Origin of the sequence: Streptosporangium sp. NPDC051023 (genome assembly GCF_040689595.1) — a bacterium.
In the GTDB taxonomy this organism is placed as follows: Bacteria; Actinomycetota; Actinomycetes; order Streptosporangiales; family Streptosporangiaceae; genus Streptosporangium.
The window spans coordinates 55,753-101,781 of the sequence record NZ_JBFBCE010000032.1; the positions used below are offsets into that span (position 1 = coordinate 55,753).

The window sequence follows — 46,029 nt, forward strand, 5'->3', positions numbered from 1 at the left end:
CCGGCCGGGCCGTCATCGCGGAGAACTACGCGGCATACGTCGCCAAATACGGCGAATCCGCGTAGTCACGGGGGCTACCTGATCGGAGGGCCGTTCTGGCCGTGTCTCGGTCGGAACCGGCCCGTCCGGCCCGTCCGGCCCGTAGTTGATCTACAACGTACAGACCGCCGCACCGCACAACCGGTAGGGGAAACCCGGTACGGCTCCCGCCATACCGGCTCCCCCCACCGTGCAAAAGCCCAGGTCAGACGTCGTCGACAGGTAGTAGCCCGCGCGTTTTGGGGCACGCGGGCCGCTGGGGACGGTTGTTGTGCAGGAGGCACCCTTTACAAAGTAGATCTTCACGGCGCCTTGCGAAGCAGGAGCCGGCCGAGCTGCCCGCCACCGACCAGCTCGGCCATGACCGCGGCATACCCGGTGAGCTGCGCCCCCTCCCGCAGGAGATCGGCGCTGTGCACCGCCTTCCGCCGCCCCCGGGCAGGCTTGCCCCCGGCCCGCACGTAGGCGCTCTGCAGACCGGAGTCGACGGACACCAGCCCCGTCACGGGCGGCGTCGGCACCCACGGCCACACCGTGACCGACGCCGGATCGACGTCGTCGAGGGCGGCGATCGGGTCGCGGCCGTCGGCGACGGCCTGCACGACCGCCGCCGCGGCGAGCACGTAGTGCAGGCACGCCTGCCGGTAGGGCTCCTCCATCTCCACCTGGTGGGCCACCAGCGCTTCCCGGTAGGTGCCTGCCGCCTGCTCCAGCGCCGCGGCGTAGCGGGCCGCCGCCCGGTCGATCGCCCGCTGGCAGGCTGCGGCGGCGCGATCCCGCCGTATCACACCGGCCCGCGCGCTCGCCGGCACCTCCTTAGCCGGTGTGGGGGGCGGGAGGGTGATGGCCGGAACGTGCTCGGCGAGGCTGGCCAACTGTTCCAGGCCGGAGGCCGCCGTGGTGATGTAGCCGCGCAGCTGCGCGCACCGCTCGCCCAAGACAGCCAGGCCCTGGTCGACCTGGGCGGGCCACACCTCCGCCCCGTCGGGGTGGGGCGCGTCGATGGCCGCATAGGAGCGGGCGTAGTCAGCCCACCGATCGCGGTAGTGCTGGCGGCCCTCCTCGGTCAGGTGCAGCAGGTAGCCAAAGCGGCTTTCCGCGTTGCGCGCCTCGGCGAAGGGGGGCGTGCGGTTGGTGAGCCGCTCCCAGGCGCCGGACAGGTAGTAGACGGGGTGGCCGCCGTTGTCGTCGGCCACCCACACCTTCACGAGCATGGCCCACAGGCCCTCCGACAGCATCCCGCGCCGAGGCGCCAGGGCCCGTGCCGGATCGACGCCGCCCGCTCGGGCGACCTGGCGGCCCCACGCGGTGATCTGGACATCCAGGTGGTAGTCGGCGAAGACCGCGGGTCCGGACCGGGTGATGATCAGCTTCGCCTTCTCCAGGGTGGTGAAGGTGGCGCCCGCGCCCTGATCCCGCAGGTCTTTCGCCGCCAGGAGCTGCTGCAGGGGGCCAGTGGCGCCGCCGGCGTTGCCGACCGGCCCGTAGGGCATCCACCGCCATTCGGCGGCCGGACGGGATCGGCCGCCCGCGGCCCACGCGCCTCGCTCGGCGGCCTCGGTGTCCTGGTCGGCCCGGTAGATCACGCCCAGGTATTGCTGCTGGCGTTCGTTGAGGGCCTGCCAGGCGGCCAGGGCGCGGTCGGCGGAGGTCACCAGCCCTTCTCCAGCAGCGGCAGGATCGGGCCGACCACGCGGTTGAGGGCGGGGATGACCACTGCCAGGACGTCGTGGGCGGCCGGGGCCAGGTCCTCACCCTCGGCCGGGCAAGCCGGCAGGTCCTCCTCCCGCAGGAGAGTCTCGTGCAGTTCGAAGCGGGTGAGCAGGTAGCGGTGCTTGCGCTCCGAGAGGTCGTAGGCATCCGGGGCGAAGTAGGCGTCGCTGTAGGAGTCTCGCTCCCAATCCCTCCATGCGCCGATGCCGGGCCAGTCGGGACGGGGGCCGGCCAGGTGGATGTGGGCGATCAGACAGCCCTGCTGGCCGCCCAGGGTGGTGGACAGGATGCGCGGGTGGGAGCGCAGGTAGCCGGTCAGGATCGGGGGAGAGGCGACCTTGAAGGCCGCGGCGGCGAAGTCGGCCGCATCCCGCTCCTCCAGGGCGTAGGCGAACTCTTGGACGTGGAGGCGCAGGTAGGCGCCGTAGCGGGAGACGCCGTCGGAGGCGCTGGCGCGGTCGTCTTCGTGGTTCAGGTCGTAGGGGGCGGAGGTGTCGGTCATGGTGTGTTCCTTTCACGGTGGGGGCGGTCATGAGAACGCCCGCCCCGCGCCGGGGCAGATGCCCGGTGCGGGGCGGGCGGGGTGGTCATGATGCCGCGTAGACGATTGTGCCGCCGACGTCGATCTCCAGGGGGACGTTGCCGCCGGACAGGAGATCGGTGTTGGCGTCGTCCAGGTGGATTGAGACCCGGACGGTCTGATCGTCGGGGTCGAGGTAGGCGTAGACCTGGATGCCTGCGACCTCGATGTAGGGCTTCTCGTCGGGGACGCAGATCTGGGGGTGGAAGACAGCCCGGGTGTTGAGGTCGTCGCAACGGGCTTTGTCCGGGAAGGTCATGCGGACTCCTAATGTGCAGAAACCCGCCCCCACGGCCGTGCGGCGCGATGGGAGCGGGTTCGATCTACCTTGAACCGTTCAGGTGGTCTACTCGTCGTCGCTGGTGATCTCGGTGACCTCGTTGTTGACGACCGTGATGCTGGCGTTCGTGCCGACCGCGCAGCCGGAGATGCTGACGGTGCTGCCCGGGGTGCAGACGATTCCCTCGTTGGTCATATGCCGCTCCTTGTCGTTGTGGGGGATGTGCGGGGTGTGGTGAGTGCGGAGGATCAGCTGGGGGTGCCCGGCCGGGTGAAGCAGGAGACCAGGGCGGAGCCGAAGCCGAACTTGCCCTGCTCCTCGAAGGTGGTGTCGCCGGTGGTGTTGTCGCCGACGGTGGCGGGCGTGGGCTTGGGGGCGGGCTTGGAGTTGGTCATGAGGGCCTCCTGGTGGTCGGGGTGGGCGCCGAGTCGCTCCACTGGCGCGCCGCTCTCTATATCTATAGTACCTCTACTTAGTGCTTTAGGGGAGGTGTGGAGCGCGATTGTCGGCCAGCAGTTCGGTCAGCATGTCCTGGTGGGCGGCGAACACCTTTCCGCCGTAGGTCGCCTCTACGTAGGTGGCCAGGAGCGGGTAGGTGTCGGCGCGGACCCACTCGGCTCGCGCGGCGTCGTCGGCCGCTGCCGGGATGGGGAGATCGGCCCGGCGGACAGTGCCCAGGTAGCAGCGGGCGGGCATGGTGACCATCCACGCCTCATCGCTCGCGCGGGGGTCGGGCACGTACCGGGCCGGCAGTGCCTCCCACCGCAACCTGCTGAGGTCGAGTCCGGTTTCCTCGGTCAGCTCTCGTACGGCCGCGTCCAGCGGGACCTCGTCCGGGTTCACATAGCCCCCGGGGAGGGCCCAGCCGTGGCCGTCCATCCGCTCGACCATGACCAGCCAGCGGCGGCCGTGCTCGTCGATCGCGGTGACGAAGGCGTCTGCCGCGAGCGCCTCCCCCCAGTGGCCGAGCTGGTTTCTCCCGTGTCGGATGCCGGTCGGGTAGCGGTCGCGGCACGGGTTCAGGGGGCGGTCGTCGACCACCTCGAACCGGATCCCGGCGCGGGCCTGCCGGGTGGGCCAGTCGATCTCGGTGGGGTCGGTCTCCGGGTCGGCCCAGCCGTCGCGGACACCGGTGGTCAGGACGTCGGGGTGGGTGTAGGTGATCGTGGGGCCTTCTGATCCGTGGGTTCCGGTCATGATCGGCTCCTTCAGGGGTGAAGGTGGGTGACGACGAGGGCGGGCAGGAGGCGTCGGGTGTCGACGCGGCCGGTGAAGGTCGCAGTGTGGCCGATCTCCAGGTGGTGGTGCAGGGCGGGGTAGCGGGCGGGCGGGACGATCAGGTGGGCGGTGTGGGGGCCTTCGGCGACGGTCACCTCGGCCCACGGCGCCCCCGCGGCCGTGGTGCGCGGGGTGACGTCGGCGATGGTGGCGGTGAGGGCGGCGACGGTGCCGGCGGGGTGGTGGGCCAGGGCGGCGATACTGTTCATTCGGTTGGGGCTCCAGGCGCTCGAGTTAGTGGATCTTGAAGAGGAGTCCCTCACTGCCCCCCTTCACGGCGGGCCATCCACTCCCCGACGTCGACCCAGCGCCGCACCGGCTCCTGGTGGAAGACCTCCCCGATCAGGGCGGTGGCGCCCGCCATGCGCGCGATGCGGCCGGTCAGCCGGACCGTGCGCCCCGGGGTGGCCCGGCCGCCGTTCAGTGCCGCACGCAGTAGGGAGTTCAGGCGGGGGTAGAGCATGACCGCCAGGCGCTGGCCGTTGCCGTCGGCGAGGGTGAGGCGGTGCCACACGTGCGGGGTCGCGGCGTTGTAGGTCTGCAGGGCCGCGACGGTGCCGGCCACGGTGACGCGGCCGTCGGCGCTGCGGCCGGAAAGACCGGCGATGGCGACGACCGGCGCCGCGGCGGCCACGGCGGGCCAGTCGGCGATGGCGACGGTGTGGGGCTGGTTCGGCAGGATCAGAGTGGTGGCGGTCAGGGAGGGCAGGATCCCGCGGTGGCTGACCGGCCCGGTGAAGGCGAGGTGGCGGCCGACCTCCAGCCGCTCGCGCATGTCGGCGTAGACCTCGGCGGGCACCGTGACGGGCATGGCGTGCAGGCCGTCGGTCACGGTCACCTCGGCCCACGGCGCTCCCGTGGCCGTGGTGCGCGGGGTGACGTCGGCGACGGTGACGGTGAGGGTGACCGGGGCGCCGTCGGCGCAGTAGCCCAGGGCGGCGATCATCGCGAGGGGGCGGGGGGCGGCGGGGGCGGTGGTGAGGTCGGTCATGGGACTCTCCGATCGAAGGTCGTTTATGGAGGCAGTGTTGATTGTTCGGCTACTTAGGGATGGGGTGGGGGTTCGCCGGAGTGTGGAGGCGAACCCCCTGGTTGGGGCTCCAGGCCCTCGAGTTGGTGGATCTTGAAAGGGGGGACTACTTCTCGACGCCGATCATGGCGGCGTACAGGACCGCGGCCCGCTCCACGAACGCCGTGGTGTCGTTGTCGCGGGCGCGGTTCCCGTCCATGTCGTTGCGGCTCTGCTGCCTGCAGGCCCACATGCGCGCCTGCAGGTCCTCCTTGCTCGATGCCTCTCCCAGCCAGGCGAGGATCGGGGCGGCGTTGGCCACGACCGCCTCGGGGTCGGCGACCCCGATGGTCCGGTAGCTGGCCCAGCACAGGGCGTCATCCCGGTCGCTGGGGGTCAGGACGGCGCGGCCGAGAAGGTGTTCCTGGCAGGCCTTGCCGAGGGTGTCGTTCATGGTGGTGTTCCTTTCGCAGGTCCGGGTGGGGAGGTCAGCGGTAGTAGGGCTCGTCGTTCAGGCCGTGCTCGTAGCCGCGCTGCCAGGCGGCAGTGGTGCGCGCGTCCAGCGGGGTGGCGGTGAGCGGGGCAGATCGGGCGAAGGTCTCCTGGGACATCAGCAGGGTGCGTGACAGGCGCGGCGTCTGGTCGTGGCCCAGCACGAAGCCCACCCCGGCCGAGGAGTGGATGCCGTGGTAGTCGATGTAGGGGGGGATGTCGCCGGGCCGGGCCGAGGGGCCGAAGCGGTTCTGCAGGACTTCGTTGGTGAAGAAGTCGGCGGTGCGGTAGGCCAGGACGTCGTTGCTGAGCAGGGCGTCGAGGGCGGCGCCGCTTCCGTCGGTGAAGCCCAGGCCCGACAGCCTCTTGAGTTCCAGCGTCATCTTGATCTGCAGCCTGGGGCCCTGCTCGGCGATGTAGGCGATGGCCTTGTGCAGGGGCTCGCAGCCGGGCTGGGTGTGCAGGGTCTCGCTGGTGAACACCACGTGCAGCAGGGGGGCGGGGGTGGCGCCCTCGGCGCGGATCGCCTGGCGCTCGGCGATGGCGGCCTGCAGCGCGTGGGCCCCGGCGTGAATCTCCTGGCCGGTACTCAGGACGTGGGTGAGGGCCGATCCGGCGCCCCGGGAGAGGTTCACGGTGAGGTCGGCGTGCCGGGAGAACAACACGACGGCCGATCCGGCGGCTAGCGACTCGGCGGTGATGACGCGCAGGGCGTTGGTGGTGCCCGCCCCGGTGGCGCCGATCACCACATCCAGGCGCGGCCCGCTGACGGGGTGGGTCAGCTGGTAGAAGGCGCTCTTGCCGTCGGGGTAGAGGGCGATGTCGGCGCGGCCGGTGACATCCAGGGTCGGGTGGGTCCACTCGGCCGAGCGGCAGGGGATGGCGGCCAGGTTGGCGCGCACGAGATCACGGTGGTAGTTCATGGGGTCCTCCAGTGAGGGAGTGGGGGCGCACGGTTGCACGGGGTGGATTCACGAGGTGCGGGGCGGGGCTGTTGAGGGGTTCGCACGGCGCTCACACTGGGCGTTCACACCGTGCACGGTGGCTTTCACGGGAGCGGACCGCGTGAACGTTCACGCCCTTGGCGCACCTACAGCAGGCTCTGCAGCAGGCCGACGACCACGACGACCAGGGCGGCCTGCACCAGGCCGACCGCCCGCTGCAGGCGGCGGTGCTTGGCGCGGGCGATCTGCGCCAAGCACAGCACGTCGGCCGCCTGCCGGGTCTGGGTGTTGCCCCTGAGGGCCTCCAGCAGCTCCTCGGGGGTGCGCAGCTCGGCATAGGCCATGACGCCGGTGCTCTTGCCGGGGCGCGGCAGGCGGGGCCGGATGACGTTCAGCGCCACGGAGGAGGAGACCCCCAGCAGCATCACAGCGACGGCCAGGCCCACGCGGGCGGAGTGCGCCAGTTGCAGGGTCAGGATCGACAGGGCAGCCAGGATGCTGAACGCGGTGCCCGTGAAAGCCAGCAGGACGCCCGCCTTGGTGTCGGTGCGGGAGATCTCGGTGCGGGCGGCGTCGGCTGCGGCGAACAGGTCGGCCGAGTAGACCAGGGCGGCCTGCGGGGTCGGGTCGGCAGGGGTGGCGAGGTCCATGGTTCCTCCAGTGGGTGAGGGCGGGGGGCGGTGAGGGGCGTGCGGGTTCACCGTGGAGGTTCACGGCCCGCCGGGTGCGGGCGGGGGTGTGACACACGGTGACGTTCACGGGTGCGGGGAGGGGCGGCGCGGTGAGGGCGGGTGAGGGTTCACGGCCGCCTGTGCGTCCTCGCCGTGCGCGGCCCGGTGAGGGGGCGCGGGGTCTTCACGCCGGATCCCGGTGAGGGGTCACGGGTGAGGGTGCGCGCCCTCACCGGGCCGTGCACGGTGAGGGGGCCGGTGAGCCCTCACGGGTGTGCACGGGTGAGGGGAAGTGAGCCCCTCACCGGAGGGCTCACCGGCGTGCACGGTGAGGGCCTCACTCCCGCCCTCACTGGCGTGCACGGTGAGGGGGGCGTGCGCCCTCACCGTGAACCCCCGGCGACCTCACCGGTGAGGGTGGGTGAGGCCTCACCGGGGTCGGCCGGTGAGGTCTCCACGGCGGGGGCGGCGCCGTCGGCGGCGAGCACCCCACGGCCGATCATCAGGGCCTTCCAGCGGGCGAAGACCTCGGTGGCGCGGTCGCTGCCCATGGGACCGTTGCACAGCCGGATCTGCCGAGCCGAGATCTTGTCCGGCGACAGGTGTGAAAGCGTGCTTTTGATGCGTTCGGCCAGCTCATCGTCGGTGCAGCCGGTCCAGTCGAAGGCCGGGGGTTCGGCGGCCGACGGGCCGGGCGGCAGCGCCCTCTGGGGGCGTGGCCGGGGCGGGGCGGCGGGTGTGCGGGGGGTGCGTGCGGGCCGTGCGGGCGCCCCCGTGGGGGTGTGCACGCCCCCTCCCGGTGCCTCACTGCGCCCCTCACTGGCGTTCTCACGGTGCCCCTCACCGGGGGTGGGGGTGAGGGGAGCGCGTGCGGGCCGTGCACCCTCACTCGGTGAGGCGTGCACGCCCTCACCGTGGGCCTCACCGTGAGGGCTCACCGCCCCCTCACCGGCGTGCACGGGTGAGGGTCCGGTGAGGCCCTCACTGGCGTGCACGGTGAGGGGGGCGTGCACGCTCACCGTGTGGGGGTTCACGCCCGCACCGAGCACGGTCCGGTGAGGCTTCACGCCCTCACCCGTGGGCGTGGGAGTGAGGGCGTGCACGCCCTCACCCGTGGGGGCGGTGAGGGCTTCACGCGTGCCCGGTGAGTCCTTCACGGCGTTGGGCTCACGACCCGAACCGTGGGTGTCCTGCTCACCGTGCGTGAACGTTGGAGGGGTGGAGGCGTGCACGGCCGCGCCCGGTGCGGTGGCGGTGAGGGCGTGCGAGGCCGTGCGTGAGGAGGCGTGCAGGATCACGTTCAGCGCCCGGAAGGTGGCCACGTCACCCGCGATCGGGAACAGCCACTTCAGCTCCAGGTCGGGTGCGAACTCGAAGGCGCCGAAGATGTCCTCCACCATGTCGGCCTGGGCCTTCAGGCTCAGGATCATGCCGATGGCCGTCACGACGTAGATCGAGACCTTGCCCACCCAGCCCTCGTCATCGTCGGCCAGTTCCGGCATCCACCCGGCCAGGAACACCGGCAACGCCCCGGCCAGCACTCCTAAGATGACGTTTCCGCCGATCAGGACCATATCCACCGGTTTGTTGGGTGGGGTGTCGAGGCCCCCCATGAGCTGGCGGATGGAGTGCCACACGTTCAAGGTCAGGGTCACGCCGCCCGCGCCGTACAGCAGGATGCGGGCGGCTCTCAGGCGGGCTTCGAGGGTCTTCGCCATGATCGTCAACGCCTTTCGGGGGTCACAGTTAGTAGTTGTCAAGGGGGGAGGTGGGGGAGTAGCCTCACGCGCGCACGTGCGCTCGCGCGCGTGTAGCTCGCACCGACGCTCCTCCTCCTGCCGGAGCAGGAGGAGGAGGACAAACAGATGCCCTCACGTCACGTGACGACGGGGAGGGTCAGGCGGCCCAGATGTAGACGCCGCGCCCCTCCTGCTCGATCAGCCGGTTGGTCTTCAGATCGGCCAGGAGATCGAAGGCGCGAGACGGGCTACAGATGCCGGCGGCGCGGATGTCGTCCATCGTCAAGCGGCCCTTCTGCTGGAACAGGGCGATCAGCTCGTCCCGGGCGCCGGGGGGGTTGCCGCGTCCGGCCCGCAGCGGGGTGACGTTGGATCCGCCCCCGCCCTTCTCCTCCCTGTCCCCGCCTTTCTCCTCTCTGTCCCCGCCCTTCTCGGCTTCCTCGGCCAAGCGCTCCAGGTCGCGGATGCCGTTTTCGTAGCCGCGCTGCCAGGCCTCGGCGGTGCGGTCGTCGAGCTTGTTCCGGCCGGTGACGTGCTGGGTGAAGGCGGTCGGGGACATGTAGGCGGTGCGGGAGACCAGGGTGCGGCCCCCGCCGTTGATGACGTAGCCGAGGCCGGTGGTGGGCCGCTGCATCGTCATCGGGTCGAAGTAGTGCGGCAGCTCGTGGGGAGCGATTTCCAGGCCGGCGGCGTTGAGCATCCGCGTGGTCTGGACACTGGCGACCCGGTAGGCGATTACGTTGCCGCCGAGCAGCTGCTCTCTGACGTCGGTGTCGTCGTCGAACGCACTGCCCGAGGGGCGCTGCAGCAGGACGCTGACCTTCATCCAGACCTTGCGGCCCTCCTGGACGCCGGCGAGGATCGCCGCCCGCACCGGGTCGCTCTTGAGGATCGCCTTGTTGCTGGCCTCGTCCCAGATGGAGTGGAGGATGGGGTGGCCGAAGTCCGGGCCGAACCGGTCGACGCCGACTTCCTCCACCATCGTCAGTCGTTCGGCCAGCGCCTCCTTGAATCCCATCGCCCCGGCGTAGATCTCCCCGGCGTTGAGGTAGGCGCCGGTGCAGTGCGGCACGATCTCCAGGAAGCTCGCCCCGCCGTGCGGGTCGAACAACTTGACGGCCGAGCCGTACAGCATCGACTCGCCGATCGCCACCCGGATGCCGGTCGACTTGCCCGACCCCGACACACCGGCCCACAGGTCGTGAGGGGTGCCCCAGCCGGGCTTGTACAGCGAGTACTGCGCCCACCCCGACCCGTCGGGGTAGACCGCCAGCGGGACCAGGCCGGTGGCCTGGTCCAGGGTCGGGCCGGTCCACTCGATCAGCCGGTCGAGGGGGTTGCGCTCCAGCACGATGATCCGGCCGCGGGTCTTGTAGCCTTCCCGGTCACGCTCGATGTAGATCTTGCTGTCGACGTCGGGCCGGTCCAACGTCGCCTTCATCTCATCCAGCGCGGCGTGCATCGCAGGGTAGGTGTGGCGCTGGACGCCACCGTCGATGGTCCAGGCCGTCCCGTTGAATTCGCCCTCGTGGTCGAAGATCTCCTCCGGGTCGGCTAAGAAACTGCCGGGCAGCAAGTGGCCCTTGGCCCCGACGTGCCCTTCCCAGGCGAGCTGGTGCTCATGCGGCGCCGGTGGCGCCTCGATCGCCGGCAGCGGATCCGGCGCGGTCAGCTGCAACTGCTCGGCCTCGACCATCGGCTCCTCGGCCTCGGCGATGCTGTCGCGGTGCATCCACCACCACGGCACAGCCAGGAGCGAGCCGCCCACGGTCAGGGCCGAGGGCAGGTAGCTGCTGGCCATGCTGGTGCCGAACTCGGTCGCCGCGGCGGCCCACACGGTGGCCGCGCCCAGGCATCCGCCCGCCCATACCGAGCGCCACCGCTCGGTCCGCAACCAGGTGCGGACCTTGGAGGAGGCGACGCCGACCAGGACGGCCGCGCCGGTGCCGATCAGAACCTGCATCGGCTGGGCGCCGTTGTCGTGCAGGCCGGTCCCGGCCACGTGCAGGGCGACCATCGCCCCGGCCGGATACAGGCCGACGCGGGCCCGCTCGAACAGGCTGCGGGTCGCATCCCGGGAGGCGGCGTTGAGGTTCGCGCCGAACGCCGCGGCGCGGGTCTGTGCTCCGCTCCTCGAAGGAGGGGCGGCCTCAGGGGTGATCGTGTCGGTCATGGTGTCCCTCCTTCGAAGGGCGGGCCGGGCGGCGGTCGCCCGGCCAGACGGGTTGCGGGTTTTCAGGAGTTGCCACGGGCGCCGTAGTAGCGGGTGTCGCGGGCGACCGAACCGCGGGCTGCGGTCACGGCGTCCTGGACGTTGTCACCGACCCGGACCTGCCTGCGGAAGGCGGCCTGGGCGGCTTTGGCGGCTTCGTCGGCCTTCGCCTCCAGGGCGTGGGCCAGGAGGTTGGCCTCAGCCATCAGCCCCACCACCTCGCCCCATTCGGCGGCCACCGGGCCGCCGATTCCGGCCTCGACCATGCGGTCGTAGGCATTCCCGGCGGCTGCCGCCAGCCTCGAAAAGCCCTGGGCGGCACCGGAGGCGACGGCCGCTCCGTCGTCTGCGTTCCGGAAGACCTTGCGGTTGTAGTCCTTGTCGTCCTCGTGACTGCCGGTCGCGCCCCCGTGCGCCAACCCCCCTCCAGCGGTGCGTGCGGGGGCGTTGACGCCGGGCACCAGTGAGTACTTGGCTGCCATGTCGTCTCCTTGCGTTCGGGATGGATCTTCAGTGCGGGGGAGGGGTGTCAGGCCCGGCCACGTGGCCCCGGCAAGCGGGGTGGTCGCGGCGGGCGGGGTGGATGGGGTGTCGATGCGTTCGGCGACCACCTGGGCGGCAGGCGCGGGGGCGGTCTGGGGGATCGCGGTCGCGGTGGGGGCGGGGCCGGGGGTGAGGCGTTCCAGGCGCTCGAACACCGGCCCGCCCAATTCGCCCGGCCCAGTAGCCGGACCCTGCGGCCCGCCCGCCGGACCTGCGGGGTCCGGTGGGCGGGGCGAGGGCGGGGCCTCCGGCCGGGGCGGTTCAAGCTGCCGCGGCCCACGCCCCACTTCGCCCGGGGCGTCGGCACGGCGGGTGCCGACCACGGTCACGTCGTACTCATCCTGCGGAGGAGTCCAACCTGGCCGCTTCCCGCGGGGGGCATCGCCCTGGCCGCCGCGCGCCCCCTGCTTGGGGGCGTCCTCGGTGCCGGGCTCGGCACCCTCCGGGCGCTGCTCGTCGTCGAAAACGAACGGCTCCTCGGGGGTGTCCTTCGCGTCACCGCGGCCCTTCAGCCGGTCGTAGCCAGCCTTGGCGGCCTTGGCCGCAGCGCCGACCCCGGCCGCTGCTCCCCACAGGGGGGCGTCCCAGTGACCGTCGCGGCGCCGCTGAAGGGCGTGCCCCATACTGCCTCGGCCCGCCGCGGCGCCCCCGGCCGAGCCTGACCCGGCTGCCTCCGACCCGCCACCCTTCGCAAGCGCCTCGGCGGTGCGAAGGATGGCGTAGCCGATCATGTACATGACGAAAACGGTGACCAGGGCCTTACCGATGACGTCCTGTATTAGGTCCACGGCGGTCTCTCCTACATCACCGAGGCGAGCATGGTCTGGGCGTACTCGTTGATCCCGCCGGACACGGCGGTGATCGTCGCGGCCAGGCCGCCGCCGCTGGACGCGGCGATGATCGGCAGGGCGAAGGCGATGCCGTAGCTGGAGTTCTTGATGCCGCCGCCGTCGAACATGTCGACGACGAACAGGATCACCCCGGCGAGCATCGCCAGCGGGAAGATCTTCACGCCCGTGCCGAGCAGCTCGATGTTGAAGGAGGCCAGCAGGTTGCCGACCCACTGCTGGGCCAGACCGAACCCGGCGGCGGCCAGCATCAGGATGTTCAGCCGCGGCAGGACGGCCTTGTTCTGGTCGTACAGGAACTTCAGGAACTTGATCTTCTGGATGCGGCCTTTGGTGCCGTAGTTCAGCGCCCAGAAGATCACGAGGAGCAGCAGGGACGCTGCGGTAGTGGTCATCGGCGTTCCTCCTTTCTGGTTCAGCCCGTGGTCCGGGCCTTGATGTTGGCGATCACGATGTAGGCGACCAGCGCCAGCCCGGCGCTGCGGAGACGGCGCTGGCTCAGCCAGGCCAAGGCGTAGAGGGCCAGAGTGATCGGCAGGGCGATCAGCACCGTGTGGAGCACGTAGATGAGCGCGTCGATGCCGTTGACCAGGTCGGAGCTGGTGTTCAGCCCCCACCCGGGGCGGCCGTCGCGGCGCTCCTGCCGTTCGTAGCGCAGGCGGTACCACAGGTCAGCCACCGAGGTCGGCTGCTCCAACATCCACCTCTGCGGCACGCTGCGACCCTCGCCGCGTTCCCTGCGGGCCGCTTCGTCATCGCGGGCGTCCTGCGTCCACTTGCGGAGCACGCCTCCCCAGTCGACCGGCTGGCGCTTGGGGGCCGGAGGCTCCGGCCAGGGCGCCTTCCCCTCCTCGGCCGGGGCCGAGGCGTTGGGTGCGGTCTGCTCCTGCTGCGGGGCCGGGCCGGGCGCCCCCTGCGGTGGCCCGGCCGGCGGCGGGGGGGTGGTCGGCGGTGGTGCCTGGGGGGCATTGGCCGGTTGGGCGGGCGTCACCGGCGGCGTGCCGTCCGCCGGGCGCGCCTGGCGGCCCAGCGGGATCGTGGTCTGGCCCCTGCGCTGGAACGTAGTCTTGTCCCAGCGTCCCTGCGGGGGGACACCGTTGGTGCCGTTGGTCGGGAAGTCGCTCATTGCGGTCCTCTCGGAATTTTTTCACTCTGATTGCTCAGGTACTTAACGACCCGCCAGCCGACGTCCTCGGCTTTTCTCAGGTCGCAGGTGTTGATGAGATCGGCGCGGAAGAGGTTGTAGGCCGCGTCCGCCTTCTCCACGAGCGTCAGAGCCTTGTTCAGCCGGTCGAGGTGGAAGGCCCGCTGACCGGCGCGCCGGTCGGCGCGCCGGGGGATCTTCTCGCTCTCCTTGATCAGGGCTCTGACGACCCGCCAGCCGACCTGTTCGGCCCTGGTTGGCGCGGAGGTGTTGACGAGGTCGGAGCGGAAGAGGTTGTAGGCCGCGTCCGCCTTCTCCACGAGCGTCGGCGCCTCGTTCAAGCGCCGAAGGTGGAAGGTGCGCTGTGCGGCGCGCCGGTCGGCGCGCCGCACCCGTGCGTTGGTCACGCGCTGTCCCGCGTTCTCCCGCCCCCGCCGATGTCGGCCAGGAACCAGCTGACGTCGTCGGTCTTGACCATCAGCGGCACCTGGTCGGCCCGATCGGGGTGGATGGTGATGACCGTCCAGCCGGGCGTCTCATCCGGGGCAACCCGGATCTCCTCATTCCCGGCCGGCCGCGTCAGGCCCTCCACCAGGATGGATCGGGGGAAGCGGCGGTCGTGGTCGAAGGGGACCCGCATGTCGCGCTGGTAGGCGCGCATGGTGACCGACTCCGGATCGGCCGGGTCGTGGTTCAGGGTGGTGACGATGATGTCGAGGTAGCCGGGGTCGTCCTCGACGAGGTCGTTGTCGGCGGGCTCGCCCCAGAACACGCCGGTCATCTGCGCGATGATCCGGCTCGTCTCGTTACGGGTCTCGATCATGCTCCCGCCTCCTGCAACGCCGGGGCGGGGTGGAACTCGTTGTCGAGGTCCGCGGCCGTGAGACCGTGGCCGTTGGGGCACCAGTACTGGACCGGGCCGCCGTCGACCTCGACCCGGTGACGGGTGCAGGTCGGGCGGGGTGAACGTGACACCATGGTTGTGGAACCTCCGTCAAGGGGTGGATCCGGATTGCTCAAAGGGGCGCACCTCATGCCCGGGGTGCGTCCTGAGCCTTTCCAAGGGGTGGTGCGGGGAGCACACCCGCGAAGCGGGCGAACTCGCATGGGGGGCTCGCGTTGATCAACGGGACATATCGGAATGGCCGTCTCTCTGCTTTGTGCCTGTCCACTGTGGAGTTCTCAAGATCGCAGGCTTGCCGCCCTGAGCGCTTTCACCAAGTGGTGTTAGCGTTCTGGGGCTGACACTAAGAGGTCTACGCACACCCGTCAAGGGGTCTTTGTGAATTCGCTAAGTAGTGTTAGCGTTCTACGTTATGAGAACCCGAAGGGAGGACCAATGATCATCAACATTCCGGAGATCCTGGCGCGGATCGACGAGGTCGCTGACCCTCTGGAGAAGATCCGGCAGGTGGGGGGCGCCCTCAGCGAGGTCAAGAACCTGACAGCCGAGCTGTCGCGAGTCCGTCGCGACGAAGTTGAGCGGCTGATCGCCGGCAAAATAATGTCGCAGAACGAGATCGCCAGACAGGTGGGACTGACCAGCGCACGCATGAGTCAGTTGCTGACCTCTGGCCCTGCACCTGAGCGGGCATTTTTCGGCGTGGGCGTCAAGACAGTGATCGTCGCCGTTGCCCAGAAGATGGAGGCGGAGAAGGCCAAGCCGGGCCCGGTCGTCTCCGTCGATGACATGTGGGCCTACGACAACCTCCGCGTCCTGGTCGAGGACCTTGGGTTTGACTCCGCCTACGAGGTCATCCCGCCACCTGGAAACGTTCGCCTGAACCGCGACGGGCTGGTCATCGTGTGCGGGCCACGCCACTCCTCGCTGATCTCCCAGATCCTGGAGTCGGACGACAAACTCGCCTTCGAGAAGGACAGCAGCGGGTGGTACCTCGTTGATCGAGTGACGGGCACTGCCTACCGGTCCGCCGAAGACTCAGGCGGGAACGGCGACACCGCCTACCTGGGACGCCTGCCCCGCCCAGACGGCAAGGGGACCTTCCTCTACATCGCGGGCATCCACGCCGCTGGCGCGGCCGGAGTCGTGCACTACCTGCAGAACGAGCTACCGAACCTCTACCGGGAAGTCCGGCACCGTCGCTTCTCCACCCTGATCTCCTGCCAGTACGACCCCAACAGCCGTAAGGTGATCGACTCCGAGCGCATCACGCCGATCTACCGGCACGAGGCGTAGCCTGCATGAACATCTCCTTCGAGAGCCGCAGCGGCTCGGCCGGCCGACCCAACGAAGACTGGGCCGCGGCGACTCCTCACTCGGTAGTTGTCCTCGACGGCGTCACCGCACCCCGTCTCCTCCCCGAGACGGGGTGCCTGCACAACGTTCCCTGGTACACCCACCACCTCGGCACACGCATGATCGCCCTCATGGATGAGAGCCTGGATCTCCCGGCGGTGCTCGCCGCCGCCATCGAATCTGTAGCCGACCTTCACCGCGACACCTGCAACCTGGTCAGCCCCGCGATCCCCTCGGCAGTGGTGGCCATGCTGCGTCACCGTGGCGACGTGGTCGACTACCTGGTCCTGGCTGACGCCGTGATCGCTCTGGACACCTGCAATGGCATCCAGATCATTTCCGACACCCGCGTGGAGCAGGCCGCACCCGAGGCAACGGCGCGCACCCGGGAGGATCCGATCGGTTCCCCCGAGCACCAGCAGGCCGTGGCCATCATGTCGGTCGAACAGCTCAAGCGGCGCAACGTCGAAGGTGGCTACTGGGTGGCGGGCGCCGACACAGAGGCCGCCGCCCAGGCGATCGTCGGCCAGATACCGGCTGCAGAGCTACGGCGCGCGGCGATCCTCAGCGACGGGGCGTCCCGGGTCGTCGACACCTTCCACGAGATGAACTGGTCGGATTGTCTGGACTACCTCGACGAACAGGGGCCCCACGGACTGATCAACCACGTTCGTCAGATCGAGAACAGCGATCCCGAAGGACTGATGTGGCCCCGGTTCAAAACCTCCGACGACGCAACCGCGGCCTTGATCCGAATGTGCTGACCCTGCATCGCGGCGAGAAGCGCTCGCCTCCGATGCCGTCGAGTTACCCGGCGCTGACCCTCTGTCAGCGCTACGCTCTCGCCATGTCCCAGCCGCACGACAGGGCCAGGACATGATGAGGGGCCGCTAGCTGCTCGAACAGCTACGGCCCCACGAGATCGATGTATCCCGCAATACCTTCGACGTGTATCTCAGAAAGGCTCGATCTAGTGCCGAGTCTAGCAAGCCATGCCCAACTACGGGGCGTTGACGTTCCACCTCCGCCACGCCCACCGAAGACCAGGCAGAATGTCCGGGTTCCGGCCGCATTGCTGCTCGACCCGGCCCGCGCCGGGCTGGATGTGTGGCTGTGGGCCGAGTACGACAGTGTCGGCCGGAGCGGGCCAACGAACGCTGGCCGGGAGTTCCTGGCCGAGCGGCTCGGTGGCGGCACCACGACCATCGACGATGCCCGGCGCCGCCTGATCGGTGACGGCTACCTGTTCAACCAGCGCCTGGGCCGCCGTAAGACGTCGGTGCACAAGGTGCTGCGGCACCCCTCGACGACCGGCGCCCGCTATGCGGAGGTCCCGGCCTGGACGCTGGCCATGGTGCGGCTGATCCCCTCCCGCCACCCGGGCACGATCCGGCCGGACGCCTGGCGCATCTACTGCCAGGCCATCCTGACCAAGGGCCGTAACCGGGAGCTGTGGAGCATGACCACAGCGAAGCTCGGGGCGTGGATCGGGGCGTCGGCGACCACCGGAGCCCGGCGGCTACGGGAGCTGGAGGAGGCCGGGCTGTTCGAGGTCATCGGCGCAGGCGGTACGGAGTTCACGATCCGCATCGCCCTGACCCCTGAGCGGGCGGAGTGGAACGCCGCGTGGTTCGCCGCCCATGGCCGCCAGGTCGACGCCGAGGGCCTCCACCAGCCGCCTGCAGATTCCGGCACTCACTCCGAGGCGCCGGGGGAGCCCGCCGCGGCGCCCGATGATCTTTTTTTTGTGCCTCAAGATCAACCAGATTCCGGGGGTCACGCCCCGCAGATTCCGGCACTCCTTAGAGAGACAACCATGCTTAGAACAACCGTGTCTGGGGCGCGGTGCGCGGTGGTTGGGTGTGGACCTCAGGTGAGTGAGCGCACCCGGCCCGTCACGACCACCGCGCCCCCAGCCCCCCAGGTCTCGATCTCGTTGAAGACGTTCCCGATCACGGCCGACATGGCGCGGTGGCTGAAGGCCAACAAGCCGCAGTTGGACGCCGACGTGCGCGGTCACCACGAGCGGTTCGTCGATCACTGGTACGGCGAGGAGAAACCGCTGGGCGAGTGGCAGCGGTTGTGGCGGGGGTGGATGCGCATGGCACACCCGCGGCTGCCGGAGGGGTGGATGCCGTCGGCGTCGCTGTGGGCGCACGCTCAGGCCGTGGGGCCTGACATCGATCTGCCACAGGAACTGGACGCCTTCCTCGATGATTGCTACGCCCGGGAGCGGCGGATGGCCGACCCGGCGCGGGCCTGGCTCGACTGGGTCCGCGAGGCGCAGGCGTGTGAGGAGGACGAGTGATCCAGATCGTGGGGCAGTACCGTGCCGGGGGTCATGACCGGTGGCGGGTCATCAGGGCGGGCAATCACCTGCTGGTGTTCCCTGCCGACGAGGACGGCATCCAGTGCGTGGTCGCGACCAAACGGCGGGCCCGGTGCCGCAACCGCTTGGACGACAGCTGGACGGACCTGAACGTGGTGACGGTCACCCAGGACGGGCGCCGGGTGCAGGTCGACGTCGAGGAGAGCCGCCTGTCGGCCGAGGAGCTGATGGCGCAGCGGTGCGCCACCCACCACGGCAGCGACGCCCCCGACCACGTGCCGGTGGAGTGGGCGGCCTTCAACATCGACCACCACGCCGACCTGGCCGTGCCCTCCTTCAGCGGGAACGTGTGGGCCGACACCGGGGCGCTGGTGCGGGCCTTCCGCGCCGGGGCGGAGGCCTTCCGCGCCGCGGTAGTGGAGTTGCAGGCCGCGGCCGGGGGCGTGCAGTCGTCGCCGGAACTACTGTCGGCGGCGGTCGCGGGCGCGGTGGCCCGGGACCTGAACGCCTGGCTGACCACGGGGACCTCCCCGCAGCTAGAGCTGGAGGAGCGGCAGCGGGTCGCGGCGGAGGCCCAGTGGGCGGAGCTGAAACAGCAGGCTGCCGACATGTCACAGAGATGAGACCGTCTCGTAGCGGTGTGTAGCACTACGCTTGGAAAGCTGGTCTACCCCACGGCACAGATCCTGGAGGACCTGTTGAGCCCATCTTCCCCCCGGCGTGATCGGCGCCCTCGGTCGCAGGTGATCGCCGAAGACGTGCTGCAGATGATCCTGACCGGCGAGGTCAAACCCGGCGAGCAACTGCCGAGCCAGACCACGCTGACACGCCGCTACCAGGTCACCCGGCCGACGGTCCGCCAGGCCTACGCGCGGCTGATCAACTCCGGGCATGTGGTGGCCCGGCCGCGCGAGGGCTACTACGTACGCGCCGACCGGCCGATGACCTGGCACATGACCCGCCGCAACAGCCGAGAAGTCACCACCGAACGATCGGTGGACCCGTGGGTCGCGCTGGCGCAGGACGCCGGATATCGGGCGCGCCAGACGATCCAGGTCCGCACGGTACCGGCGCACACGATGGTGATGGGGGAGCGAATCGGCGACATCCTCGGCCTACCGGCCACCGGCCTGGCCGTGGTCCGGGACCGGGTGCGATTCCTGGACGAGGTGCCGACCGAGCTGGCCGCCAGCTACTACCCCTACGACCTGGTGCGGAACATGCCGGCGATGCTGAACCCAGCCGACATCCAGCCGGGTATCTACCCGATGTTCGCCGCCGCTGGACACGACAAGACACGGTTCGTGGACGCGGTGCGGCCCCGGATCCCGAGCCCCGCCGAGGCCAACCTGCTGGAGCTGGAACCCGGGTCGGTGGTGCTGGAGATGCTCCACCGCAGCTTCTTCACCCCCGACGACGAGTGCCTGCTGGTGCGGCACTCGGTGTATGCCGCCTCCGCCACGACGTTCGTGTGGGAGGTGACAGCGTGAGCATGCCGTCGGCACGAGTCGCTACGGCCTGTTACGCACTGCAGCGGGCCCGGCCCGCCGACATCCGCACCGTCTCCACGCTGCTGGTGGAGGCCGCGCGGTGGATGAACGGCCGCGGCTACGACGCCTGGCGAGTCGACGGATTCCCCGATCAGCGGATCCTGCCGTGGATCGAGGCGGGCACCTGCTGGATCCTCACCGACCCGCGCGCCGGCGGGCGGCCGGTGGCCACCTTCACCCTGGACGCCCTGCCCGATCCCGAGCACGTGGCCGCCGACCTGGTCATCGAGGGGGAGAAGTTCACCGATGCGCTCGTGCTGCACAAGATGGCCGTCGCCCGGCACACGGCCGGGCAGGGGATTAGCACGCTGATTCTGGAGTGGGCGCTGGATCGCACCGCCCGCTCCGTGGTCGACCCGCGCACCGGCGTTGCCCGGCAGTGGCTGTGGCTGAACGTGGCACGGCGGGCGCGGCCCCTGCAGGCCTGGTACGCCCTGCACGGGTTCGAGCACGTGACGACGGTGGAGGTGCCCGGCCGAAAGTCGGGGATGCTGATGCGGCGCTTTGCCCGGGTGGACGCCCGAGCCCGGAACCGGTTCGCCGAGGCCAAGCGCTGACCAACGACGACGGCCCCCGCCCCGGGGAAAACCGGGCGGGGGCCGTCGTCGCGTCTATGGGGCGGCGGGCGGGGTCAGCGGTACAGGTCGGCGATCAGCGCGGCCAGGCCGTCCTCGGCGCGGCCGAGGGCCGCGTCCATGGCGGCGGAGTCCTGCCCGGCATCCTGCAGGTCGCGGTGCAGCCGGTGACCGATGCCGTCGATAACCCCGGTGGTGAGAGTGGCGGCGGGAAGGCCCAGGCCGATCAGGGCGCGCGACAGGTCGCCCAGTCGGCGGGAGAACAGGCCCACGACGACCTGCACCCCCTCGACGGAGGTCTTGACCACCTTGCGGGCGGCGATGATCTCGGCGTGCAGGAGGCGCAGTTCGGCGGCGGCATCCACGCCGGGCGCCGACCCTGCGGAGACCGGGGGATCGGCCACGATGACGAACTCCGACCAGACCTGCTCGGCGTGCGCCTTGGCCGCGGCCTGGCCGGGCATGTGAGCCGGAACCGGGTCGGCGTCGCGGAGGTGGTCACGCTGCACCTGCACGCCTGGATGGCCGATGCCGGGCAGGAGAAAGAACAACTCGGTGCAGTCGGCGTCGTGGTGCTTGAGGACGAAGCGCACCTGGCCGTCGATGACACCGGCCTCGGTGTAGGGGTCGCGGCCGGGCGCCCAGGTGATGACGTTCACGACGCCCCTTCGCCGGTGCGCTGCAGGATCTCGGCGAGCTCCGGGGGCAGGGTGATGCCTGTCTTGCGTCCGCGCCACAAGATCTCCTCGATCTGACGCCGCGCCTCGGGCAGGTCGAAACGCTCCTCGCCGTCGGTGAAGTCGGGGGCGTTGCTCATCAGTCCTCCAGGGTGAACAGCTCGGGGTGGGTGTCGTACAGGTTGCGCAGCAGGTCGGCGACGGCCAGGTGGGGGGCGGTGCCGTGGCCGACGTCGAGGGAGTAGTCGGGCTGCCGCTCGCGGTCGGGGTGGTAGGTCGCGGAGTGGAAGCCGTTGTCGCAGTCGATGAGGATTCGGGTGCCGTCGATGGGGCGCAGGACGGGGCGGGGCATGGCGGCTCCTTGCCGGTGGGGGTGCGGGTGCTGGTTATCGGGCGTTGTGCTGATGGCTGGTGGTCGGCGCGACGGTGCGGATCAGGTCCTCCAGCGGGCGTTTGCCGGCACGGCGGGAGGCGGGGTCGGCGCCTTTGAAGATCGCTTCGAGGCGGTCGAATTCGCGCGTGACCTTGGCGACGGAGGTGTCCATGGCCGCTTTGGTTACCGCACCGAGCTGTTCCAACCCGTCCTTGAGGTGCTCCTCGATGCGGCCGTCGACTCTGGCAGGGATGCTGTCGATGAGTTCGACGACAGCGCGGCGTTCGGCGCGCAGGTCCTTCAGGAGGCCGTGGGCCTCGCGGATCAGCTCGCGCAGTTCCTCAGTGCCGGACGTCGAGGCGGTCATGGTGGCTCCATTCGGATCGGATGATGGTGATGCGGGTCAGACTTCGTCGGCGCGGCTGCTGCGGCACGGCGGGCACAGGTAGCGGCGGGCCTGCTCGGGCGGCATGCCGCACACCTCGATGAGGTAGGGGTCGGCGACCAGCGGCGCGTCGCGATCCCCGCACAGCTCGCACGGCGCCTGGGTGATCCCGGCGGCCTTGAGGCCGTTCAGCATGATGTGCTCGACGTCCTGCAGGATCCGATCCCGGTCGGTGTGTTCGTCGGCGTTGACGTCGGCGATGAAGTCGGCGATGGCAAGCAGGGTGGCCCGCGGGTCGGGATCGCCCGCCCGCCGGGTCAGCTCCTGGCGCCAGACGTCCTCGGCGAGGCCGGCCAGGTAGTCGGGGTCGTTGTGTGCCCAGGCGCGACGCTCGGGGGTGTCGGTGGTGCGGGTCAGCAGCCAGGCCTGCGGGCCCAGGTGCGGGGTGATCGTGAAGACCTCGATGCCATCGGCGCGGGCTCGTTCGACCCGGCCGTCCTGGGTCCAGTGCAGACGGCCCATCAGGTTCTCCTTCGAGTGGGGCGATCAGCGCCGGATGCCGGGGCGGGGGGAGGACGTCGGCGCGGTAGCGGCGGGCAGGGCCTTCCTACCGTGCGCGCGGCGGCACCGAACCTTCGTGGCCAGGACCATGACCATGGGGACCATCAGGAATTTGATGGTCAGCCAGGTGGTCGAGGGCCAGAAGACCCATGAGGCCGGGTGGCCGGGGGAGAGGGTCTTGTCGATGATCACGCAGAGCAGTGCGAAGCAGGCGGCCAGGTCGATGAAGTCGATTCCCCAGCCGAGGACCCGCAGGCAACGCCTTTTGAATGTCATGCTATTGACTGTACGGCTACTTAGCTAAGTTGTCCACGACTTCCCGTCGATTGGCCTCGCCGGGCCGGGTGGCCAGATCGGCTTGCACGGCAAACTAAGTAGCCGTACAGTCGATGTGTGCAGGTCGGGCGACCTGCTCCACTCCCAGGAGATGACCTTGGACTACACCTCGGCCGCCGCCGCGGCCCTGCCCGACGAGTACGACCGCCTGGTCTGGCACGCCAACCACATCCGACTGCCCGACGAGCGCACCCAGGCGCTGGCCGACGCGCTCCGCGACGCCCGCGCCAGCCGCGCCAGCGGCGACTACCACGCGGCACTGACCGCCCTGGCGTCCGGCTACGACCAGCTCGCCGACAACGGCGGCCGGGCCACGGTGGTGGTGACCACCACCGACATCACCGCCACCATCATCGACGCCACCGCCATGCCCGGCCCCGGCTACCAGCCCAAGCAGACCACCTTCCCCGCCGGAAGCGTCGTGATCGCCCGCCCCGGCGACAGCGGCGGCCTGGTCGCCTTCCGCGGCGACCTCGCCATCCGGCTGGCGTCCGGCCAGTACGTTCCGCTGGCCGCCTGAACCCCCACCCGACACACGAGGACAGGCCGAGCGGCCTGCCCTCCTGCCACCCCCCTCAGGAGCACCCATGGACCACACCACCGCAGCCGAGGATGCCTTCGACGGTGAGTTCCGTCGCCTCAACGTCCGCTTCGGCCACTCCCTGGACCTGCCCGCCGCCGCCGTGGCCACGGTCCTGGACCACATCACCGCTGCGCACAAGGCCCGCGTCGCGGGCGAGCACCGCACCGCCCTGGCCGCTTTGGTCGAGGCCCACAACGCGATGAACCGGTACGGCGACGCACCCATGGCGGCGGTCGTCACCACCACCGACGTGCACTGCGGCGACGGCGCGACGACGACGTTCACCGCCGGGCGCGCCATCATCGTGCACCTCTACGACGAGGGCGCGATCGGCTTCGATCCCGAGGGCTACATCGTCGACCTGGTCGCCGCCCAGTACGAACAGCTGGCCGTCTGACCTCCACGAAGCGCCAGTAAAAACCTTCATCCCCGCCTCGCGCCCGCCCGCCAGAGAAGAGAAGCCGATGACTGACACCATCTATGACGAGCTGCTCCGCGACGCCAACACGCCGGGCTCCCAGCCGCCCAACCCCGGGGAAGCGGAGCCGGTCCTGCAGGTGATCGAGGACGCCTACCGCGCCGCCCGGGTCGACCCGCGGGAAGGCGAGCAGACCGAGCGAGCCCTGGACGGGATCCCGTTCCTGCTGCAGCGCCTGCGCGCCGTCGAGCGGGAGCTGGCCCGATGGCAGTGCCTGCCCAACACCGTCGAATACGTGATCACCGACGGTGAGGAGCCGACCGGCCAGGAGGAGCGGGTGAGCGTGCAAGAAGCGGGCGCCGTCAGCGACGCCCCCACGCTCGGGACCCCCTACATCCAGACCACTTACGTCCGCTCCTGGTCCGCCTACGTCCCGCCGTTGTTCTGAGGCTTCGCTCCCGCCCCGCCCCGGCCGGGGCGGGGCGGGGCGGGGCGGAAAGCCCTCGGCCCCGAGCCGGGCTGCCAGCCCCATCAGCCCTCATCGGTGTATGGCCCCTACAGCCAGGCGCAGGCCGTGCTCGGGGCCCGCCACCTCAACGCCCCCAAGGCGAAAACCCGCTACCGAATCACCCTGGCCGCCCCCATGCCCCTGATGCGGTGGATCGACCTCCCCGACCCGAAAGAAGACCACCAATGAGACCCCTCCGGGCCGTCGTCGACCTGGCACGGCCGTCGTTCACCCAGCCGCCCCTGACGCACTTCCAGCTGGCGGCCCTCGGTGGGATAGCGGCACATCTCACCACCCAGCCGATCCTCGCCCTCGCCTTGGTGATCGCCGGGAGCCTCGTGTGGAGCGGATGGATCGCCGCGCATCTGGAAAGGCGCCGCGACCGTCGGCATGGCACCGCCGCATCGACTCGCGGCCAGAAAGCCGATCAGCAGCAGCCCCCATGGCGGGAGGTATGTCGGCGGCTTCGCGCCCGCTTTCCCGACGCGGTGCTCCACACGGTGGAGACCTGCTCGCCCGGCGAGCACGACGACCACTGCCGCGGCTCCGCCCAGGTCGGCTTCCTGAACGGGCACACCATCATCGTCTCCCGCTGTCGCCACGACGTTCCCGACCCCGACGCCGCCTATATCCTGGCCCATGAGGTGGCCCACCTGACTGGCGCCCGCTGGACCGGCTTGAACGCCGCCGTCCTGGCTGCGCCCGTGGCCGGACCTGTGATCGGGTTCCTGGCCGGCCTGGCGGTCGCCGGTCCCGCAAGACCGTTCACCGCCGCGGGAGCGGCAGGACTGGTGTTCGTGGCGCTCCATTGGGCCACCGAACTCTCCTGCGACGTGCAGGCCCAGCAGGACGTCGGCCGCCGGGCCGCCGTGCAGTGTTGGCGGCGCACCCTGGCCCGGGATCGGGCCCTCCCATGGGGCGAGCGGATCATGTACGTCGTGAACCTGGCCTACGTCGGCACCCACCCGCCGACCTGGCTGCGCCTGATTGTCGCCCATCTGGCGGGGGATCGAACTCCCGCCGCCATAGCGTGAAAACCGCTTCCTCTGACTTCGGAAGGTTCGATATGGCCCGTATCACCTGGAAGGACAGCAAGTACGGCGGCCGTGACGGCTACGTCGGCAGGCACCAGTTCTTCTCCATTGCGTGGAAGACCCGCCGAGACGACCCCAACTACACGCTCACTTCCACGCTGGACGGCTACAGGAGGCTCGCCGAGAAGAATGACGACGCGAACGTGCTGAAGGGGGAAGCCGAGAAGGTCTTCGAGGCGTTCGTCGCCGAGTTGGGGGCGGTGTTCCCTCCCACTGAGCGGGACTGACTCCGGGCGATCTTGGAAGGAGTGCCGCAGCAGAACACCCCGGCGAGCAATCCAGTGGAGTGGATATCGCCATCGGCCCGGCCCCGCTTCGTGCGGGCGCCGGGCCGTTGCACGTCGGCGACACGCCGCCCTGCCAGGCAATCCGTAACGCGCTGCGGGTTGCGCACTACGGTACGGGTGTGATTGGTGATGTAGAACGCGCCCGTAGCGCAAACGAGCGAATCAAGGCCAACCTGGCGACCAACCGGGACCTAGCGCGCGAGCGTGACGTCGAAATGGCCCGCCTGCACATCCTGGACGCGCTGCCGCAGGCCGAGATCGCCCGCCGCCTAGGGGTCAGCGAGTCGGCCGTACGGCTGGCCGTGCGCCTGTACGGCGAAGCCGAGCGCCAGCGCGCCCAGAAGACCGCCGTGAACGTCACGCTCCCGGTCGCCGGATAGGCGGGGTCCGTCAGATGAGCACCACCCCTGCCCCCGATCCCGCCCCGACGCCGGGCAAGGCCACCTCTTCCAAGGCGGCCCGCCTGGCGACGTATGCCATCGACGCCCCGATCGTGCTGCTCGTCCTGCTGGTCGGCGTGCTGGGCTTCATCGGCTCTTTCGACGGCATGGTGCAGGCCATGAGGCCCTACTTCGGCAACCTGGCCTGGATCGTCCCCACTGGCATCGACGCCTCCATCCTGGCTTTCTCCGCGGCCGACCTACGGCTGATCCTGCGCGGCCTGCCCGTGGCCGGACTCCGCTACGCCGTGTGGTTCCTGTCGGCCGTCACCGTCGCGCTGAACTTCATCGGCGCCAAGGACGCCGTCTCCCGCACCGCGGCCGAGACGGCGGGCGCCGCGACCGGGGTGGTTCCGGCCGCAGGGGCAGAGGTGCCGTGGCTGGACCAGCTGATGGGTCAGGTCGCGCACGCCATGATGCCCGTGCTGTGGATCATCGCGATCGAGGTCGGCCGCAAGGCCGTGGCGAAGTTCTACCGACTTGAGCACGACGCCTACATGGAGCCGATCCCGTGGGACATGTGGCTGCGCCCGGTAACCACCGCCCGCATGTGGCTACGCCGTCGTACCTCACGGATCAAGTCCCTGGATGAGCTGGTGGCGCGCGACCAGGCGCGGCTGCTGGCCATCATGCGCCTGCGCCACCAGGCCCGCGCCCAGGGCGTCCGGCTGTCCCGGTGGCGGTGGCGGCGGGTGGCCACCGCCGACGAGCTGTGGGCCATTCGCACCTACAACCTCGACCCGTCCGGCGCGATGCGCCGGACGGCCGCCGTGGTCTCCCGGGGGATCCTGTCGGCCGACCTGGTGGCCGCGACCGCCGTCACCGCCGCCCCGGCCCCGGCGGCACTGCCCGGCCCGGCCGAGGCCAGCGTGGCGGCGGGCGGTGGCGCAGCCCCCGTGCATGCACCCACCCCGGCCCCCGTGCACGCACGCTCCACGGTCCCGCCGCCTGCACGCCCCGCCGACCCCGTGGCCGTCCCGGCATTCACCGCGGCGGCTGTGAACGGCCATGGTGTGAACGACGTGAACGTTCCCGCCGAGCCACCGCCCGGCCGGCCGGAGAACGTGGGTGCGCGCACGTGGGCCAACCTGTTCTCCTCACCCGAGGGCAATGCCGCATGGGATGCGTATGTGGCCCACCGCGCGGAGACCGACGAGGTGCCGGAGGTGCGCCACCTGCGTGAACGGGTCGATCTGTCCAAGGACCGTACGACCGTGAGCAAGTGGATGCCGCTGTTTCACGCACGCTGGGAGGTCGAGCACGGCGTGGACGTTCACGCCGAGGCGGACGTGCAGGATTCAGACGAGGGCGTGGACGTTCACGCCCGCAAGAGCGTGAACGGGGCGTCCGACGAGGGCGTGCACGCCGTGCACGAGACGGTGCCCGACACCGTGGAGGGCCTGGTGGCCGAGGTGGACGCCATGACCGTGAACGGTAGCGCCCGGCCGTGAACGCCGGAGTGTGGCGGGCCCGTTGAGGCCCTTGCCCAGACATCGGGCAAGGGCCTCGTCAGCCGCGTCGGTCAGTTGTTGCCGCGGTAGGAGAACTCGCCCGCGACCAAGACCTGGTCCTCGGGAGCCGGGCGGCGGTCGAGTTCGTCGATGCTGCGATAGCCCAGGGTCAGGCTCGCGCGGGTGCCACGCCCGGAGTTGGTGCCGGCGGTGTGGAAGACGAGCCCGTCGAAGATCAGGGCGTCACCGGCGGCGACCGGGACGGGCAGCGCCTGGGCGTCGAGCCCGGCGTACCGGTCGTGCTCGTCCATCCACGTGCCTCCTCCGTCCAGCTGGGGGACGCCCATGCTGGGCAGGTAGTGAGAGCCGGGGATGATCTGGGTCGCGCCGTTGCCGACGGTGGCCTCCTCCAGGTAGACGACCACGGTGAGCACGCCACGGGTCCACTGCAGGATGTCGCGGTGCAGCCGGTTCTCGGTCTGGCCGGGCGGGTTGAGGGTGGCGTGGTTGTGCCGGTTGGTGATGTAGACGATGTTGGGGCCGAGGAGCGAGGTGAGCGGCCCGATCAGGCGCGGGTGCGCGATCAGGCCGCCGATCGCGAGGGGGTCGCGGTCGAGCAGCCCGTACAGCTTCCCGCCGCCCGCCGCCTGGTGCTGATCGGCGACGAACGTCGCGAGCCTGTGGCAGTCGTCGGGGCCGAGCACGCCGGGCAGGCGCAGGTATCCGGAGTCGCGGAAGTGCCGGACCTGTAGATCGTTGAGCGTGACCAGTTCCATCAGGCCTTCTTTCAGGCGTCAGCGGCGCGGACGCCGAAAGCGGAAGGACGGGGGGCGCGGCCGAACGCGCGCAGCCGTTCAGGGGTGCCCAGGTCCGGGGCCGGGCAGGCGATGTCCGCGACCGCGATGGCGTGGCCGGTGGCCAGCAGCCACGGCGCCACATCCCGGTACAGGTCGACGGGCCCCGGCTGGGGCAACGTTTGTGCGTAGGCGGCGAACGCGCGCCGGTACTCAGCGGTGTTGATCACCATGACGCCGACGCTCGTCACCGCCTCCCCGTGCGGGCATGCCGGTGTGGTGCCGGACTCGTCGGCGTGGATCAGCAGGCCGCTCGACGCGCGGAGCCGGCCGATGTTCTGTGCTCCCGGTCCGGGCCTGCTGGTGACCACCCAGGTGAGCGGGTGGCCCGCCTCCTGGTGCCTGCGGACGATCGAGGGGAGCTGCTCGAAGGGGAACAGCGTGTCGGCCGGCGTGACCACCACGACCTCGTCGCGCAGGTGAGCGAGCGCGGCGTAGACGGCCCCGGCGGTGCCGAGCGGCTGCCGTTCCCGAAGGATCCGCAGGCTGACCTCGCCGGTGTGGGCCTGTTGGGTGTAGCGGCGGATCAGCTCCCCGCCACTGGCCGGTGCGCCGGTGAGCAGGCAGATCCGGCGCAGCCCGGACCGGGCCAGGCCGGTGAGGGCCTGGCTGAGCATCGGCTGTCCCGAGGCCAGGCGCACCATCAACTTCGGCGTGGCCGCCAGCTCGGGGTCATCCTTGGCCGCGCGCAGTCGGCTGCCCAGGCCGCCCGCCAGGACGAGCACGGGCGGCGGTTCAGATTGAACGGACACGCTGGTGTACCAGCGTGTGGTCGAAGGGGACAACGTCCCTCCCAGCAAAGCCCGGGAGCATGCCGGACGGCCGGGGGCGTGGGCTACAGCAGTCCCAGGTAATCCAGCGCGAGATAGCCGACCTCGACATCGGTGCTCGCACCGGACCGTAGCTGCGCCCGGAACTCCTCCAACGGCACCAGGACCGTTTTCACATGCTCAGTCGAATCAGGGGTGGGGGCGGCGACCTGTAGGCAGTCGGTCGCCGCATAGCAATGGCGGACCATCGTCGAATACGCGTCGTCGTAGCAGGTCGTCAGGGGCGTGAGGGTGCCGGCGTATCCGGTCTCCTCCTGTAGCTCCCGCGCCGCGGCGCCCGCCGCCTCCTCACGCGGGTCGACGAATCCGCCGGGCAACTCCCGCAGGACGCGGGCGGGACCCGGCCGGTACTGCTCGACGAGGATCACCTCACGGTCAGGCGTGAGAGCAAAGACGCTGACCGCGGGCCGGACCGCCGCCAGGTAGAACGTCTCCGTGTTGCCGTCCGGCATCCGATACTCGACCGCCTCGATCGCCCGGCCGAACCTTCGCCAGACCGAGGTGCGCGAGATCTCCAGCCATGAACCGTCCGCAGTGTGCTCCACCGGACGGAGTGTACCCACCGCCGATCTTGCCATTCGATGATTCGACAGCGCCTGCCCGAACTTCCATGACCATCACCCCCCAACTCCGCTGCGTGACGAAACCTGTACACCTTGACGGTCTCGCAGTGCGGGGTCATCGTCGAGAGCATCCCGATGTGAAGGGATGTGAACGACGTGGCTCCTCGGCGTAGGCACCCGATCCTCAATCAGGCATTGGCGGCGGCAATCGCCCAGGCCGGTTGGACCCATGCGGTCGCGGCGGCGGCGATCAACCGGGTGGCCGCGGAAAACCTCCTGCCGCTGCGGCACTACGGCCCCTCAGCGATCGGGCACTGGCTGACGGGCACGATCCCCCAGCCAGAGGGCGCCTGTGCCGCGGTGGAAGCTTTCAGGCGTGGACTGCGTCGGCCGGATCTCACCTCGGCCGATCTCGGCTGGCCTGCCGCGCCCGCCGATGAGTCGGCCGACGATCCATGGCAAGGCGATCCCGTCGCCAAGCTGACCGCCCTCGGGGAGGACGACATGCTCAGTAGGCGTACAGCGCTCACCGCCGGGATGTACTCGCTGGCGGCACTGGCCTTGTCGGGCTCGCCTGGGCCGCCCGTCCAGCGTGCCGGGACACCTCGCCGCCGGGCGGGCGCCACCGACGTGCAGCGCATCGAGGAGACCACCAGGTACTTCTCAGACCTTGATGATCTGTACGGCGGCGGCCACGCCCGTACGGCGGTCGCCGCCTACCTCGTGCACGAGGTCACGCCGCTGCTGCACGACACCACCGGCCGCGCCCACCCGGCCCTGTTCAGCGCGGCATCCCGCCTGGCCTACCTGGCCGCGTACATGGCGATGGACGCCGGGGCGCACGGAATCGCCCAGCGCTACTACGTGCAAGCCAGCCGCCTCGGCGCCGAGGCGGGCAGCCCGGCGTTGAGGGCGACCGCGCTGCGGTCCATGGCAGTGCAGGCGCTGGAACTCGGCCACGCCCGCGAAGGGCTCGATCTGGCGGACGCCGCCGCCGCCGCGTTAGGCACCTGCGGGCCGCAGCGTACCCAGGCGTGGGTCACCGGAATGCGCGCCGAGGCCCATGCCGCCGTCGGCGACCGGCGGCAAGCCCTGGCGTTGCTCCGGCGGGCCGAGGCCGAACTGGAGCGGGCCGATTCGGTGCCGGAAGCCGAGTGGATCGGCAACTACCGCCGCGAAAGCCTCGAACATCAGACCGGCCTGGCCCTCACCGCTCTGGGAGAGCACTCCACCGCAGTCAGCCACTATGAGGCGTCCGCGTTCTGCCGGCGCCCCGTAGAGCGCCGTACCCGCGTCATGATCGGGGCGCGGCTCGCCCACGCTCAGCTTCGTGACGGTCAGCCCGATCGCGCGGCCGACACCGTCCTCAAACTCCGCGACGACCTGGCGGCGGTGTCTTCGGCCCGGACCCGCAAGACGCTTGTGCAGGTGCGCCGGCAGTGGCATCCGCAGCGGAGCGTTCCCGCCGTAATGGAGGCGGACAGCCTCGTGGCGGGGGTTTTGCGCCGATAAGGAGAGCGAGCGCCGCCACGTCGACCGGCCGGGTCGTGTCGATGCGGTCCCGGGCAGCCCGTTGACCAGTACGGCGACCACGACCTGACCCTAGCTCTCGCCCTTGCCGGGCACCGAAGGGACTTCCAGAAGGTTGGGGCTCCACCCCGCGAAGATGTAAAGCGCTTTACACTCGCTGCGTATTGTGGCTTACATGATCCTTGTTGAGTGCGACGAGAACGCCGCCCCCACCCGCCACCTCCTAGCGGCCCTGACCCGCCTCACCCCCCACACCTACGCCACCACCGGCCAGGCCCTGGTCGACGCCTCCCTCGGCGAGCACGCCGTCCTGCGCATCACCCCCCACCCCGACCACGACGAGTGCGGGTTCGAGGGCACCCACGCCACCTATACCCTCCGCTGGTCCATCCCGGCCCTGTGCCAGTTCGAGACCACCGGCCCCGCCCCCGCCTGCCACACCTGCCGGGCCTACGAGCCCTACGACCTGCCACCCGACCAGGTCATCACCCAGCGGGTACCCGAGCACCTGTGGTGGCACGACCTGACCGAACCGGCCTCCCTGCGCGCCGCGGTGATCCCCGCCGCCGAACGGCTGGCCGCCGCCCCCACCCTCGCGCTGGAGGGCATGGACGAGCGGCACGTCGCCCTGATCGGCGGCCCCGACAACGCCCGCCGTCTCCTGGCCGACCGCCAGCACGTGGCCATCACCTCCGACTGCTCGGCCGAGGTCTACCGGTGGGACGAGCTGGCCGTCACCATCACCGACCTGCACCAGCAGGAGGTGCGCGCCCTGACCCCCCTGGAGCGCGTCATGCAGGGTGGCGCCCACCTGTACCAGCTGCTGCTGCGGCAGGCCCACACCCGCGAGGGGCTGGCCCGGCGCATGCGCAACGCCCAGGGCGCCGGCGCCACCGTCGTCGAGCTGCAGCGCTACGGCGGCGTCAGCCGCCCCACCGTCTACACCTACCTGGGCGCCGTCCAAAACCGTCCGGCCTCCCCCGCAGGCCAGCACACCAACCACGAGGAGAACGCATGAAGGCCGTCCTGTCCCTGCCGGAGATCCTCGACCTGTTGGCCAAGGTCTACACCGACAACGATCCCCTGGTGCGGCGCGTCACCGCGATGCAGCGCATGCTCAGGCAGAAGGAAACGATCACACCGATCACGATCGACATCCTCAACAACGTCCTGGGCAACGCCTACGACCGCTCGGCCGACCAGCGCGAGGATTACCACGACAGGCTCGTGCAGGTGCTCGGCGCCGAGCGGGCCCGCCGTATCGCCACCGCCGACATCATCGACGACCGGCAGGCCCCGCCGATCGATGACGAGGAGGAGGACTACACCCGCGACAACCTGCCCGAGGACGAGGTCGGCAAGTGGGTGCAGGTGCGCATCTTCCAGTCCCTGGGTGTCCTCGCCGCCGACGAACCGGACCGCTCCGGGCAGAACGCATGAACGCCGCCATGCCCCTGGAGGAGATTCTCACCATCGCCGCCCGGCTGTTCACCGACGGCCCGGTCCTGCCGAGCCAAATCGCCGCCATGCAACACGCGCTCAACGGCCCCGATCCGATCGCCCCGGTCTCCCTGGAGATCCTGGCCACCCAGATCAGTCACGAGTACAACAAGAGCACCTGGGGACGCGAGGGCTACAACAATCGGATCGTCGACATCCTGGGGCGCCGGCACGCCGAGGAGATGGTCGGCGATCCCGAGGCCGCCCGCCTGTCCGGCACCGCCCTGGGGGCCCGGGTCCACCTCCGGCTGCAGCAAGCCTTGGCCGTCCTGCAGATCCAGGCCGACAACCCCATGCACGCCCTCACGCAGAAGTGAACGGCGCGCCCCGACGTCCCGGCCACCGTGAATCTGCACGGCGGCCGAGGCGTGCAAGCGGGCGTGAAGGCGTGAAAACGCAGGTCACGGCAGCGCACCCCTCAGGCAGGCGCAAGCCGGAGGCGTGCGTGCACGGCGTGAACATTCACGCGGGCCGGGCGCCGCCGTCGGCGGGTGACCTCGATGTGTCGCCCGTGGAAGTTCAGGGCGCTCTACTGGTTGCATCTCCACCTTCTCTTGTGGTCTACTAGTTGCACATAAGGCAACCAGTAGAGCGGAGGGATTTGAATGAACGACCTCGAAAAGATCACCGCAGTCGGCCAGCGACGCCGCGAGGCCGCCGCCCACCTCAACGAGGCGGCCGTCCCGCTGCGCGCCGCCCAGCTCGCCGCCGCCAGGGCGGGCGCCACCCCCAGCGAGATCGCCAAAGCGGCCCTGGAGGCCGTGTCCCGGCAGTCGGTCACCAAGTACCTCACCCAGCAGGGCGAGGACGCCGCGCACGTGGCATGGCAGGAAGCCGGGTGCCCGACCAAATACGAGGCCCTGGCAACCGTGGAAACGGCCGCCGCCCCCTGCCTGCCGCGCCTGCGGGAACTGAGCGAGATCATCGACAACCTCACCATGCTCATGCGCCAGGCGCTCGACGACGGCATCGCGCCCACCCAGATCGCCGATGCCTGCGGCTTCGCCAACCGCGCCGCCTGGGTCTACATCGCCGCCATCCGCCTGGAGCAGGACGTACGCCGAGCCCTGAAGGCCGCAGGCCTGACGGACGTGCCGACCAGCGATGGCTGCGGCGCAGACGCGGTCCTTATCCGTCGCGACCGCACCGTGGTCTCCCTGACCATCATCGGCTGGGAGAAAGCCTGGGCGCACGGCACCGAGGCCATCGATCGCGAGATCGAGAAGGTCGCCGGGCAGGTGGTGGAGGCGCTGGCCACCATCGGCGCCTCCATCTCCGAAAGCAGCCTGCCCGGCCTCGCCAAGGGATACACGGTGACCGTCAGGCGCGACCACGCCTAGCACGCACCACGCGGGCGGGTTTCGCCGGACCCCCTCGACATTGTCGCTAAGTAGACGTACATTAGAAGTAAGAAAAGCGACGCCACCCTAGGAGAATGATGAACGCCACTCGCGAGTACTGCCGGACCTTCTCGGCCACCACCAAGCACGTCATCCACCCCGACAGCCCCGACAAGACCCTCTGCGGCTACAACGTCTCGGCCCCATGCGCCGAAACCCTGCGCCGCAATCGCGAGTTCTACTACGGCCTGGAGACCTGTGGCCGATGCGAGAAGTCCGCAGTCAGCCGCGGCCTGGTCGAGGGGCCGGAGATCTACCGCGAGGAGAAGCCCCGCGTCATCCGCTACGCCGAGCGCTTCAACGGGGTCGCCTGCATCATCGACGCCGACTACTCCAGCACGCTGTGCGGCTTCGGCATCGGGGAGAGCGACGCCCGCACCGACACCACCGGTCTGAAGCCCTGCAAGAGCTGCGGCCAGCGTGCCGCCGAGGACGGCTACTACCACGCCGACGACCAGGCGGAGGCCCAGGCGTGAGCAGCGAATGGAACGTCTCCGTCGACCTGATGAAGGCCAACGGCGCCTGGTGGGCGACCCCCGAAGTGGAGGGCCTGGAGGAGGAGGCGCGAGGCGAGGGATGGACCGTGACGCACACGCCGCTGAGCAGCCACGTGCGCCTGCACGGCCCGGTTCCCGCGACGCAGGCCGACACCGAGCAGGGCGCCGCCCTGCTCGGCGGCGAGATCGTCACCCGCCTGATCGAGGCCGCCGGGATCACACATCCGATCCGCATCACGGGAAAGGGGAGCAAGCCGTGAAGATGTTCCGCTGCCCCACTTCCGGCCTGGGTGCCCGCACGGAAGTCGTCCCCTCCGTTCTTCGGCGAACGGCCAGGATGCTGGTCCTGTGCCTGGCGGCCACGGCCGCCACCGCCGCAGGATGCACTCAAGGCCCCGGGCCGGCGACGGGCATCGTCGTCGACAGCGTCCGCGGGACGGGCAACTCCGCCGACGGCATCTCCGCCACGTCGTACGTCAACGTCCGGCGCAAGGACGGCCAGATGTGGACCGTCGACCTATCCGACGATCAGCAGCGCAGGTGCCCGGTCGGCGCCCGTTACCCCGCCTGTCTGAGAAAGCGGCGGTAGTTCGCTTCCCCTTGAAAGATAACTAAGTAGACGTACAATAGAAATTGTCCACCATACCTCTGCTTTCGGGAGGCCTCATGGCCATATGCGACAACCTCAGCGTCGGTCTGGTGATCGAACGCGACGGCGCGTTCCTCGGCTTCAACCGCAACACTCCACCGGTCGGGTTCGCCTTCCCCGCGGGCCACGTCCTCGACCACGGCACCGACGCCCCCACCGACCCCCGCCAGCTGCTCGCCCTCGTCGAGAAGGCCGCCCGCGAGGAGGCCAAGGAGGAGGTCGGCCTCACCGTCGTCTCGCTGGAGCCGGTGATCAGCGGCCTCTGGCAGGACAACGCCTGCAGGCGCGCACCGGGCCCGAAGGGGGTCGGTCACCGATGCTTCGTCTACCGGGCCACCGTGACCGGCGAACCGACCCCCAGCCCCCGCGAGACCCGCGACCTGCGCTGGGTCACCCGCGCCGACCTGCAGGACCTGGCCAACCGAACCGCCGACCACGCCGAGGGCCTCATCACCCCCGAGAAGTTCGCCGCCGACCCCGGCGCCGAACCGGTCTGGATACCTTTGATGGTCAAACTCGGCCTGATCCTCATGAGCCCCGGCGACCGCGACCGTATCGCCGCCCTCGCCCGCCAGGCCCCCGCCCGCCTCTGACCCGGACCGCAGTGGCCTCCGCTCACCGGCGGAGGCCACCCCACTCCATCGGGAGAACCATGTACGCCTGCAGATTCACCGACGAAACCGGCACGCTCCAGATCGCACTCCCCACCGAGGGCAGCGACGCCCACACGGTCGACATGTGGACCAGGGTCCGCCGTACCTGGCAGGAAGATCGCGGCATCCCCAAGGACGCCGTCGTGGTGCGCCACGACGGCGACGACGCCTCGTGGGAGCCGGTCACTCGGCTGGGAAGGTGCGACCAGTGCCTGCTCACCGTGGAACTGGACGAAGACGCCAAGCCCGTCGAGCACTCCGTCGGATACGCGGCCTGCGGGGGAAGTAGCCGCTACGCCCGCGAGATGCTGCCTCTCCAATGATCAAATTCGAGGAGACGATCCGCACGTCCACCCTGACCCTCATCGCCCAGGTGGTCGAACGCGCCCGCCTGCCCTTCGACGGGTGGCAGTTCGACGGCAGCGACCCCGACGCCCTGCGGGTCTACCGGGCCGAGACCCGGCGCCTGCGCGAGCTGACCGGTAACCCGCGTGCCGAGTTCTCCATCCCCAGCCGCCTCTACCTCGACGGCGCCCGGGGCGACCTGCTGGCCGCCTCGCCGCCCGGCCGGGACAACGACGAGGCCGGCGAGGCTCAGGCGTTGCAGGCGGTGCTCGACGCCGCGGCGCCGGTGCTGGCATCCCGCGGCCTGCGGGTGCCCACGCTGGCCGGCGACTACCTGCGCTCGCGCTACGCCGGATGCCTGGTCTGCCCCTGCACCGGCGGGTGGATCGCCCCCCGGCCCCTGCGCGTGGACGACGGTCTCACGGCCGACGTCCATCTCACCGTGGGTGCCGTCCACTCCGGCCGGACGCCCGCCGGGGAGGCGTCATGGGACTGAGGCGTTACCACAGCGACTACACCTCCCACCTGGAGCGGGTGAGCGGGGTGCGGCGGCCGTTCGTGCCCCGCTTCGCCTGGGTGCCCGTGTGGTCGTCGCAGACCGGCGAGATGGGCGCAAAGAGGCGGATCGTCGCCCCCTGGAGCACCTACACCTGAGTGTTTTGCTCGCACCACCGCGGCGCCCTCGGCATGCTGTGTCGAGGGCGCCGTTTTGATGTGGGGAAACATTCACCGAATGCTAAGTAAATGTACAGCGTTTAGTGGTCCAACATCCCTGATCGGCGTCCCCCGCGCTCCCGCCCGGCACCGCTCGGACGGCGCGGTCACTTGCCACCACTACACCCCAGGGGGACCTATGCTCGCCCGTACCGACCGACCGCGATATGTGATCGAAAAGATCCTTGCCGACAAGGACGCCGCCACCGACCTGCTGGTCAGTACCATCCGCCAGCAGATCGAACTGCGCCGGGGAAAGGTCACCACGGTCGATGGCGTCTGCATGGCCAACTGGGACGGCGACCTCATGGCGGCCATCCACGCTACCTGGGACGGCGCCCCGATGATCCGCACCCACGTGGACATCACGCGCTGGATGACGGAGATGGTGCCCTACATGCGCGAAGCCGGGCGGGTCCGGACCCTGCGCAGCAACGGCACCACCACCACCTACTGCGTCACCTGGGCCGCCCCAGACCCAGAGCCGAGCACGGATGACACGGGCCCGCGCGATGCCCCGGTGGCGCAGGAGGCGGGCAAGGCGGCCCCACCGGCCCCCGCGCCCGCGTCGACCTCCGCCCCGGCCGTGAAGGACGAGCGGATGGCCACCTGCCCCGAGTGTGGCTACCACGACAAGGCCTACTCGGTGCAGATCCACCTCAACAAGCTCCCCGTCGGCGGTCACCCGCGCGACGGCCACTACCCCTGCCCGCACTGCCCGGCCGTCATCGTCTACTGCAAGGCCTACGTTCAGCACCTGCGACGCCTGCACGCCGCCCAGTACGCCGGCAAGAGCGTCTGCTTGCACTGCCCGGACATGCCCTGGTTCCTCAGCCGGGGGGACTACAACCGCCACGCCGCCGACGTGCACGGCAAGGCCGGCGTCGGCATCCCCCGCCTGGAGCTGGACACCGCCGCGCCCCGGCCCGCCCCTGCGCAGCCCCGGCCGCGCGAGACCGCCCCCACACCGGTGCGGTCCGTCGCATCGGCCCCGGCCGTCGTGGCTGCCACGCTCGCCGACGGGGCGCTCACCGTGTCGCCCACCCTGCGGGGGACCATCGCCGCCCCTCCGCCCGAGCACACCGGCCGACTGGACCTGACGGCCGCGGCGGGCACCATCGTGGAGATCATGGGGCGCTTCACGAAGCAGGAGGCGATCATCGCCGCACAGACCGAGCAGATTGCCGAGCGGGACGAGAAGATCGCCGACCTCGCCCAGCGACTGGAAGCACGGGACAGGATCCTCGGCCAGATGAAGGAGCTGATGGAGTCCGCACGCTGACGCGCCGGGCACCCCGCCGGGTGCCCGGTTCGGCGATCCCCTTGACCAATCACTAAGTGTTCGTACAATATTTGGTGTGGCCGGTTGGAGCGTGTCCGGCCCTCGTTTCAGGAGGCTGACACCATGACCCGCCAGACCACCGGCCCGATCACCAACCTGGGCCTGAACCCCGCGGCCAAGTCCGCCCGCGTCGCCCGAGGGGCGTGAGGCATGAAGCGCTTCATCGCCTCCGGGGTGTTCCTGCCCGTCGACTGGGCCCGCGCCATCGGCCTGCCCTCCCACCGCCGCCAAGGCAGCGTCCTGGTCACCGCCACCAGCAGGAAGCACGCCGTCGAGGTGCTGGCGGCCCGCGGCCTGTATGCCGACCAGGCCAACCACCTGGCCGCCGACCTACGCCTGGACCGCGCCCCCGTGCTCCCCGCCGGCGTGCGGCTGATGAGCGAAGCCGCAGTGATCGACCTGGATGCCCCCGGTGTGCACCTGTGGGCGCAGAACCGCGCGGGGGAGGTCATCGTCCGCGCCGAGGACACCCCCGCCGGAACCCTCACCGTCGTCGGCCGCTTCACCCACGATGACACCGCCACCGGCCGCGGCCTGTACGTCGAACCCGTCACCGAGGAGGAATCCTGATGACCGAGAACACGACCGCCACCAAGGCGGCCACGAACCACAACGCCTCCCAGTTGTGTCAGGCGCTGGAGTTCACCAAGGACCAGCTCGCGCGGGCCCGCGCGGCGGGCCTCGTCCCCACGCCGGACGTCAAAACCTCCCGCTGGTCCGGCCCGGTCGTCGAGGGCCTGGTCGCCCGCCGCCAGGAGATCCTCGACGGCCTGCCCGACGACCTGGACGCCGAGCAGCTGCGCCAGTCGCTGGGCCTGTCCCGGCGGCAGTGGGACCGCGCCCGGGAGGCCGGGCTGATCGGCGAGCCCGACCGGGCGCCGTACTGGACCCGCGCCGCCGCCGACGCCCTCGCCCGCCGCGGCGAGGAGCTGCGGCAGGCCCCCGCCGGGCTGCGCTGCTACTTCGGTGAGGTGGTGAACCTGCCCGAGCCGTGGGCACGCGCGGCCGGGTGCCCGGGGGATATGTCGCTGGGCGGCATAGTGGTCGTGGCCTCCTCCAAGAAGGACACCGCCACCCTCATGGGGTCCTTCCTCGCCACCCCCGAGCTGGGCAAGTGGGTGGCCGACGGGCTGCAGTTCGACCGCGGCCCGCAACGCTGGCAAGCGCTGCAGGCGGCCCTGAACGCCGGGGTGATCAACCGCCGCGCCGCGGGGGTCTACATCTGGCGAGGCTACGAGGACGGCGACCCGGTGATCCAGGTGAAGGGGCCGGAGACGTTCGCCACCCTCGGCCACTTCCGCAAGACCCCAGGCAGGCACGTGTACATCGAGCCGGTAGGCGACCATGCCGGATGACATCTACCGGCCGGCCGCCGGGGTAACGATCAGCTGGCATCTTCCTGAAGGCTCTCGGATGGAGATCACCTCGGCCTCCGACGGCTACTTGTCCGGGGCCGTCTGTCCGGCTTGTGGTGCCGGGGCGGTCTATCTGGTCGAGGCGGTCGCGCTGCGCCGGGTGGCGTTGGCGGGCATGATGCCGAAGCTCGGCGGGGAGTTCGGGGTGCGGGCGTTATGCCGGGGGCAGGAGTGCGTCGTGCCGCCATCGCCGGTCGTCACCCCCTCCCGGCCGCGCAGCTACGAATAGATCCTTCTGGGAACGTCGGGGCCGTCACCGATCGCGGTGGCGGCCCCGCGGTGTTTCCGCCCTTATCCCCTTTGCATCTCTACTAAGTAGACGTACAGTAAACGTGAATGAAGTTGTTTCCCGGAAGGAACGCCCATGACCACCCCCGACGGCAGCGGCAGCCCCCGACGTGCTCGGCGCTCCGGAAAAGACATGATCCTTCTTCGCATATTCGGCGTCACCGCAGCCAGCCTGCTCGCTGCGATGACCTTCGTCTACGTCAACGCCAGCGGCCAGACGTGGTTCGCCATCCCCGGCCTGTCGCTGGCCGTCCTCTTCCTCATCACCCCCACCCGGAGGTAACCATGCGCACCCCCTGGCTCCACCTGACCTACTTGATCGCCCTGTTCAATGGATAGGCGCGACGCTAACGACCCGGCCACGGCATCATCGGCGCACACCCAGGCTCAACCCGCAAGAGGCCCCATGCCCGTCCAGTCCCCGCCGTCCTGGGCGTCGGACTACACCATCCGGCGCCCACGGCGGCCCGGCAGGATCCGCCGCATCGCCGTCTCTGGATCCTCCACCTGGCCGATGCGCCTTCCCGGGTGGCGCGAGATCGTCACTGACGCCCTCGACGACCAGCTGCGGCGGCTCACGGCCGGCGACACGCTGATCATTCGGCACGGCGACGCCAGCAAGGGCGTCGACCGCATCGCCTCCCAGTGGGTGGAGGCCAACCTCAAGGTCGCCTTCCTCGCCGGGATCACCCTCGCCGAGGAGACGGTGCCCGCCGACTGGGAACACTGCGCCCCCACCTGCCGCCCCGAACACCGCCGGGTCAACGCCAAGGGCATCCGCGGAGCGGGCAAGACGTTCTGCCCGTCGGCCGGGCACCGGCGTAACCCCGACATCCCCACCCACCCTGATTACCCTGTCGATCTGCTGCTGGCGTTCTGCCTGAACAACTCACCAGGAACGAGTAAGACCGTTGAATATGCACGAAGAGCCGAGGTCAACCACCGGACCTGGCACGCCTACCGAAAGCCCAAGCCCCGCGCCGCTGCGGTTCCTGCCGCCGCCGTGGGAGTTCGTGACGCTGCCTGAGGGCATGAGCGACGAGGTCAGCGCTCACGAGATGGCGGCGCTGTTCACCCAGCTGGCCATGCTGGGTTCGCTGCCGTGCGGCCTGACCCGCATCGACGCCCACCAGATCCACGCCTGGCACGACCACCGGGCCCGCAACGGCTTTCCCGCCTCCCTGCCCGAACGACGCCACGAGGGCCGCTACCGGCCGGTGCGGGTGTGGAACGTGCTGGAGGCGGTGCAGTGGCTGGCCAGCTATGTCCCGGGCAAGGCGGGCGCGCCGAAGGGCAACAGCAACGCCCGCACGCACGGGATGTATGCCGGGCGGCGGGCGGCCCAGGCCGCTGCGCGGGCGGCGAAGTCCTGTCCTTGTACGAATACTTAGCGAAAACCTCTTGCGCTCTCACTAAGTAGCTGTACAGTTAAGTGTGTTGAAAGGAAAGACGGCCCCCTATCGCCCGGGAGAGGTAATGAACGCCAGCGAAGGCACCCCGCACTCCACCCCCTGCACCATCTGCGGAAGCGGCGCCATCCCCGACGACCTGTTCGACGGATACCGCCACGTGATGAACTCCTTCGACTGGAGCCACAAAGCCCAGGTCGACCCCGCCCCGGCGGAGCCCGCCGTCCCCACCCGCGGGGACCTCCTCGCCTGCAACGGCCAGCCGGTCGTCGTCATCCGCCTGGACTCCACCGGCGAGATGACCGAGATCTTCCCCGGCGACCACTACGACGGCTATAGCAGCCGCGGCCGGATCTTCTGGGTTCGCACCTCCGACCTCGGGCCGCGCACCGACGCCACCGCCTGGCGCATCCGCCGCACCTCATTCCAGAACAGGAACCGCCCGGCCTACGTGGCCGAGGCTCGCTGCCCCGACACCACCGGCCGCACCGACGCCGGGATGTGCCCCACCTGTAACCGCTACCTGCGCACCCCCGGCCGCCACCGCCCCAACCAGAACGGCGCCTACGGCTGGCTGGAGTTCTACGCCGACCGGACCTTCTACTTCGTCCCGCCCGGCGGGACTCCCCGCCGTACCCGCTGACCACCACATCGCGCCGGACGGCGCCCCCCCACCACCCAATAACTAAGTAGCCATACAATCATCTCGGGTTAACCCCGGGGACAACGCCCCCAGGAGCAGATCATGACCAGCCCCCTTGCCCTCGTCCGTCCGTCCTTCACCGCCGAGGACTTCGACACCGACGACCTGGCCCCCGCCCGCCGCCGTGACCGCACCCTGCCCCGCGCCGCCCGCCGGGGATCCCGCGGACACCGCGACCGCTGGTTCATCGCCGACTCCGCCCGCTGCAACCGCTGACCCGGCCGCCCGGCTCGTCACCCCGCCCCTGAAGCAGGCGCGGGGTGACGTTCCAGGTGGCCGGGCCGCCGCCCGCGCCGACCCCTCACGCCGACCCACGGAGAACGCCATGCGCATCGACGCGCGATGCATCACGGCCGCCGGGATCCTTGCCGCACTGATCCAGGTCCCGATCTTCCTCTCCCTGCCGTTCCTGGGCGCCGCCCTGGCCGGCGTTACGACGGCCAGCCTGACCATGCTGTATCTGCTTTCCTGCCTGGCCCCCCCGCGCCCCGTCTGCACCGGGATACGGATCACCCGGCATGGCAGGCGCTGGCACCTGACCGCCACCACCACCCTGACCGACCTCGACTGCGCTCCGGCCGTCGGCGAGATCTCCACCAGCGTGATGTCCACCCACAGCATGAGCCTCATCCCGCTGCCGCAGACCTACTCCGCCACCATGGCCCTGTGGTCATACCTGTGCGACCACGAGATCCGCCTGCTCAACCCCGTCCTGGTTGTGGAGGCGTCCGTCCCGCTCCTGCCTGCCGAGGAGCAACACCTGCGCGCCATCGCCGCCGAACTCGGCTGGCCGATCTCCTTCGAGATCGAGATCGCCACCCCCGAGGAGGATTAGTCCACGCGCCCGGCCGCCTGCACCTGCGCCGAGCACCTCGGGTGCGACGCATCCCCGGCCGTCGGGCCGAGGGTCATACACCCTTCACAACTTCGGATCAACACGGGGGGTTGCGTGTCGTACTCCAGTACGAACGTGGCATGGTGGCATTGTGTCCACCCAGAGCCGAAACCTTCGCCCGCCGGTCCCCGAGGTCGAGCCCCTTCCCCAGCACATCAGCAACCCCTGCCGTCGCGGCGACCACGGAATGTGTCAGGGGCGCGTGCTCCTCATCCCCGCCGCCGATGACGGCCGCCGCTTCACCCGCTGCGAATGCCCGGTGTGCAAACACCCGGCCATCCGGACCATCCGCATCAAATCGTAGCCGCCGAAAGCACGCGACCTAAAGGACCGCCGCTGCCTACCGTGCAGCGGCGTGAGCACCCACACGGCTGCACGCCGCATCGAGTACATGCCGCTCCGTGACATTCCGAGAGCGGTCCGTAACCCCAAAGATCACGACCTGCCCGCCATCCGCACCTCCATCGAGAAATTCGGCTGCCTGGTCGCCGGTGAACTCGACGAACGCACCGGGCGCCTCGTCGCCGGGCACGGCCGCCTGGAGGTCCTGGAGGCCATGTGCGAAGAGGGCGCCGACCCGCCCCAGGGCATCGAGCGCGTCGACCCTGACGACGCCTGGCGGGTGCCGATCGTGCGCGGGTGGTCATCACGCTCCGACGCCGAGGCAGAGGCCTACATCATCGCCGCCAACCGCATCCCCGAAAAAGGCGGCTGGGAACAGCAGCTACTGGCCGAGATCCTCGACGACATCGCCGCCGCCAGCCCCGACCTGCTGGAGCTGACCGGCTACACCGCCACCGACCTCGATGACCTCGTCGCCGACCTCGACGCCCGATCGGCCGAGGCGGGCAAGCCCACCGCCGACGCCTTCGACCTGGAGGCGATCCTGGCGAGCGACAAGCCCACCGACGGGATGAGCCTGGCCGAGCGCTTCCTCATCCCGCCCTTCACCGTCCTGGACGCCCGCAGCGGCTGGTGGCGCGACCGCAAACGCTCCTGGCTCAACCTCGGCATCAAGTCCGAGGTCGGCCGCACCGCCCGCACCTACAACATGGGCTTCAGCCACGACGAGCCCCACGACACCGAGGGCCAGGGGATCAGCGTGTTCGACCCGGTGCTGTGCGAGCTGGCCTACCGGTGGTTCTCCCCGCCGCGCGGCCAGGTCGTCGACCCCTTCGCTGGCGGGTCGGTCCGCGGGATCGTCGCCGCCTCCCTGGGCCGCTCCTATCTCGGCATCGACCTATCAGAAACCCAGGTGGAGGCCAACCGTGAGCAGGTGCAGACCATCCTCCGCCCTGCGGCGGCATCGTCCGTGGACAACGACGGCGCCAAGCACCCCCAGCGCGCCCCCGGCGAGGTGACCTACCGCGTCGGCGATTCCCGGCAGATCCTCAAAGAGCTGCCCGGGGAATTCGCCGACATGATCTTCTCCTGCCCGCCGTACCTGTGGCTGGAGCGCTACAGCGAGGACCCGGCCGACCTGTCGACCATGACCGAGGACGCCTTCGCCGACTCCTACGCCGACATCATCGCCGAGGCCGCCCGCGTGCTGCGCCCCAACCGCTTCGCGGTCCTGGTGGTCGGCGACGTGCGCCACCCCCGCACCGGCCGCCTGGTCGACCTGCGCGGCATCACCATCCGCGCGGCCGAGGCCGGCGGCCTCACCCTGCAGTCCACCGCGATCCTGGCCACCCCCCTGGGATCGGTCGCGCTGCGCACCGGCCCCCAGTTCGTCAAATCCCGCCTGCTGGGCCGCGCACACCAGGACGTGCTCGCCTTCGTCAAGGGGGAGCGGCAGATGGCCGCCGACGCCTGCGGCCCGGTCGAGGTCACCATGCCCGACGTCCTGGAAAACCAGGAGATCCAGAGCGCAGAGCCCTCGACAACCTCTTACTAAGTAACCGTACTATGGATTACGAGCAAACAGCCTGACCACTAGGAGGAAACCATGGGCCTCGCCCGCGAGCTGACCATGGGGACGCGCCGCCGCCGCACCGCCAAAAACCCCGCAACGGCCAACCTGGGGCGCATCGTCTCCCTGCCCGAAACCACCCTCGCGGAGCTGGAAAAGGCGGTCGACGCCGTCAATCGATCCCCCCGCGCCCTGACCGCCCGCGAGGCCGCGGTCCTGACCGACGCCATGCGCCGCATCGCCTGGCTCAAGGCCCACGCCGCCCCCACCGAGTAGCCGACCGGCCCCGGGGTGGCCGCCCCGGGGCCGGTCCAAGCCCATCGAGACGAGGAACCCATGACACTCCCTGTGAACGTGGAGACCATCCACACTGCGACCGTCGGCGGCCGACGCTACATGGTCTGGCGCGTCGGCGCCGACCCGAACGGCTGGCAGTGGCACGCCTTCGGCGTCACCGGCCTCTACACCGACGACGAGGCCCGCACCCAGGCCTGGAAGCTCCCGCGCATTCCCCACTTCACCGCCTACCCGGTCAGCCCCGTCGGCCGGTGGCTCGGCGCACACGAGTGCTTCGGCACCGACCCCACCGTGACCGACGGCTGGGTGATCCGCGACGAGTTGAACCGCGCCACCCTGGGCCACGCGACCGACTACGACGACATGATCAAGATCGCCGCTCAGCACACAACCGTCTGACCTTCACCCACCCCGCCAAGGAGAGCCATGACCGGCACCATGGTCACCGCCCACCAGAACCCGCAGAGTCGCAACGCTCTCAAGGCCCAGACGGCCACCCTCGAATACCGCGCCGAAGGCCGCCACGTCGCCCTGTATGAAAACGGCGCTCGACTGCGCGTCGTCACCCGGCGCCCCATCACCCTTACGCTCGCCGGCGCCATTGCCGAGGCGCTCAACGGCGCCCTGGCCCGCGGCGCCGAGCACGGCGTGTGTGACCGGATGCGCGAGATGGCCAACGCCCTTAGCGGGCAGCCCACCCCTGGACACGTCCACTACGAGCACAGCCGGGACGGTGGCCGGATCGTCGTTGCCCGTGAGGACGGGTGCACCCCGACCCCCATCCTCGACCTGACCGCCCTGCGCCCGGCCTACATCGCCGGCGATGTGCTCAATGAGCTGTGGAGCGCCTTCCGGTGGGGCGGGGAGGTCGCCGCAGGGGTCCGATGACCTCCGTCCGTCGGCCCGCACCGTGTCAC

Annotated in this window: 69 protein-coding genes (1 of these 69 only partly in view); 41 read left to right on the forward strand and 28 right to left on the reverse strand. The window is 70.2% G+C overall.

The features are described 5' to 3' along the window. On the forward strand, nucleotides 1–65 hold the end of the coding sequence (locus AB0395_RS21930) for a hypothetical protein (protein WP_366283147.1). The gene continues 526 nt to the left of window position 1, outside the view; the window shows 65 of its 591 coding nt (coding positions 527–591); its start codon lies off the left edge, out of view; it ends in the stop codon at nucleotides 63–65. Between the two features lie 276 nt (nucleotides 66–341). On the opposite strand, the gene AB0395_RS21935 is transcribed toward AB0395_RS21930, so the two are convergent. The 19 genes from AB0395_RS21935 to AB0395_RS22025 form a co-directional block, all read right to left on the reverse strand. After that, entirely contained in the window at nucleotides 342–1,694 is a 1,353-nt protein-coding gene (locus AB0395_RS21935; protein ID WP_366283148.1) for a hypothetical protein, read from the reverse strand. Then, nucleotides 1,691–2,254, reverse strand: coding sequence for a hypothetical protein (locus AB0395_RS21940; RefSeq protein WP_366283149.1), 564 nt, complete (start codon nucleotides 2,252–2,254; stop codon nucleotides 1,691–1,693). The genes AB0395_RS21935 and AB0395_RS21940 overlap by 4 nt, the downstream gene beginning before the upstream one ends. 85 nt (nucleotides 2,255–2,339) lie before the next feature. Then, nucleotides 2,340–2,591, reverse strand: a complete 252-nt coding sequence (locus AB0395_RS21945; protein WP_366283150.1) for a hypothetical protein — start codon at nucleotides 2,589–2,591, stop codon at nucleotides 2,340–2,342. A gap of 87 nt (nucleotides 2,592–2,678) precedes the next feature. Next, nucleotides 2,679–2,807 carry a hypothetical protein gene (locus AB0395_RS21950; protein WP_366283152.1) on the reverse strand — a complete coding sequence of 43 codons (129 nt, stop codon included), beginning with the start codon at nucleotides 2,805–2,807 and terminating at the stop codon, nucleotides 2,679–2,681. Nucleotides 2,808–2,860: 53 nt separating this feature from the next. Further along, nucleotides 2,861–3,007, reverse strand: a complete 147-nt coding sequence (locus AB0395_RS21955; RefSeq protein WP_366283154.1) for a hypothetical protein — start codon at nucleotides 3,005–3,007, stop codon at nucleotides 2,861–2,863. Between the two features lie 85 nt (nucleotides 3,008–3,092). After that, nucleotides 3,093–3,809, reverse strand: coding sequence for an NUDIX domain-containing protein (locus AB0395_RS21960; protein WP_366283155.1), 717 nt, complete (start codon nucleotides 3,807–3,809; stop codon nucleotides 3,093–3,095). Nucleotides 3,810–3,820: 11 nt separating this feature from the next. Beyond that, the gene (locus AB0395_RS21965; protein ID WP_366283156.1) at nucleotides 3,821–4,099 is read right to left on the reverse strand and encodes a hypothetical protein; all 279 of its coding nucleotides are present in this window, start codon (nucleotides 4,097–4,099) and stop codon (nucleotides 3,821–3,823) included. Between the two features lie 50 nt (nucleotides 4,100–4,149). After that, nucleotides 4,150–4,881: a hypothetical protein gene (locus AB0395_RS21970; RefSeq protein ID WP_366283158.1), complete on the reverse strand. Its 732-nt coding sequence runs from the start codon at nucleotides 4,879–4,881 to the stop codon at nucleotides 4,150–4,152. 145 nt (nucleotides 4,882–5,026) lie between these two features. Further along, the gene (locus AB0395_RS21975; protein WP_366283160.1) at nucleotides 5,027–5,353 is read right to left on the reverse strand and encodes a hypothetical protein; all 327 of its coding nucleotides are present in this window, start codon (nucleotides 5,351–5,353) and stop codon (nucleotides 5,027–5,029) included. A gap of 34 nt (nucleotides 5,354–5,387) precedes the next feature. After that, entirely contained in the window at nucleotides 5,388–6,314 is a 927-nt protein-coding gene (locus tag AB0395_RS21980) for a hypothetical protein (protein ID WP_366283161.1), read from the reverse strand. Between the two features lie 167 nt (nucleotides 6,315–6,481). Continuing rightward, nucleotides 6,482–6,985 (reverse strand): Pycsar system effector family protein, encoded by a 504-nt coding sequence (locus tag AB0395_RS21985; protein ID WP_366283163.1) that lies wholly within the window; start codon nucleotides 6,983–6,985, stop codon nucleotides 6,482–6,484. A 404-nt stretch (nucleotides 6,986–7,389) separates the two neighbouring features. Continuing rightward, nucleotides 7,390–8,724, reverse strand: a complete 1,335-nt coding sequence (locus AB0395_RS21990) for a hypothetical protein (RefSeq protein WP_366283165.1) — start codon at nucleotides 8,722–8,724, stop codon at nucleotides 7,390–7,392. A gap of 178 nt (nucleotides 8,725–8,902) precedes the next feature. Next, nucleotides 8,903–10,918: a hypothetical protein gene (locus AB0395_RS21995; RefSeq protein ID WP_366283166.1), complete on the reverse strand. Its 2,016-nt coding sequence runs from the start codon at nucleotides 10,916–10,918 to the stop codon at nucleotides 8,903–8,905. Between the two features lie 62 nt (nucleotides 10,919–10,980). Beyond that, nucleotides 10,981–12,288, reverse strand: coding sequence for a hypothetical protein (locus AB0395_RS22000; protein ID WP_366283167.1), 1,308 nt, complete (start codon nucleotides 12,286–12,288; stop codon nucleotides 10,981–10,983). An 11-nt stretch (nucleotides 12,289–12,299) separates the two neighbouring features. After that, entirely contained in the window at nucleotides 12,300–12,743 is a 444-nt protein-coding gene (locus AB0395_RS22005; RefSeq protein ID WP_366283168.1) for a hypothetical protein, read from the reverse strand. A 20-nt stretch (nucleotides 12,744–12,763) separates the two neighbouring features. After that, nucleotides 12,764–13,474: a hypothetical protein gene (locus AB0395_RS22010; protein WP_366283169.1), complete on the reverse strand. Its 711-nt coding sequence runs from the start codon at nucleotides 13,472–13,474 to the stop codon at nucleotides 12,764–12,766. Next, complete coding sequence (locus AB0395_RS22015; RefSeq protein ID WP_366283171.1) at nucleotides 13,471–13,899, reverse strand: hypothetical protein; 429 nt, start codon at nucleotides 13,897–13,899, stop codon at nucleotides 13,471–13,473. The genes AB0395_RS22010 and AB0395_RS22015 overlap by 4 nt, the downstream gene beginning before the upstream one ends. Next, nucleotides 13,896–14,315, reverse strand: coding sequence for an SsgA family sporulation/cell division regulator (locus tag AB0395_RS22020; RefSeq protein WP_366283172.1), 420 nt, complete (start codon nucleotides 14,313–14,315; stop codon nucleotides 13,896–13,898). Before AB0395_RS22020 ends, AB0395_RS22015 begins: the two co-directional genes overlap by 4 nt. Then, complete coding sequence (locus tag AB0395_RS22025; protein WP_366283174.1) at nucleotides 14,312–14,470, reverse strand: hypothetical protein; 159 nt, start codon at nucleotides 14,468–14,470, stop codon at nucleotides 14,312–14,314. The genes AB0395_RS22020 and AB0395_RS22025 overlap by 4 nt, the downstream gene beginning before the upstream one ends. 361 nt (nucleotides 14,471–14,831) lie before the next feature. Between AB0395_RS22025 and AB0395_RS22030 the strand changes: the two genes are divergently transcribed. The 6 genes from AB0395_RS22030 (at nucleotide 14,832) to AB0395_RS22055 (ending at nucleotide 20,185) form a co-directional block, all read left to right on the forward strand. Then, nucleotides 14,832–15,689, forward strand: a complete 858-nt coding sequence (locus AB0395_RS22030; protein WP_366283176.1) for a sigma-70 family RNA polymerase sigma factor — start codon at nucleotides 14,832–14,834, stop codon at nucleotides 15,687–15,689. A 5-nt stretch (nucleotides 15,690–15,694) separates the two neighbouring features. Then, nucleotides 15,695–16,513 (forward strand): integrase, encoded by an 819-nt coding sequence (locus AB0395_RS22035; RefSeq protein WP_366283177.1) that lies wholly within the window; start codon nucleotides 15,695–15,697, stop codon nucleotides 16,511–16,513. Nucleotides 16,514–16,821: 308 nt separating this feature from the next. Then, a complete protein-coding gene (locus AB0395_RS22040; RefSeq protein ID WP_366283178.1) occupies nucleotides 16,822–18,057 on the forward strand; it encodes a hypothetical protein in 1,236 nt (411 codons plus the stop codon). Continuing rightward, nucleotides 18,054–18,701 carry a hypothetical protein gene (locus AB0395_RS22045; RefSeq protein ID WP_366283179.1) on the forward strand — a complete coding sequence of 216 codons (648 nt, stop codon included), beginning with the start codon at nucleotides 18,054–18,056 and terminating at the stop codon, nucleotides 18,699–18,701. The genes AB0395_RS22040 and AB0395_RS22045 overlap by 4 nt, the downstream gene beginning before the upstream one ends. A 120-nt stretch (nucleotides 18,702–18,821) precedes the next feature. After that, nucleotides 18,822–19,568 (forward strand): GntR family transcriptional regulator, encoded by a 747-nt coding sequence (locus AB0395_RS22050; protein ID WP_366283256.1) that lies wholly within the window; start codon nucleotides 18,822–18,824, stop codon nucleotides 19,566–19,568. Further along, nucleotides 19,565–20,185: a hypothetical protein gene (locus AB0395_RS22055; RefSeq protein ID WP_366283180.1), complete on the forward strand. Its 621-nt coding sequence runs from the start codon at nucleotides 19,565–19,567 to the stop codon at nucleotides 20,183–20,185. The genes AB0395_RS22050 and AB0395_RS22055 overlap by 4 nt, the downstream gene beginning before the upstream one ends. Nucleotides 20,186–20,259: 74 nt before the next feature. Here the strand turns inward: AB0395_RS22055 and AB0395_RS22060 are convergent, their stop codons facing one another. The 6 genes from AB0395_RS22060 to AB0395_RS22085 are packed head-to-tail and all read right to left on the reverse strand — an operon-like array spanning nucleotide 20,260 to nucleotide 22,475. Further along, on the reverse strand, nucleotides 20,260–20,862 hold the full coding sequence (locus tag AB0395_RS22060) for a hypothetical protein (RefSeq protein ID WP_366283181.1): 603 nt from the start codon (nucleotides 20,860–20,862) through the stop codon (nucleotides 20,260–20,262). Next, on the reverse strand, nucleotides 20,859–21,020 hold the full coding sequence (locus AB0395_RS22065) for a hypothetical protein (RefSeq protein ID WP_366283183.1): 162 nt from the start codon (nucleotides 21,018–21,020) through the stop codon (nucleotides 20,859–20,861). The genes AB0395_RS22060 and AB0395_RS22065 overlap by 4 nt, the downstream gene beginning before the upstream one ends. After that, nucleotides 21,020–21,232, reverse strand: a complete 213-nt coding sequence (locus tag AB0395_RS22070; protein ID WP_366283184.1) for a hypothetical protein — start codon at nucleotides 21,230–21,232, stop codon at nucleotides 21,020–21,022. The genes AB0395_RS22065 and AB0395_RS22070 overlap by 1 nt, the downstream gene beginning before the upstream one ends. Nucleotides 21,233–21,266: 34 nt before the next feature. Continuing rightward, entirely contained in the window at nucleotides 21,267–21,620 is a 354-nt protein-coding gene (locus AB0395_RS22075; RefSeq protein WP_366283185.1) for a hypothetical protein, read from the reverse strand. A gap of 36 nt (nucleotides 21,621–21,656) precedes the next feature. Beyond that, nucleotides 21,657–22,160, reverse strand: coding sequence for a hypothetical protein (locus AB0395_RS22080; protein ID WP_366283187.1), 504 nt, complete (start codon nucleotides 22,158–22,160; stop codon nucleotides 21,657–21,659). A 24-nt stretch (nucleotides 22,161–22,184) separates the two neighbouring features. Then, nucleotides 22,185–22,475: a hypothetical protein gene (locus AB0395_RS22085; protein ID WP_366283189.1), complete on the reverse strand. Its 291-nt coding sequence runs from the start codon at nucleotides 22,473–22,475 to the stop codon at nucleotides 22,185–22,187. Nucleotides 22,476–22,632: 157 nt separating this feature from the next. Here AB0395_RS22085 and AB0395_RS22090 point away from each other — a divergent pair, with 157 nt between their 5' ends. The 8 genes from AB0395_RS22090 to AB0395_RS22125 all read left to right on the forward strand — a co-directional run bounded on the left by AB0395_RS22090 (nucleotide 22,633) and on the right by AB0395_RS22125 (nucleotide 27,316). After that, complete coding sequence (locus AB0395_RS22090) at nucleotides 22,633–23,055, forward strand: hypothetical protein (protein WP_366283191.1); 423 nt, start codon at nucleotides 22,633–22,635, stop codon at nucleotides 23,053–23,055. A 67-nt stretch (nucleotides 23,056–23,122) separates the two neighbouring features. Then, on the forward strand, nucleotides 23,123–23,515 hold the full coding sequence (locus tag AB0395_RS22095; RefSeq protein WP_366283193.1) for a hypothetical protein: 393 nt from the start codon (nucleotides 23,123–23,125) through the stop codon (nucleotides 23,513–23,515). Between the two features lie 67 nt (nucleotides 23,516–23,582). Then, nucleotides 23,583–23,984 carry a hypothetical protein gene (locus AB0395_RS22100; RefSeq protein WP_366283195.1) on the forward strand — a complete coding sequence of 134 codons (402 nt, stop codon included), beginning with the start codon at nucleotides 23,583–23,585 and terminating at the stop codon, nucleotides 23,982–23,984. Nucleotides 23,985–24,080: 96 nt separating this feature from the next. After that, a complete protein-coding gene (locus tag AB0395_RS22105; protein WP_366283197.1) occupies nucleotides 24,081–24,233 on the forward strand; it encodes a hypothetical protein in 153 nt (50 codons plus the stop codon). Beyond that, nucleotides 24,230–25,078: a hypothetical protein gene (locus tag AB0395_RS22110; RefSeq protein WP_366283199.1), complete on the forward strand. Its 849-nt coding sequence runs from the start codon at nucleotides 24,230–24,232 to the stop codon at nucleotides 25,076–25,078. Before AB0395_RS22105 ends, AB0395_RS22110 begins: the two co-directional genes overlap by 4 nt. Nucleotides 25,079–25,110: 32 nt before the next feature. After that, nucleotides 25,111–25,365, forward strand: coding sequence for a hypothetical protein (locus tag AB0395_RS22115; RefSeq protein WP_366283201.1), 255 nt, complete (start codon nucleotides 25,111–25,113; stop codon nucleotides 25,363–25,365). Between the two features lie 179 nt (nucleotides 25,366–25,544). Beyond that, nucleotides 25,545–25,805, forward strand: a complete 261-nt coding sequence (locus AB0395_RS22120; RefSeq protein ID WP_366283203.1) for a hypothetical protein — start codon at nucleotides 25,545–25,547, stop codon at nucleotides 25,803–25,805. 14 nt (nucleotides 25,806–25,819) lie between these two features. Next, a complete protein-coding gene (locus tag AB0395_RS22125; RefSeq protein ID WP_366283204.1) occupies nucleotides 25,820–27,316 on the forward strand; it encodes a DUF2637 domain-containing protein in 1,497 nt (498 codons plus the stop codon). Between the two features lie 71 nt (nucleotides 27,317–27,387). On the opposite strand, the gene AB0395_RS22130 is transcribed toward AB0395_RS22125, so the two are convergent. The 3 genes from AB0395_RS22130 to AB0395_RS22140 all read right to left on the reverse strand — a co-directional run bounded on the left by AB0395_RS22130 (nucleotide 27,388) and on the right by AB0395_RS22140 (nucleotide 29,545). Then, a complete protein-coding gene (locus tag AB0395_RS22130; protein ID WP_366283206.1) occupies nucleotides 27,388–28,092 on the reverse strand; it encodes a phytanoyl-CoA dioxygenase family protein in 705 nt (234 codons plus the stop codon). A gap of 11 nt (nucleotides 28,093–28,103) precedes the next feature. After that, complete coding sequence (locus tag AB0395_RS22135; RefSeq protein ID WP_366283207.1) at nucleotides 28,104–28,922, reverse strand: sugar phosphate nucleotidyltransferase; 819 nt, start codon at nucleotides 28,920–28,922, stop codon at nucleotides 28,104–28,106. 83 nt (nucleotides 28,923–29,005) lie between these two features. After that, complete coding sequence (locus AB0395_RS22140) at nucleotides 29,006–29,545, reverse strand: NUDIX hydrolase (RefSeq protein WP_366283209.1); 540 nt, start codon at nucleotides 29,543–29,545, stop codon at nucleotides 29,006–29,008. Between the two features lie 174 nt (nucleotides 29,546–29,719). On the opposite strand from AB0395_RS22140, the gene AB0395_RS22145 reads away from it, so the two are divergent. From AB0395_RS22145 to AB0395_RS22270, 26 genes are all read left to right on the forward strand, one after another. After that, complete coding sequence (locus AB0395_RS22145) at nucleotides 29,720–31,075, forward strand: hypothetical protein (RefSeq protein WP_366283211.1); 1,356 nt, start codon at nucleotides 29,720–29,722, stop codon at nucleotides 31,073–31,075. 193 nt (nucleotides 31,076–31,268) lie between these two features. Then, on the forward strand, nucleotides 31,269–32,111 hold the full coding sequence (locus tag AB0395_RS22150) for a hypothetical protein (RefSeq protein WP_366283213.1): 843 nt from the start codon (nucleotides 31,269–31,271) through the stop codon (nucleotides 32,109–32,111). After that, complete coding sequence (locus tag AB0395_RS22155) at nucleotides 32,108–32,533, forward strand: hypothetical protein (RefSeq protein ID WP_366283215.1); 426 nt, start codon at nucleotides 32,108–32,110, stop codon at nucleotides 32,531–32,533. The genes AB0395_RS22150 and AB0395_RS22155 overlap by 4 nt, the downstream gene beginning before the upstream one ends. After that, nucleotides 32,530–32,910 carry a hypothetical protein gene (locus AB0395_RS22160; protein WP_366283217.1) on the forward strand — a complete coding sequence of 127 codons (381 nt, stop codon included), beginning with the start codon at nucleotides 32,530–32,532 and terminating at the stop codon, nucleotides 32,908–32,910. Before AB0395_RS22155 ends, AB0395_RS22160 begins: the two co-directional genes overlap by 4 nt. Nucleotides 32,911–33,198: 288 nt before the next feature. Further along, nucleotides 33,199–33,933 (forward strand): hypothetical protein, encoded by a 735-nt coding sequence (locus AB0395_RS22165; RefSeq protein WP_366283218.1) that lies wholly within the window; start codon nucleotides 33,199–33,201, stop codon nucleotides 33,931–33,933. Nucleotides 33,934–34,028: 95 nt separating this feature from the next. After that, the gene (locus AB0395_RS22170; protein WP_366283219.1) at nucleotides 34,029–34,469 is read left to right on the forward strand and encodes a hypothetical protein; all 441 of its coding nucleotides are present in this window, start codon (nucleotides 34,029–34,031) and stop codon (nucleotides 34,467–34,469) included. Next, nucleotides 34,466–34,750: a hypothetical protein gene (locus AB0395_RS22175; RefSeq protein WP_366283221.1), complete on the forward strand. Its 285-nt coding sequence runs from the start codon at nucleotides 34,466–34,468 to the stop codon at nucleotides 34,748–34,750. Before AB0395_RS22170 ends, AB0395_RS22175 begins: the two co-directional genes overlap by 4 nt. Further along, nucleotides 34,747–35,079, forward strand: coding sequence for a hypothetical protein (locus tag AB0395_RS22180; RefSeq protein WP_366283223.1), 333 nt, complete (start codon nucleotides 34,747–34,749; stop codon nucleotides 35,077–35,079). Before AB0395_RS22175 ends, AB0395_RS22180 begins: the two co-directional genes overlap by 4 nt. Nucleotides 35,080–35,156: 77 nt before the next feature. Continuing rightward, on the forward strand, nucleotides 35,157–35,732 hold the full coding sequence (locus AB0395_RS22185; protein WP_366283225.1) for an NUDIX domain-containing protein: 576 nt from the start codon (nucleotides 35,157–35,159) through the stop codon (nucleotides 35,730–35,732). Between the two features lie 59 nt (nucleotides 35,733–35,791). After that, nucleotides 35,792–36,115: a hypothetical protein gene (locus AB0395_RS22190; RefSeq protein WP_366283226.1), complete on the forward strand. Its 324-nt coding sequence runs from the start codon at nucleotides 35,792–35,794 to the stop codon at nucleotides 36,113–36,115. Then, nucleotides 36,112–36,633: a hypothetical protein gene (locus tag AB0395_RS22195; RefSeq protein ID WP_366283228.1), complete on the forward strand. Its 522-nt coding sequence runs from the start codon at nucleotides 36,112–36,114 to the stop codon at nucleotides 36,631–36,633. The genes AB0395_RS22190 and AB0395_RS22195 overlap by 4 nt, the downstream gene beginning before the upstream one ends. Next, a complete protein-coding gene (locus AB0395_RS22200) occupies nucleotides 36,624–36,791 on the forward strand; it encodes a hypothetical protein (protein WP_366283230.1) in 168 nt (55 codons plus the stop codon). Before AB0395_RS22195 ends, AB0395_RS22200 begins: the two co-directional genes overlap by 10 nt. A gap of 229 nt (nucleotides 36,792–37,020) precedes the next feature. Continuing rightward, a complete protein-coding gene (locus AB0395_RS22205) occupies nucleotides 37,021–38,133 on the forward strand; it encodes a hypothetical protein (RefSeq protein ID WP_366283231.1) in 1,113 nt (370 codons plus the stop codon). Between the two features lie 210 nt (nucleotides 38,134–38,343). Beyond that, nucleotides 38,344–38,763 carry a hypothetical protein gene (locus AB0395_RS22210; RefSeq protein ID WP_366283233.1) on the forward strand — a complete coding sequence of 140 codons (420 nt, stop codon included), beginning with the start codon at nucleotides 38,344–38,346 and terminating at the stop codon, nucleotides 38,761–38,763. Then, nucleotides 38,763–39,548 carry a hypothetical protein gene (locus AB0395_RS22215; protein ID WP_366283235.1) on the forward strand — a complete coding sequence of 262 codons (786 nt, stop codon included), beginning with the start codon at nucleotides 38,763–38,765 and terminating at the stop codon, nucleotides 39,546–39,548. Before AB0395_RS22210 ends, AB0395_RS22215 begins: the two co-directional genes overlap by 1 nt. Before the next feature lie 58 nt (nucleotides 39,549–39,606). Beyond that, nucleotides 39,607–39,837: a hypothetical protein gene (locus AB0395_RS22220; RefSeq protein ID WP_366283236.1), complete on the forward strand. Its 231-nt coding sequence runs from the start codon at nucleotides 39,607–39,609 to the stop codon at nucleotides 39,835–39,837. Nucleotides 39,838–39,972: 135 nt separating this feature from the next. Further along, nucleotides 39,973–40,179 (forward strand): hypothetical protein, encoded by a 207-nt coding sequence (locus tag AB0395_RS22225; RefSeq protein ID WP_366283238.1) that lies wholly within the window; start codon nucleotides 39,973–39,975, stop codon nucleotides 40,177–40,179. A 123-nt stretch (nucleotides 40,180–40,302) separates the two neighbouring features. After that, entirely contained in the window at nucleotides 40,303–40,923 is a 621-nt protein-coding gene (locus AB0395_RS22230; RefSeq protein ID WP_366283239.1) for a hypothetical protein, read from the forward strand. Continuing rightward, complete coding sequence (locus tag AB0395_RS22235) at nucleotides 40,910–41,287, forward strand: hypothetical protein (RefSeq protein ID WP_366283240.1); 378 nt, start codon at nucleotides 40,910–40,912, stop codon at nucleotides 41,285–41,287. Before AB0395_RS22230 ends, AB0395_RS22235 begins: the two co-directional genes overlap by 14 nt. An 85-nt stretch (nucleotides 41,288–41,372) precedes the next feature. Further along, nucleotides 41,373–41,948: a hypothetical protein gene (locus tag AB0395_RS22240; RefSeq protein WP_366283242.1), complete on the forward strand. Its 576-nt coding sequence runs from the start codon at nucleotides 41,373–41,375 to the stop codon at nucleotides 41,946–41,948. Nucleotides 41,949–42,050: 102 nt separating this feature from the next. After that, nucleotides 42,051–42,224 carry a hypothetical protein gene (locus AB0395_RS22245; RefSeq protein WP_366283243.1) on the forward strand — a complete coding sequence of 58 codons (174 nt, stop codon included), beginning with the start codon at nucleotides 42,051–42,053 and terminating at the stop codon, nucleotides 42,222–42,224. Between the two features lie 109 nt (nucleotides 42,225–42,333). Continuing rightward, nucleotides 42,334–42,843 (forward strand): hypothetical protein, encoded by a 510-nt coding sequence (locus AB0395_RS22250; protein WP_366283245.1) that lies wholly within the window; start codon nucleotides 42,334–42,336, stop codon nucleotides 42,841–42,843. A gap of 415 nt (nucleotides 42,844–43,258) precedes the next feature. Further along, complete coding sequence (locus tag AB0395_RS22255) at nucleotides 43,259–44,800, forward strand: hypothetical protein (RefSeq protein WP_366283247.1); 1,542 nt, start codon at nucleotides 43,259–43,261, stop codon at nucleotides 44,798–44,800. A gap of 51 nt (nucleotides 44,801–44,851) precedes the next feature. After that, nucleotides 44,852–45,091 carry a hypothetical protein gene (locus tag AB0395_RS22260; RefSeq protein ID WP_366283249.1) on the forward strand — a complete coding sequence of 80 codons (240 nt, stop codon included), beginning with the start codon at nucleotides 44,852–44,854 and terminating at the stop codon, nucleotides 45,089–45,091. 60 nt (nucleotides 45,092–45,151) lie between these two features. Further along, nucleotides 45,152–45,511: a hypothetical protein gene (locus AB0395_RS22265; RefSeq protein WP_366283250.1), complete on the forward strand. Its 360-nt coding sequence runs from the start codon at nucleotides 45,152–45,154 to the stop codon at nucleotides 45,509–45,511. A 27-nt stretch (nucleotides 45,512–45,538) separates the two neighbouring features. After that, nucleotides 45,539–46,000 carry a hypothetical protein gene (locus tag AB0395_RS22270; RefSeq protein WP_366283252.1) on the forward strand — a complete coding sequence of 154 codons (462 nt, stop codon included), beginning with the start codon at nucleotides 45,539–45,541 and terminating at the stop codon, nucleotides 45,998–46,000. Nucleotides 46,001–46,029 lie beyond the last annotated feature (29 nt).

What these genes read in the sequence shown, in the direction of transcription:
- AB0395_RS21940 (WP_366283149.1), bottom strand. Translation starts at nt 2,254, where the DNA reads ATGACCGACACCTCCGCCCCCTACGACCTGAACCACGAAGACGACCGC.
- AB0395_RS21945 (WP_366283150.1), bottom strand. Translation starts at nt 2,591, where the DNA reads ATGACCTTCCCGGACAAAGCCCGTTGCGACGACCTCAACACCCGGGCT.
- AB0395_RS21950 (WP_366283152.1), bottom strand. Translation starts at nt 2,807, where the DNA reads ATGACCAACGAGGGAATCGTCTGCACCCCGGGCAGCACCGTCAGCATC.
- AB0395_RS21955 (WP_366283154.1), bottom strand. Translation starts at nt 3,007, where the DNA reads ATGACCAACTCCAAGCCCGCCCCCAAGCCCACGCCCGCCACCGTCGGC.
- AB0395_RS21960 (WP_366283155.1), bottom strand. Translation starts at nt 3,809, where the DNA reads ATGACCGGAACCCACGGATCAGAAGGCCCCACGATCACCTACACCCAC.
- AB0395_RS21965 (WP_366283156.1), bottom strand. Translation starts at nt 4,099, where the DNA reads ATGAACAGTATCGCCGCCCTGGCCCACCACCCCGCCGGCACCGTCGCC.
- AB0395_RS21970 (WP_366283158.1), bottom strand. Translation starts at nt 4,881, where the DNA reads ATGACCGACCTCACCACCGCCCCCGCCGCCCCCCGCCCCCTCGCGATG.
- AB0395_RS21975 (WP_366283160.1), bottom strand. Translation starts at nt 5,353, where the DNA reads ATGAACGACACCCTCGGCAAGGCCTGCCAGGAACACCTTCTCGGCCGC.
- AB0395_RS21980 (WP_366283161.1), bottom strand. Translation starts at nt 6,314, where the DNA reads ATGAACTACCACCGTGATCTCGTGCGCGCCAACCTGGCCGCCATCCCC.
- AB0395_RS21985 (WP_366283163.1), bottom strand. Translation starts at nt 6,985, where the DNA reads ATGGACCTCGCCACCCCTGCCGACCCGACCCCGCAGGCCGCCCTGGTC.
- AB0395_RS21990 (WP_366283165.1), bottom strand. Translation starts at nt 8,724, where the DNA reads ATGGCGAAGACCCTCGAAGCCCGCCTGAGAGCCGCCCGCATCCTGCTG.
- AB0395_RS21995 (WP_366283166.1), bottom strand. Translation starts at nt 10,918, where the DNA reads ATGACCGACACGATCACCCCTGAGGCCGCCCCTCCTTCGAGGAGCGGA.
- AB0395_RS22005 (WP_366283168.1), bottom strand. Translation starts at nt 12,743, where the DNA reads ATGACCACTACCGCAGCGTCCCTGCTGCTCCTCGTGATCTTCTGGGCG.
- AB0395_RS22010 (WP_366283169.1), bottom strand. Translation starts at nt 13,474, where the DNA reads ATGAGCGACTTCCCGACCAACGGCACCAACGGTGTCCCCCCGCAGGGA.
- AB0395_RS22020 (WP_366283172.1), bottom strand. Translation starts at nt 14,315, where the DNA reads ATGATCGAGACCCGTAACGAGACGAGCCGGATCATCGCGCAGATGACC.
- AB0395_RS22025 (WP_366283174.1), bottom strand. Translation starts at nt 14,470, where the DNA reads ATGGTGTCACGTTCACCCCGCCCGACCTGCACCCGTCACCGGGTCGAG.
- AB0395_RS22030 (WP_366283176.1), top strand. Translation starts at nt 14,832, where the DNA reads ATGATCATCAACATTCCGGAGATCCTGGCGCGGATCGACGAGGTCGCT.
- AB0395_RS22035 (WP_366283177.1), top strand. Translation starts at nt 15,695, where the DNA reads ATGAACATCTCCTTCGAGAGCCGCAGCGGCTCGGCCGGCCGACCCAAC.
- AB0395_RS22065 (WP_366283183.1), bottom strand. Translation starts at nt 21,020, where the DNA reads ATGAGCAACGCCCCCGACTTCACCGACGGCGAGGAGCGTTTCGACCTG.
- AB0395_RS22070 (WP_366283184.1), bottom strand. Translation starts at nt 21,232, where the DNA reads ATGCCCCGCCCCGTCCTGCGCCCCATCGACGGCACCCGAATCCTCATC.
- AB0395_RS22075 (WP_366283185.1), bottom strand. Translation starts at nt 21,620, where the DNA reads ATGACCGCCTCGACGTCCGGCACTGAGGAACTGCGCGAGCTGATCCGC.
- AB0395_RS22080 (WP_366283187.1), bottom strand. Translation starts at nt 22,160, where the DNA reads ATGGGCCGTCTGCACTGGACCCAGGACGGCCGGGTCGAACGAGCCCGC.
- AB0395_RS22085 (WP_366283189.1), bottom strand. Translation starts at nt 22,475, where the DNA reads ATGACATTCAAAAGGCGTTGCCTGCGGGTCCTCGGCTGGGGAATCGAC.
- AB0395_RS22095 (WP_366283193.1), top strand. Translation starts at nt 23,123, where the DNA reads ATGGACCACACCACCGCAGCCGAGGATGCCTTCGACGGTGAGTTCCGT.
- AB0395_RS22100 (WP_366283195.1), top strand. Translation starts at nt 23,583, where the DNA reads ATGACTGACACCATCTATGACGAGCTGCTCCGCGACGCCAACACGCCG.
- AB0395_RS22110 (WP_366283199.1), top strand. Translation starts at nt 24,230, where the DNA reads ATGAGACCCCTCCGGGCCGTCGTCGACCTGGCACGGCCGTCGTTCACC.
- AB0395_RS22115 (WP_366283201.1), top strand. Translation starts at nt 25,111, where the DNA reads ATGGCCCGTATCACCTGGAAGGACAGCAAGTACGGCGGCCGTGACGGC.
- AB0395_RS22125 (WP_366283204.1), top strand. Translation starts at nt 25,820, where the DNA reads ATGAGCACCACCCCTGCCCCCGATCCCGCCCCGACGCCGGGCAAGGCC.
- AB0395_RS22130 (WP_366283206.1), bottom strand. Translation starts at nt 28,092, where the DNA reads ATGGAACTGGTCACGCTCAACGATCTACAGGTCCGGCACTTCCGCGAC.
- AB0395_RS22150 (WP_366283213.1), top strand. Translation starts at nt 31,269, where the DNA reads ATGATCCTTGTTGAGTGCGACGAGAACGCCGCCCCCACCCGCCACCTC.
- AB0395_RS22155 (WP_366283215.1), top strand. Translation starts at nt 32,108, where the DNA reads ATGAAGGCCGTCCTGTCCCTGCCGGAGATCCTCGACCTGTTGGCCAAG.
- AB0395_RS22160 (WP_366283217.1), top strand. Translation starts at nt 32,530, where the DNA reads ATGAACGCCGCCATGCCCCTGGAGGAGATTCTCACCATCGCCGCCCGG.
- AB0395_RS22165 (WP_366283218.1), top strand. Translation starts at nt 33,199, where the DNA reads ATGAACGACCTCGAAAAGATCACCGCAGTCGGCCAGCGACGCCGCGAG.
- AB0395_RS22170 (WP_366283219.1), top strand. Translation starts at nt 34,029, where the DNA reads ATGATGAACGCCACTCGCGAGTACTGCCGGACCTTCTCGGCCACCACC.
- AB0395_RS22185 (WP_366283225.1), top strand. Translation starts at nt 35,157, where the DNA reads ATGGCCATATGCGACAACCTCAGCGTCGGTCTGGTGATCGAACGCGAC.
- AB0395_RS22190 (WP_366283226.1), top strand. Translation starts at nt 35,792, where the DNA reads ATGTACGCCTGCAGATTCACCGACGAAACCGGCACGCTCCAGATCGCA.
- AB0395_RS22195 (WP_366283228.1), top strand. Translation starts at nt 36,112, where the DNA reads ATGATCAAATTCGAGGAGACGATCCGCACGTCCACCCTGACCCTCATC.
- AB0395_RS22200 (WP_366283230.1), top strand. Translation starts at nt 36,624, where the DNA reads ATGGGACTGAGGCGTTACCACAGCGACTACACCTCCCACCTGGAGCGG.
- AB0395_RS22210 (WP_366283233.1), top strand. Translation starts at nt 38,344, where the DNA reads ATGAAGCGCTTCATCGCCTCCGGGGTGTTCCTGCCCGTCGACTGGGCC.
- AB0395_RS22215 (WP_366283235.1), top strand. Translation starts at nt 38,763, where the DNA reads ATGACCGAGAACACGACCGCCACCAAGGCGGCCACGAACCACAACGCC.
- AB0395_RS22220 (WP_366283236.1), top strand. Translation starts at nt 39,607, where the DNA reads ATGGAGATCACCTCGGCCTCCGACGGCTACTTGTCCGGGGCCGTCTGT.
- AB0395_RS22225 (WP_366283238.1), top strand. Translation starts at nt 39,973, where the DNA reads ATGACCACCCCCGACGGCAGCGGCAGCCCCCGACGTGCTCGGCGCTCC.
- AB0395_RS22230 (WP_366283239.1), top strand. Translation starts at nt 40,303, where the DNA reads ATGCCCGTCCAGTCCCCGCCGTCCTGGGCGTCGGACTACACCATCCGG.
- AB0395_RS22240 (WP_366283242.1), top strand. Translation starts at nt 41,373, where the DNA reads ATGAACGCCAGCGAAGGCACCCCGCACTCCACCCCCTGCACCATCTGC.
- AB0395_RS22245 (WP_366283243.1), top strand. Translation starts at nt 42,051, where the DNA reads ATGACCAGCCCCCTTGCCCTCGTCCGTCCGTCCTTCACCGCCGAGGAC.
- AB0395_RS22250 (WP_366283245.1), top strand. Translation starts at nt 42,334, where the DNA reads ATGCGCATCGACGCGCGATGCATCACGGCCGCCGGGATCCTTGCCGCA.
- AB0395_RS22260 (WP_366283249.1), top strand. Translation starts at nt 44,852, where the DNA reads ATGGGCCTCGCCCGCGAGCTGACCATGGGGACGCGCCGCCGCCGCACC.
- AB0395_RS22265 (WP_366283250.1), top strand. Translation starts at nt 45,152, where the DNA reads ATGACACTCCCTGTGAACGTGGAGACCATCCACACTGCGACCGTCGGC.
- AB0395_RS22270 (WP_366283252.1), top strand. Translation starts at nt 45,539, where the DNA reads ATGACCGGCACCATGGTCACCGCCCACCAGAACCCGCAGAGTCGCAAC.